Genomic DNA, 40,760 nt, shown 5'->3' with positions numbered 1-40,760 from the left:
CATTGATTTGGTCTTCGAATGTCATCTTTAAAGGTCGATCTCCTCGAGATTGTAGTTCAGGTGCTTGTGAAAGCGACCTTACCAGAGGGCGCTGGAACTTGTCAAAATTCAGGGACTGTATTCGCTTTTTGAGGACTGAAATGTGCGTCATTTTGGCTCCTTGAGTAAAATTTTTCAAGGCGCGCAAAAATTTTTACGCACATTTGTCAACAAAAAAATGACTGTTTTTTCAATAAATTTAGCTGTTTTTTACATGCAAAAAACTAACCGGACACTACTGGAAAAAGATATATGATGAATTAGAAAAAAAAATGGCGTCTCTTCACAGGTCAAAAAAAATGCTGGATTTTATGAACAACCCGGAATACGAAAAAGCAAGGCCCCTGTATGATGCCTGTATGAATTATAAAACCAACCGTGATGATGACAGGGATTATTTGAAATCATCATATTGCCAGTGCATTACAGAAAAGTTTGCTTTCGGGGGGGAAACTGCCTGATGAAGAACTGGCAGTTTATATAAATGATTTCGGGGAACTCCTTAAAACAAGAGAAAGCAAGCCGGATGTCTTTTATCCCTCTACTGTTAATACATGTATAGGCTGCGGGAATACCTCGGATAACCGTGATTTGGAAAAATATTGTGTAGGCCCCGGACCTGAACTGAATACTGCTGTTTCATACTATCACCGCCAGAAGATGAAGGAAAAAAATCCCCCTGTTTTTACAATGCCTTCTGCCGAGGATTACAAGCGGATTGTAGATGCTCTTCTTAACGGGAAGTATAATTCAATCAAAAAAGACCTGATATACAAGCGATTTTATGTGGACTTTATTGCTGCGTACTCTAACTGGTGTGAAAAATGTATAGGGGACGGTGAAGCCCGCACAACATACGAGTGGAAAGAAGACGAGGCCGGGTTTAAGGTAGGCAATGAGTCGGAGTCCAGGATTGTGATTGGGAGACCCTACATTGAGGCATATGACCGTTATGTGAGTGATGTAAAAAGGGATATACTGAATATAATCCTGACAGAAAAAGGATTGAAAGTTTTAACAAATATGAAGGAATTAAATAAATTCGGAAAAATGCTCACTAAAAGTTATGTTGAATGCAGACTGTATTTAAATGATTTTTTAAACAGCGATAAAGGCTGTATGTCCGATTCTGTTCAAACCGTATATAAAGGATTATTGATTCTCGAAAAAAGGCATGGTGAGTAGTATTTAATTTTTATGGCTATATTAAATGAATAGGGGCTGCCCTTGACTTTTGGTGATTCGTCCAGCTAAAAAAATTAAATAAGAACCAATGTGTTTTCTCATATAATGAAGGTATTTTCATTCTCTTTTGATTATAACGCATCGCTCAGTAGCGCGACGTTAGGGGCGTCCACTGGAGCGTTTTGTTAGGCTTTTGTGTATAAAATTCCCTGCTATAGCACCGATTATAATCGACATGAATAATACGCCCAAAAAAATAAGATAGATATTGCTAATATCCTCATCACTTTGAATGTGCTTTTGCCCATACCAATCAGCCACAAAACCGAGGAGAAAATAGGTAATCAACCCAAGAAGGAATGAGCCCGCAAGTACCAATAGCAGTCGTCTCATAGGACCTCCCAGAACCAGACTGCGTCCGAATTTCTATAGTCAGACCATATTCCTTCCCATGAAATATATAGATGGATTCTTGCCCATGATTTCCAATCTGTTAACCGACTACCATTCCAAAGATCAATATGATCGCCCTGATGTCCCGGTCCCCAGTAATTTTGGAAGAAGATAATCCCTTTTTTGTTATTAATTTTTTCAAATACTTCTTTCCCTCCAAACTTGTTGACTCGTATGCCAGGAAGTATTCCTGGTCTGGCTAACCAATTTGCAAGTTCTTGAGCGCGGATAGCATACCTTGGTTTTTCTTTTTGCCATGAACGAACACCACGAAATGATTTTAAACTAATGCCTGATCGTTCGAGACATGCATGCATTTTAACCGCACATTGATTTGGGTATGCTGAATGATCGAGAAGATCGTCTTCACCACTAATAGTGGGATGATTTTTCCATAGTTTTTGGAAAAGTATCATTGAAATAAAGCCTAACAAGTAATCATTTGATTTTATTCCGTTAAAGCCCGAGTTTGCAATGTTATCCTACTATAAAAAATGAAACCAGGACACTTAATAGCAGCCAAGCAACCGGATGTAAATAAAAAGCTTGAATGAACCTATTGAGGAAAACAAGACCGAGGGATGATGGCATGATCAATCGTTCCTATTGATTTCAGAAAGGTAATAAATAGCAAAAGAAAGGCTCAGTGCTTTTTTAAAACAATATGACACACCTCTTTATTGAGTCTTAGACGATAGTTTGATGAAAGCGATTTCGACATTGTTATCCTGAACGGTATATCAATACTATCCGTATGTTCTCAATACAATGGTCTTTTTGGCTGAAGCGATCAATCTTTGGTAATTTTTGTAATGATCGGAGAGATCAGGCGGATCAGATCGGTGATGTCCATTTCAATGGTTACCGTGTTATTTCCGGAACCGCAAAAAATAGAGCCAACACCTGACAGGGATTCATCCACGACGATCTTGACGGTGTCCATAATGGGGAAAGGGCCGGTTCCGCCGATTTCAAACCCCAGTTGCTCTTCCACAGTGTCCGGGGATACGGCCCGGATCAATTTGCGGTTGACACCGAAGGCCCGGGCTAAAAGTTTGTAATTGATCCGTGCATGGCCGTTGACAGCGGCGAGAATCCAATGGGAATCTTTGATTCGAAAGACCACGGTTTTAATCAAGTTATGGGTGAGATGAGGGACCAGCCGCTCTGCATCGTCAATGGTGCAGACCTTGGGATGAGTATGGACGGTATACGGAATTTCATTACTGCCGGCGAACAAATCGTTGCTCTGGCAGGGTTTGGAGCAGGGGCATGGCAAACCGCACCAAGAGATCAGTTTATTGGATGGACTCATGATCAAAGAAAGGCAAATTTGCATCTAATTGTGAATAACGCCAGGTTCCTTATTTTGCCGTGGATTCAATCAAAAAATTTTATAACTTTACTCAAATCAACCTAAAAATGACCAACCCTAATATTTACGATAATTTGTTTTGCTTGCCTAAATAAAGGGTCGGCAAGCAGAAAAAAGGCCGGAATTGCACACCGGCAAGTGCATAAAAAAATAGGCGGTGGATTTGGGTGGTTGTGCGCTTATTGACTTTTATAAATGATTTATTTTATAAGTACTGACTTTGCGCATAAGCTCAGGATAAGGAATGACACCACAGGATAATCATAAGGTTTACACCGTAGGCACGTTAACAAGGCAGATAAAAAATCTGCTTGAAGACCAGTATCCTTTTTTGTGGATCATAGGTGAGATCTCAAATTTTTCAACGCCTGCGTCAGGTCATTCATATTTTTCATTAAAAGATGAAGCTGCCGTAATTTCCTGTGTTATTTTTAAAGGGCAGAAACGCCATTTAAAATTCACCCCTGAAAACGGTTTGAAAGTCAAAGGGATGGCCCGTCTGTCCCTTTACGAGCCCCGGGGATCTTACCAACTCATTTTTGAACATATGGAACCCGAAGGCACAGGCGCGCTTCAACAGGCCTTTGAACAGCTTAAAGCCAAACTGGCCGGCATGGGCTGGTTTGATACGGCCCACAAAAAAGAGATCCCTTTTTTGCCGTCAGGCATCCATGTGATCACCTCGGGCACAGGCGCTGCGGTTCGAGACATTATTCAGGTGGCCAAACAACGCTGTCCAAGCGTTCCCCTTGAAATCATTCCTGTCAAGGTACAAGGAGACACCGCAGAATTTGAGATCGCCCAAGCCATTGAACTGGCCAACACGGTTAAAACCTGTGATCTCATTATTATTGCCAGGGGCGGCGGGGCCCTCGAAGATTTATGGGCATTTAACACCCAAACCGTGGCCACGGCGGTTTTTGAATCTGAGATCCCCGTTATTTCAGGCGTTGGCCATGAAATCGATTTCACCATTGCCGACTTTGTCGCCGATCTTCGGGCCCCGACCCCATCGGCTGCAGCCCAGATGGCCTTGCCTGACCAGGCTGCCATTGTTCATCAAATCCTTGGATTGCAAAATGAATTAAACAATAAAATTAAGCGTCGTATCCTTCAACTGCGGGAATATACAAGCAATTTACGCAGCCGGCTTAAAAGCCCGGCCAGGGTTGTAGATGATTTCAGGTTCCGCATCGAGGATCTGCAATCCAGAATTTTTTCTTTGGTTGCAAATCGTATTAACTACCAGCGTGAGAGAATCCAATGGCTTAACAGAACGCTTTCAGGCACCCTGCCCTGCATTCAGACTTTTAGTAAGGAAGTTATGGATCTTCAGGCAAATCTGGATTACCTTTTTTATGCTTACCTGAAACAATGCAAAGACCAGGTAAATAAACAACATGGCCAACTTGAGACATTAAATCCATCCGGGGTATTAAGGCGCGGTTACAGCATCACCCGTAGCCGAGTAAGCGGTCATGTTGTGATGGATGCTGATACGCTTAATACAAACGATGACATTGAAATAATTTTATCTAAAGGACGCCTGGATGCCCGGGTGGTAAAAACATATGGCAAAGAAAACATTTGAATCAGCGCTAAAACAGCTTGAAACCATTGTCAAAGAGATGGAATCCGGTGATTTGACATTGGAAAAAGCAGTCAAAAAATATGAAGATGGGATTGCCAATACCCGTTTCTGCCTTGATATTTTAGATAAAACCGAGCAGAAAATTACCCAATTGACATTAAATGCCGATGGCAAACCCGATGTATCAGATTTTAAGGAAGAGCAATGAGCACTTTTGACCTTTCCGGATATTTGTCCCGGAACCGAAAACTGGTTGATGAGGCCTTAATAAATGTTTTTCATGAACTGGATTCACAGCGCGAGCTTGTCCAGGCCATGACCCACTCTTTGATGGCCGGGGGCAAACGGGTACGCCCAGCCCTGGCCCTGGCAACAGCTCAAGCTTTGGGCGCAGATCCCCTTATCGCCCTGCCCGCTTCCTGTGCCATTGAAATGATTCATACCTATTCCCTGATTCATGATGATCTGCCGGGAATGGATGATGATGATCTGCGCAGAGGCGTTCCCACCTGCCACAAACAATTTTCCGAAGCCACTGCCATTCTGGCCGGAGACGGGCTTTTAACCCATGCCTTTCATATCCTTGCCGCGCCCGGGTCCTGTTTTAAGGTTTTCCCCGGTGCCGAATCCCGATTGATTCTGATTGAAAAAATATCTGCGGCAGCCGGTATTAACGGCATGGTGGAAGGCCAGATGCTTGATATGCAGGCAGAAAAGAACCCCGAGGATTTACCGTCAGACAAATCTGAAGCGCTGGCCCATCTAAAAAAGATCCACCGGCATAAAACCGGGGCCATGATAGAGGTCAGTGTTGCGGCCGGGGCCATCAGTGCCGGTGCCGATCCAGAAGCTTTAAACGCGTTAGGCACATACGCCCAAAATATAGGGCTGGCCTTCCAGGTCATGGATGACATCCTGAATGTGGAAGGCGACCCCAAAGTCATGGGCAAGGCTGTGGGTACCGATGCCCTGCACGACAAAATGACCTTTCCTGCCATTTTGGGCCTGGAAGGATCAAAGGATTTTTCAAAACAGCTTGTGGCCCATGCCCTGGAGGCTTTAGACGGTTACAAGGAAAAGGAATTTAAGGAAAAAAGCGAGCCGTTGCGCGCCATTGCCGGTTACATTATCAATAGGAACCGATGAATTGAAATATCTTGACCAAATAAACGGCCCTGATGATCTAAAACGGATTCCAAGGGACGAACTCAGTGCTGTTGCCCGGGAGATCCGGGGCAGAATTATTGATGTGGTATCAAAAAACGGTGGACACCTGGCATCCAGTTTAGGTGTCGTAGAACTGACCATTGCCCTGCACTACGTATTTGATCTACCCAAGGATACCTTGATCTGGGATGTGGGCCATCAATCCTACGCACACAAACTTTTAACCGGACGCCACCGAAATTTTGACACCCTTCGAAAATATAAGGGCCTTTCAGGGTTCGTTAAAATCAAGGAAAGTCCCTATGACGCGTTGACCGTGGGGCACGCCTCCACGTCAATTTCTGCAGGGCTTGGCATGTGCTATGCCAAGGCGCTCAAGAAGGACAAGTCCAATGTGGTCTCAATCATCGGTGACGGTTCCATGACCGCAGGCCTTGCCTATGAAGGGTTGAACCATTCAGGTGATCTTCAGCAGAAATACATCGTTATATTAAATGACAACGATATGTCCATCTCCGCCAATGTGGGCGCTTTGTCTTCCTACCTGTCCCGGACCTTTTCACACAAGGCCCTGCAGAACATGCGTAATCAGTTTGGCCAGTTTTTAAAGTCCGTTCCCAAGATTGGTGATGACATGTACGGATGGGCCAAAAGGTGGGAAGAGTCGTTTAAGACCTTTGTGACCCCGGGCATGCTGTTTGAAGCATTTAATTTTGATTATTTCGGCCCCATTGACGGCCATAATCTGGATCATCTCATTGATATTCTGTCTAATATTAAAGATCCTGATTCTCCGGTGCTCTTGCATGTGACCACGAAAAAGGGCAAAGGGTATAAACCGGCTGAAAAGAATCCGGTCTATTTTCACGGCGTGGGTAAATTTTCCGTGGATACCGGAAAATGCCCGGCGTCGTCTAAAAGTGCCCCTCCCTCATATACGTCGGTGTTCGGCAATTGTATGATTGAGCTTGCAAAACAAAACAAGTGTATTGTGGCGGTAACGGCAGCCATGCCCGAAGGTACGGGATTAGGTCCTTTTGCCGAACAGTTTCCCGACAGGTTTATTGACGCAGGCATTGCCGAACAGCATGCCGTGACCTTTGCCGCGGGTCTTGCCGCCAAAGGGGCAAAACCCGTGGTGGCCATCTATTCTTCCTTTTTGCAACGCGGCTATGACCAGATCCTTCATGATGTCTGCATTGACAGCCATCCCGTAATTTTTGCCCTGGACCGTGGCGGCATTGTGGGTGAAGACGGACCCACCCACCACGGGCTGTTTGATTTTTCCTATCTTCGGTCCATACCCAATATGACCGTTATGGCCCCTATGAATGAAAATGAACTGGTGCGGATGATGCAAACCGCTGTGGCCCACCAGGGCCCCATAGCCCTGCGTTATCCCAGGGGTGCGGGCCAGGGCGTCAAGATTGATTACAATGCCGGGGCCATTGAGATTGGAAAAGCAAAGGTGCTTCGCACAGGTGACGACCTTTTGATTATCGGTATCGGCCGTTGCGTAAATGATGCCATGGATGCCGCAGAGCAATTATCCGCCCAGGGCATTGAAAGTACCGTGGTCAATGCCCGGTTTGTAAAGCCATTGGATGCCAACCTGATTCTTGATCTTGCCGAAAAGATCAAGAATGTGGTGACCATTGAAGAACATGTGCTGGCAGGCGGTTTTGGATCAGCCGTCCTTGAATTGATCTGTGACAACGGGCTTTCAGGGTGTCGCGTGAGCCGAGTGGGGATTAAAGATCAATTTGTTGAACACGGCAGTCAGAAGGAGCTTCGAAAGGATTACGGCATTGATGCCCAGGCAGTTGTGGCAGCAGGATTGAAGTTGTGCAGTGAAAAATAAAAACGCCAGAAAACGCCTGGACCAGACCCTGGTCGACCGGGGGTTGATACGCTCAAGGGAACGGGCCAAGGCCATGATCATGGCCGGGAAGGTTTTGGTAAACGGTATAAAGGTAGATAAGCCCGGCACCCAGGTAAATCTGGGTGCGCAGCTTGAGGTCAAAGCCCCGGATCACCCATATGTCAGCCGGGGCGGTCTTAAACTTGAAAAAGCACTTCAAAGTTTCCCCGTATCTGTTCAGAATGCGGTGTGTCTGGATATTGGCGCATCCACAGGCGGATTTACCGACTGCCTGCTCAAATTCGGAGCCAAAAAAGTGTATGCCGTGGATGTGGGCTATGGGCAGATAGACTGGTCCCTTCGACAGGATGACCGGGTGGTGGTCATAGAGCGAACCAATATCCGCCACCTCCCCTATGAGGCCATTGGTCAACCCGTGGATGCGGTGGTGGCGGACACCTCGTTTATCTCCTTGAAAACCGTTATCCCGTCAGCGGAAAAGTTCATGCGATCCGGCACGAATATTCTGGCCCTTATTAAACCGCAGTTTGAGGCCGGAAAGGAAAATGTAGGCAAAGGCGGCATCGTAAAAGACCCTCAAATCAGAAACCAGGTCAAGCAGGACATCATTCTTTTCTTCCGGGACCGAGGCTATCAGGTGAACGGAACCGTCACTTCGCCGGTTTTAGGTGCCAAGGGCAATGAGGAATACGTAATTTCGTTAGTTTATCAAAAAAAATAAAATAAGTCTGTCATTTTTATTTCATTTTGATTATTAGAGTATTGTTATTTTATATGAAAGTCCCAATAAATTGTTTGGTTACTTTCATGTTTTGTTGTGGGATGAGTCCGGGTGTTGATATACCAGTTCAGCCCATGGCTGTTATTAATATTCTAAAGGAGCCGTAATGAGCGAAGAAATCAAATCCATGAGGAATGTGGCTTTTGCGGGCCATGGAGGTGCGGGCAAGACAACTCTTGCTGAGGCTATGCTTTTCAAAGCCGGGGTAACAAATCGCCTTGGCAGGGTTGAAGAAGGAAATACCGTAATGGATTTCCAGCCCGAAGAAACCAAGAAGCAGCAAAGTATTAACACGTCATTTATTAAATATACGCATGACAAACATGTCGTTACGTTAATGGATACCCCCGGGGACCAAAATTTCTTTTCTGCTGCCAAAACATGTTTTCCTGTAGCCGACAGTATGGCTTTTGTCATTGACGGTGTTGGCGGCCCTTCTGCCATGACCGAGGAAGCAGCAGCTTCTGCCCTGGAATATAACCTGCCCGGTTTTGTTATTATCAACAAACTTGACCGTGAACGGTCTGATTTTAACACTGCGGTTGCCGCGTGTGATACGTCCTTGAAAAAGAAAATTATTCCCGTATGCTATCCCATTGGCGCTGAGGACGGGTTTAAAGGTCTTGTAAATATTGTTTCCGGCGAAGCCTTTGAGTATGACGCCGACGGCAAGGCCACAAGAATTGACATCCCGGCGGATATGGCAGATGAAATTGCCACTGACAAGGAAGAATTCGTTGAAAATATTGCAGAGCTTGACGATGATCTGCTTGAAAAATATCTGGAAGGCGAAGAACTGACCGAAGAAGAGATTAAGGGTGCTTTCAGAAAGGGCGTTCTTGATGCCCAGTTTTATCCGGCCATCTGCACATCCGCCACAAAGATGATCGGCGTTGATGTGGTATTTGATTTTATCAATGACTATATGCCCTCCCCCCTTGACCGCGGCGCATGGATTGCCAAGGATGCTGATGGAAACGATGTGGAAGTGGCACCTGATCCCGATGCTGAATTCACAGGCTTTGTATTTGCCACCATTGTTGACCCCTATGCGGGAAGACTTTCCCTTTTCCGGGTGATTTCCGGAACACTTGGCAAGGAAGGCAATGTCCTTAATGTGACCAAGGACACCAAGGAGCGGTTTTCACAGCTTCTTGAAATTGCCGGCAAAGAACAAAAACAGATTACCGGCGCACTGCCCGGTGCCATTGTGGCTGTGGCAAAACTGAAAAGCACCCTGACAGGGGATACCCTGACCGGCGGCAAAAACATTCAGATACCGGCACCGGCACCCTTACCCCCTTGTATCTCCTTTGCCATTTCACCCAAGTCCAAAAGCGACGAAGATAAAATCCATGAAGCCGTGCGTAAGATCCTTGAAGAAGATACCGGCCTGACCCTGCGTCGTGAGGAAGAAACCCGCCAGACCATTCTTTCCGGCCGCGGCCTTGTTCATATCGAAGTTACGGCAGATAAAATCCAACGCAAATTCAATGTGGGCATGGACATTGCCACCCCCAAGGTCGCTTATCGCGAAACCTTCAAGAAAAAAGTCCGGGTTCAGGGCAAGCATAAAAAACAGTCCGGTGGCCATGGTCAGTATGGTGACTGCTGGATCGAGCTTGAACCTCTTCCCAAAAATTCCGGCTATGAGTTCGTGGACAAAATCGTGGGCGGCGTGATTCCCAAAAACTATATTCCTGCCGTTGAGGCAGGTATCCGGGAAGCCATGCAGAAAGGTATTCTGGCTGGATTCCCTTGTGTGGATTTCCGTACCACCCTGGATTTCGGTTCCTACCATGCTGTTGATTCTTCGGAAATGGCATTTAAAACAGCCGGATCCCTGGCGTTTAAAAATGCTGCAGCCCAGGCCAATGCCGTTTTACTTGAACCCATTATGAAGGTATCGGTCAAGGCACCTGATGACGCCACAGGTGATATCATGGGTGATATGAACTCCAGACGCGGCCGGGTACTTGGCATGGATTCCGAAGGAGACAAACAGATTATCAACGCACTTGTTCCCATGTCTGAAATGCTTCGGTATGCACCGGATCTAGGCTCCATGACCGGTGGCCGCGGAACCTTTACCATGGAGTTTGAGCTGTATGATGAAGTACCGCCGGATCTGGCCAAAAAAATTATTGACCAGGTCAATGCTGAAAAAGAAGGTTAACACGTATAGTTAGAGCCTGCTAACTGTCTGCCTATTAAGCCGTTCGGATATATGATCCGAACGGCTTCTTTTTGTTTACGAATTCAAATGACCCATACGCAACCTAATAACGTTACGAATGTTTTTGTAACGTTACATATTCTTGTATTATTGAATTCTTTTCCCAATTTAAGAATTTTTTTTATCCCATAAATTCCAATAGATGCCCCAGTTTTTTTGTTTCAACTAAAAATTTATCATGTACAGGCACAGACTATGAAAAGCCTATTGCCTTAATGGTTTGAGCGCTGCTTTGCGTACCTAAACTTATATATGACAATTAAGGGAGTATTAAATAGTGAAAAAAAAAGTATTAGTCATCGGTGGCGTTGCATGTGGTCCTAAAGCCGCGTCCCGGATCAAACGGCTCGACCCTGATACCGAAGTAACCATTCTTGAAAAAGGCGAACTGCTTTCCTATGCAGGATGCGGTCTGCCCTATTATGTTTCCGGGCAGGTGAAAAATGATGATGACTTGATGAGCACCCCCACAGGCGTAGTCAGAGATCCTGATTTTTTTAAGATGGTTAAAGATATTCATGTAAACAACCATACCCAGGCAGAATCCATTGACCGTGAAAACAAAGTTGTTAAAGCCGTTGATCTTTCAACCGGCAAGGCTGTTGAATATGAATACGATACCCTTGTCCTTTCAGTGGGTAGTCAGTTCAAAAAACCGCCGTTTCCCGGCATTGATCTGACCGGTGTTCATTTTCTTCAAACTGTCGAAGATGCAAAGGGCATCAGAGATGAAAGCGGCCCCCTGGAAGGAAAAAATGCCGTGGTCATTGGTGCCGGACTCATTGGTCTTGAGGCCACGGAAGCTTTGAAGGCCCAAGGGATGAACATTACCATGATTGAGATGGCAGATCAGGCCATGGGAAATCTTTTTGACCATGAAATGGTGTTTCATCTGCACAATGAACTTAAAAGAAACGGCGTTGTGCTGAAAACTTTGGAAACGGTCCGGGAAATCAAAGGGAATGACCTTTCCAACGTCACATCCGTTGTCACAGACAAAGGGGAATACCCCGCAGATCTGGTGTTGGTCGCTGTGGGCGTAACCCCCAATACCCAGCTTGCAAAACAGGCCGGCCTTGAAATTGGTGAAACCGGAGCCATCCGGGTGGATAGTTCCATGCGGACCTCAGACCCCAATATATATGCCGGTGGAGACTGTGTTGAAAATGTTTCCGTTGTTACAGGAAAACCCATTTTTGCACCCATGGGGTCCACAGCCAATAAACACGGCAGAATCATCGGTGATAATGTCTGCGGCATACCTTCTGAATTCAAGGGGGTGTGCGGTACAGCCATCTGTCGGGTTTTTGGTATCAATGTTTCCAGAACAGGCCTAACCGAAAAACAGGCCAAAGAGATGGGGTACGACTGCATCACCGTTTTGAACCCCTTCCCTGACAAGCCCCACTTCCTTAACGAGGCCAAGCTTATTATCATTAAACTGGTGGTGGATAAGGCCACCCATAGGCTTTTAGGCGCCCAGATCGTGGGACCCGGCGATGTAGCAAAACGCATGGAAGTCGCTGTGGCCAATATTTCGTCCGGCTCCAAAGTAACCGACATTGCCCAATATGATCTGGCCTACGCCCCACCCTTTTCGCCGGCCATGGATAATATCATTACGGCTGCAAATATTGCTGAAAACAAACTTTATGATCGCGGCAGCTCATTATCGCCTGTGGAGGTCCAGGCCAAAATAGAGAACGGTGATGATTTTATATTCCTTGATGTGCGTTCTCCTAAGGAGTACGAGCAGATGCGCATTGAAGATCCCAGGATTAAGCTGATCCCCCTGGGTAAGTTGAGAAACTGCCTGTTGGAACTGCCAATGGACAAGGAGATTATCGCGTTTTGTAAAATCTCTTTGCGCGGCTACGAAGCCGAACGTATTCTGACCGGCGCAGGATTCAAAAACGTAAAGTATATGGACGGCGGTGTGGTGTGCTGGCCCTATAAAAAGTTTGTTCTTTCCTAAAACGATTAATATTGAGCACTGCCGGACCCGAACGTGTTTACGGTGACTTTATAATAAACCAATCAGTTGATATCAGGGCGTTCGAGTCGTAAAATGATTTTACCATGAAGCATATGAATGAATATTTTCTTCATGTGCTTCATGATCTTTATGGTTTTTTATTTCAAAAAAAGCCTAAAGCAGGCAGGAGTTAAGCCCGCAACGGTCTACCGCAGCCCGGTCCAGCATATGGGCAAGCGCTTTGGGCTTTCCTGGGAAAAACCCAAAGGTTTTCATCCACACCTCTTCATCTTCCATACAAAAATAGACGGCAACGCCGGGGGCAATCTGCCGGAACACGGCGGCAAGACGCTGGTACATGGCGATGCGTAACGGCTTGAAATAACGCATTTTATTGTCAAGACCGGTGATGAATTCACCATAAGGAATGGTTGAATCGGGAAACCGTGTTTCAATAATGGATTTTAAATGGGGCATGAACCTGAAAGTGCCAATGGAGATCCATACGACATCTTTGGGTCTGACATGGTCAAATATTGCTTCAATCACCTTTTCATAAGCATTTTCGCATCCAGGATACAAAAAAATGGGATCAAAATGAAATGCAACCCGAAACCCCTTTGACACTGCTTTGGCTGCGGCTTTAAGCCGGGCGGCAAGCGTAGTTGTGCCCCGCTCTTGGGAGGCAATCATCTCAGGAGTATTTACGGACCAGGACAGAATGGTCTTTCGGTTGTGCTCCAAATCCAGAAGCGTGTCGATGTTTACGGTTTTTGTTTTCAGCTCAAGAACGGCCCGGTCCTGGGCTGCAAATTTTTCAACCAGAAATCTGGGCATCAGGCTGACAGGTTCCCAGATCAACGAATCAGTGTACTCGCCGGTGCCGATGCGCAAAATAGTGTCCCCTTGAAAAATCGGGTCCAGTGCGGTCGTGTACTGGTCAAAGCCTGCAAAATACTGGAGTACAGGTGGATGAAAATAGGCCTGCAGGATGCAGTAAGCGCACTCCATGGTACAAAAGGTGCCGCAGTGCAAAATAGTGTAATCACAGCAGGTGTAGTAACTGGTACCCGGGCACTGACGAATCAGGGCTCCCTTATTGGTTGTGATGTAAAGCACTTTTTTGGCAAATCCCACAGGATCTTCTGCCTGGTTGATCAGGTCATATACGGGCCTGGAGTCTGCAACCTTCTCTGGTGTTGGTTTGACTTTTGAAATCAGGTACTCAATTTCCGGTGTCAGATCCAAATCCTTGTCTATGAATACCCGGGTTGGACGAATCATATTTTGTTGTCCACAAGCTTTTTAAAGTCGTGATGCTCTGCAAGTTCCTTCAGGCGGTAGAGGCGTGCTTTAAACTCAGCCACATTTTTAAATTCCATTTGCATGGCATAAACCATCCCCTCAAAATTCTCTGGCACGGAAAGTTGAAGCCCGGAATCCAGTCCAAGCCTATTGATGCGTTCCCGGGCCTTGTCTTTAGCTGCTGTCAGCACAGGAAAACGTCTTTGGGCAAGAAACGCCTTGAACTGCTTTCCAAGGGCATTCATATCCCGGTGGCAATCCTGTTCCGGGCCATCGCCCCCCAAGGGGCTTTCCTGGATGAGCTTTGCCAGGCTTATTTTTTCAAGGGCGCATATCTCCTTTGCCCATGAAATGATTTCCATCTGAATGCCTGAGGAGACTTTGATCAGGGAAAAAAGATGCAAAAATTCAGTTTGTGTATCTGCATCCACGGCCACAAGATTTTTACACGCCTTAATGGATATTTTGTTCTGATCCAAAAGATCGAGCGCAGAATCAGACATGTCATGGATTCGCGCCAACGTATCAATATATCCGGTATTCATGGGCCGATTGAAGATAGATGTGGCGTTTTTTGAAATATCTTCGGCATCCATAAAACGCAATAGAAGCGCTGTGGCCCGAATAAGCTCCGCAGGTGTCAGTTCCCTTGAAAATGCATTTTCGGTGACAGCGGCGACAGCCGCATCTAAGTTTTTTCCTGCAGGCATGACACGGCAGGTTATCCGGGACACTCCGGCATGCCGGGCGGCTTCAACCCGCCGGAATCCGGACACCACACTGTATTTATTTTCGCCATACAATACCAGAGGCGCTACCATGATGCCATACTGGGAGATGGATGCCCTTAGAGGTTCAATATCATAGTTGGGCCCTGTAACGCGAAACCCGGTGTCTGAAAGATCTATCTCAGACACCGGGATATCAGTAAATGTCGTAGCTGTCATTGATCAGATGGTTTTTCCGGTCAGCCGGGTAAAAATTTCCTTGTAGGTTTTACTGGTATTGTCAATGACCTCCTGGGGCAGTTTGGGACCCGGTGGGGTTTTCCCCCAGCCTGAATTGGTCAACCAGTCCCTGACAGTCTGTTTGTCAAAACTTTTCTGCCCTCTGCCGGGTGTGTAATCGTCCAAGGGCCAGAACCTGGATGAATCCGGGGTCAGAATTTCATCAATAAGGATAATCTCACCATCAAGCAGACCAAACTCAAATTTTGTATCCGCTATAATAATGCCTTTTTCCAGGGCAAAGGCAGCGCCGCGGTTATAAATTTCAAGGCTTAGGTCACGCAATTTTTCTGCGGTCTCTTTGCCAAGAATGTTTGCGGCCTCATCAAAGCCGATATTGATGTCATGATCACCGATTTCAGCTTTGGTGGACGGGGTAAATAAAGGCGTTTCAAGTTTATCGGACTCCTTAAGCCCCTGGGGCAACTTGATATTGCACACATGGCCTTCGGATTGATAGGATTTCCAGCCCGACCCCGAAATATAGCCCCTGACAATACACTCCACCGCCATGGGTTCGGCCTTTTTTACCAGCATGCTGCGGCCTTCAAGTTTATATTTATATTTATGAAATTGCGCCGGATAATCATTTACATCCGTACTGATAATATGATTTTTAACGATGCTTTCCATCTGTTTGAACCAGAACACTGAAATCTGGTTCAATACCTTGCCCTTGTCCGGAATGGCGTCAGGCAGCACCACGTCAAACGCGGAAAGCCGGTCGGTTGTTACCATGAGCAGGGCATCGCCCGTATCAAAAATGTCCCTGACCTTTCCTTGTCTGATCAGCGGCAGGCCTTCATATTCTGTTCCGGGTATAATGCTCAAGCGTTCCTCCTGTCCTTACAATTTGGTTTAAGAATTTTGTTGATAAATCTATCACACAATGGTTAATTTTACTATCAGGCCGATAAAATAACGTTGAAAACTTTTTTTTCAAGAACTGTCAAGCCAGGGCAATCTCATTTTAATATAACCAAGTGGTAATCTACAACTATATCGTTTTCAGGTGAAGTGTGATAATAGTAAGGTTTAATTTAATTCAATTTAAAGGTTCCTAAATGGAAAAAAAAGTTGACCAAAAAAATCCCGCAGCTACCAAAAAGCTGACCAAGAAGGACTTTTTGGTACCCGCAGGAAAAACCAAGGTCAGTTCCTCTAAAGCCCTTGTCAAATCAGATCCCATTCAAAGTTACCTTAATGAAATCAATCGATATAAACTGTTAACCCGGGAACAGGAAATAGAACTGGGCCGGCGGATCCAGGAGGATAACGACCAGGAAGCCGCTTATATCATGACCACGTCCAACCTGCGTCTGGTGGTGAAAATTGCGTTGGAATTCCAACGCATCTGGATGCAGAACCTTCTTGATCTTATCCAGGAGGGCAATATCGGTCTTGTCCGGGCCGTAAAGAAATTTGATCCCTATAAAAATGTCAAATTTTCATATTATGCATCGTTTTGGATCAAGGCATATATCCTCAAATTCATAATGGACAACTGGCGCATGGTTAAAATTGGGACCACTCAGGGGCAACGCAAGCTCTTTTTCAGATTAAAAAAAGAAAAACAGCTGCTCATTGAGCAGGGCTTTGATCCCAAACCCAAATTGTTATCCGAACGTCTGGGCGTATCTGAAAAAGAGGTGGTGGATATGGATCAGCGGTTGGCCAACTGGGATCTTTCCCTGGATGAACCGTTAAAAGATGATTCCAATACCGAGCGTATTGAATTTATTAATGTCGATTCGGATTCCTCCGAAGACCGTCTGGCAAAAAAAGAGATTGAAGATATCCTGTACACCAAGGTAGATAAATTTAAAAAGACCCTAAACGAACGTGAACTGGATATTTTTGACCGCAGAATTTTTTCCGATTCCCCCCAAACCCTGCAGGAAATAGGTGAAGTCTACAACATCTCAAGGGAACGGGTACGGCAAATTGAAAACAACATCATAAAAAAAATGAAAGCATATTTTAAAAAGGATATGCCGGATTTTGACATGTATGACCATGACCAGTAATGGTCGTATTCCTATTGTTTAAAAAGGCATTCCGTTCATGAAGCACCTTACAGTGTGTACCCTGGCCCTGGTTTCAATTTTAAGCTTTTTTTCCGTTTCCGGATGTATCAGGGGACCGCAGTCTCCCGGCCTGGAACAATCCGGCGGCAAAAAGACGACCGTCCAAGACCTTACTTTAAGCAAAGACACTGATCTTCAGGCGTCCTACTACTATCTTGCGGCCCGGCGCCACGAGAGTAAAAATGAAGCCGATCAGGCGCAAGAAGCGTTGGAAAAAGCCATTATAAAGGACCCGGACTCCAGTTTTCTGCAGCGCGAATACATCATCTCTTTGCAGAACCAAAAAAAATCAGCCCGGGCCTTGGAACTTGCCCAAAATCTGGCAAAAAAATATCCGGATGATGTGGAAAATCTGATCCTGCTTGCCCGGTTGAAAAAAGGTGATGAAAAGGACATGGCCAATCTGCTGGAACGGATACTGCAGTTGGCCCCCGAAGATAAAGAGACTTTTTTACGGCTGGGCAAAATATATATGGATGAGGGTATGACCCTTAAAGCCATGAATCTGTTTTCCCGTATGGCAAGCATATTTCCCGACTATTATGTTGCCTATTTCTACCTGGGAGAGACCCAAAGGATTAATAACCAGCCTGCAGCGGCCAGGGATTCATACCTTAAAACCCTTGAACTGGAACCCGATCTTTTAGAACCCCGGTTCCGGCTGGTAGACGTGTATAAAGCCCTGGGTGAAAAGGAAAACAAGGCAGAAATTATAACGGTTCTCAAAGATATTCTTGATTTTGACTCCGGAGATGAAAGGGCCCTGATAGAACTTGGCCTGTTCTATTATGACACCAAGGATTATGAAAACGCTGATGAGATGTTTGCTGCACTTGGCCGGGAAATTCAAAAGAACCCAGATCTGGTGGTAAATATTGCCCAGAACCTGATACCCGAGCATCGATACCAGGACGCGGCAACAGTATTGTCCCAAGTCAGAAAAGCACTTCCCGGAAATGCCAATATCAATTTTTTTCTGGGAATGACGTATGAAGGACTAAAAAGACCGGACAAGGCCATAGAGTATTATCTTAAAGTCACGCCCGATCACCCACAGTATAAAAAAACAATTCTAAGTATTGCGTTTCTATATAAAGACATGAACCGTATGGAAGAGGCCGTTCGATTTCTGGAACAACACCACAGGCAAAGCCCGGCAGACATTGACATCACCTCTTACCTGGCTTCATTTTACCAGGAGAACAACCGTCACGACATTGCCGTTACCATGTTGCAGCGGGCATTAAAAGAGGCCCCCAAAAATACGGCGTTGCTGTTCAAACTTGGTGCGGTCCTGGATACGGCAGGAGAACGTCAGAAAAGCATTGAAACCATGAAAACCATTATCAGACTGGATCCCAAACATGCATCAGCCCTTAATTACCTGGGATATACCTATGCGGAAATGGGCATTCATCTTGACCAAGCCCTGGAACTGCTACAGCGGGCCCTGAAGATCCGGCCTGAAGACGGTTATATCACAGACAGCCTGGGATGGGTTTATTTTAAAAAACAAGCCTATGACAAGGCTGTTTTCTACCTTGAAAAAGCCGTTGAGCTATCTGATTATGAAACCGTTATCGCCGCCCATCTGGCAGAGGCCTACCTTAAAACCGGACAGCAGAAAAAAGCAGTTGCCATGTATAAAAAAGCCCTTGATAATGCCAGGCCGGATCAGGAAAAAGAAATCCGGGACATCAAGGAAAAACTTGAAAGTTTAAAAAATCCCGTGCAATGACAAGAGTTGATATATACTCCCGGCATAGGAAACACCGCTGTCTTTGGGGTTCAAGCTTTGTTACAATGGCCGTATTCCTTTTCACTGTCATGCTGACAGGACCGGGCTGTGCCCTGCTTGAACATCAATTCGGGAAGCAGACAGACCCCCATGCCGAAGATATCATAAACCGCGTACAGGCGTTCAATGCACAGATTATCACATCCAAAGGCACAGGCGAACTGACCCTGAGCCGGGGCTTTCACAAGGAAACGTATAAAATCGCATGGGTTGCCCAATCACCCAATCGCCTGCGCATGACCCTGCTCATGTTAGGTCATCCTGTTGAAACCATTGCCTCCACCGGCCAATGGGTTACATTTGTTTCCCATACCGGCGCTCACGATCCCCACTCAGCCGTATCTACAGATCCGGATCTAAACCCTTATATCAAAATCCCGCTGCGGTTATCTGAACTGGTCAGCCTTCTTCTTGGCAAGGTGCCGGAACGTCCCTTTGACAGAGCCTGGATTCTTCCTGAAAAGCCGGATACTGTCTTTGCCACACAATCATTTTCTTCAGAAATTCAGGAATGGTTAACCAACGAAGATAAAATTACCACCAGGTATCGGGTGCTGGACAAAAAAATGAATGTCATTTTTGGAATATGGTATTCCCAATTTTTCAAACACGATAATTTCATTCTTCCCGGGCGTATTATCATAAAAGACGGGGAGCAAAGGGTCATGGCGATCTCCTTGAAAAATCTTTTGCCCAATATTCCTGTAAAAGAATCCGTATTCAGGTTGACAGGATCATGAAAATGAACATAATTTAGTCGGTGTTATTATTACCAAACCTCATAAGGAGATAAATATAAATCATGATTCACAAAAATGTTGATGAGGCTAAAAAAGCAAGCAGTTGTTCCCATAATCCCCAGAATGACGCTGCAAAACAGCAGATGGAAATGGAAGCAATGATCAAGGATAATTTGGCCAGAATTAAAAACAAAATATTTGTTCTGTCCGGCAAAGGCGGTGTGGGCAAAAGCTCCGTATCTGCAAACCTTGCAATCACCCTTTCCAAAAAAGGATATAAAACCGGGTTGATGGATGTGGATGTCCATGGACCTTCCATTGCCCAGATGTTCAATATGACGGAGCTTTTGGATATTTCACCCGACACCAAGCAGCTGTTGCCCAAACAGATCAACAAAAATCTCTCGGTGGTCAGTGTCCAGGCGTTAATGCAGGACAAGGACCAGGCCGTTATATGGAGAGGCCCTGCCAAAACCGGCATTATCAAGCAGTTTGTGGGTTCCGTTGCCTGGGGAGATCTGGATTACCTGGTCATCGACGCGCCTCCGGGTACCGGCGATGAACCCCTCACTGTTGTACAGACCATTCCGGATGCCAGGGGCATCATCGTGACCACGCCCCAGGAAGTTGCCCTTGCGGACATCCGCAAATCCATTTCATTTTGTAAAACTGTAAAAATGGAAACGCTTGGCATCCTTGAAAACATGGCCGGATTTACCTGTCCCCACTGCAACAAGCATATTGATCTTTTTAAAAGCGGCGGCGGAGAAAAAACCGCCAAGGCACAAGGCTTAAATTTCCTGGGTTCCATCCCCTTTGACACCCGCGTCGTAGAATCCGGCGATGAAGGTGTGCCTGTAATGACGTATGAGGCAGACGGTCCTTTTAAAAACGCATTTGAAAAGGTAGTGGAAAATATCCTCAAACAATTTGAAGGCTGATTAATTGAATCCGGCAAAAACACCCCGGGCATTGAAAGCCCGCCTTGAACAAAGGGAAACCAAAATCCTTGGCGCCCGGGCCTGTTTTTCCAAAAATGCTGTCCGGCGGTATTTGGAAAGCAAATCCGACACCGAATACCGCCTTGCTTTTTCTGCGGATGCAGACCGCATTCTCAACTCTCTGGCCTACACCCGTTACAGTGATAAAACCCAAGTTTTTTCTCTGATCAACAATGATCATCTCACCCACCGGGTACTGCATGTACAGATGGTTTCCCGGGTAGCAAGAACCATTGGCCGGTATCTTGGACTGAACACCGATCTTATTGAAGCGGCAGCCATGGGCCACGATATCGGGCATACCCCCTTTGGCCATGACGGCGAACAGTTTTTATCCCGCCTTACCGAATCCGCAGGGGCCGGACGCTTCCTTCACAACCTTCAAAGTATGCAGTTTTTAGATGTCATTGAAAGGAACGGCAAAGGCTGGAACCTGACCCTTCAAACCCTGGACGCTATTGTCTGCCACAACGGAGAAGCCCATGCCCGGGCACTTACTCCGGCACCGCCAAGAAAATTTGCAGACCTGGATACAATTGTCAGTCAGATCCGGGCCGGTACCATGGAAGATGTGCTGCCCATGACCATGGAAGGGTGCGTGGTCCGCATCGCAGACACCGTATCCTATATCGGAAGGGATTTTGAGGACGCTGTCCGCCTGGGGATTGTGACCCGGGACCAGCTCCCCGACAGATGCAGTGAATGTTTAGGGGCCACCCAGGGCACCATTGTCTTTAACCTGGTTACGGATCTGATCAACACAAGCTTAGACCGGGATTTCATCGGATTCTCCCCTGGGGTGGCTGATGCCATGAAAGAATTAAAGCAGTTCAATTACCAATTTATTTACAAAAACCCTTTAATAAAAAAACATCTGACAAGCGTTGAAGATATTTTTAAATGTCTGTTCGACAGATACATGAACGACCTGGCCAAAGAAAACAGGGCTTCCGTTATTTATTTTCAGTTTCTCAACGGCATGGATGACACCTATCATGAAAAACAAAGCCATGCCGAAATTACCCGGGATTTCATTGCCGGAATGACCGACTCCTATTTTATCCGCCAGGCACCGGAACATTTGCGCCCTGCCCCCATTGACTGGATATAAAGCCGAAATACATGTAATGCCAATGTTTGATAACCGCAAAATATATCGTGTTTGCCACCAAAAACAGGGATTGGTCGCCTTTAATGTGACCGTAAAGGAGACCAATCTTAATATCCAGGCCGATTCGGATCTCAGTGAACAAGCTGTGCGGTCCATTCTGACCCACCGCCAGTACATTGAAAATCATATCGCCCGCTTTCCAGGATTTGCCGACAGTCTCACGCCGTTGCCTGATCCGGGGATCGCGCCTAAAATCATTTCCGAAATGTCCCTGGCGGCAAAAACAGCCGGTGTCGGACCCATGGCAGCCGTAGCAGGCGCAGTGGCCCAGAGTGTGGGAAGGGATCTGCTTCAATGGTCTTCAAATGTCCTGGTGGAAAATGGCGGCGATATTTTTATAAAATCAAATACCCAGACCATATTCACCATTTATGCCGGATCATCACCCTTGAGCATGAAAACCGGTATTAAAGTAGCCCGGCGCCCTGCTTCTTTTGCCATGTGCACCTCCTCGGGCACCGTGGGGCATTCCAAAAGTTTCGGCAAGGCGGATGCCGTATCCGTGCTGGCCGATTGCTGTGCCCTGGCCGATGCTGCGGCCACAGCCCTTGGCAATCAGATCCAAAAGCCCAAAGACATTGAAAAGGCCATTGCCGCCGGACGACGCATGGCCGGGGTCCAGGGCATTGTCATTATTTCAGGTAAACAGATCGGCTTGTGGGGCGCTCTGGAACTGGTCAAACTATGAAAAGGAACAAATCATGAAAAGACGATTCAATATCACGCTTACACTGTTCATATTTGCATTCGTAATTGTTTCCATAAGTTCAGGATGCGTGGATGCGGCCCAGAAGAAACAGTCAGGGCCAAATGAAAACATGGTTGTTTGCAAAGAGCCCCGGCACGACATATGCACCAAGGAGTACCGGCCTGTGTGCGGCCATTTTTCCGACGGCACCGTCAAAACATTCAGCAATCCCTGTACGGCCTGCAGTAATAAAAACGTAGTTGGTTTCACCCATGGGCCCTGCAGTAAGTAACCTTATTTTGATACGTCTCTACGGTCCGGCAAATCCATCAGGCTCAAGGTCTCTTGGATCTTCGGTCCTCCGGCAGCACCTGCAGCGACGCCATCTTGGTAACTCTTGCGGCCATACCGCGCCACCTGCCGGCACAGCCCCCGGATGATACTGACCTCCCGGGATCTGAGCCGGTAGCGGCTTAAAAAACTGCGGGCCTTGTCCAGCCGGTGTTCCGGGTTTTCATGATTGACGTAATGGATACGGGCAAAGGTATCTTTGAGTTCTTCATACATGTTCTCCAGCTCATACCGGCAGGCAAGCTTTGGGACATGAAATTCAGGCGCCCGGGTGCGCGCCTTGAACAGTTCATAGCACATGACCATGACTGCCTGGGCCAGATTCAGGGAAGAAAAGCCGGCTGTGGGGATATTCACAAGGTCATGGCATAGCTGCAAATCTTCATTGGTCAGCCCCCGGTCCTCGGGTCCAAAAAGAACGGCCACCCGGTTCTCTAATGAAATGGGAATCAGCTCTAAGGCAAGATCAGCCGGTGAAGAATTCACCCGGCGTGTACCGCCAAGCCGTGCAGTGGTTCCGACAATCCAGTTGAAGGCCCCGAGGGCCTCGGAAAGCGTGTTGCAGACCGTCATGTTCTCCACCAGTCCGGCAGCTGAATGGGTCGCCACTTTCAGCACACGTTCCATGTCTAAAGTCCTGGGGGCAGACAAAATTAGCTGCCTTACCCCCATGTTTGCCGCAGCCCTTGCAGCAGCGCCAATATTTTCCGGAATCCGGGTATCATGAAGCACAACGGCGACGTTTTCCATACACACCTTCTGGGACACACTTTTCTCCTTTTTTCCCTTTACATCCAAAACCGTTCCGGGCACTGCGCAATATTACCACGATCGGGTTGCCGCAAGCGTTACAGCACAATATGCGTGGTGAAACATAATCACGCTTCATGATTTATTGTCAACATATAATGCCGGTTAGCCCTCAGTCAAAGCCAGGAGTATGAATAATTGTCCGTGTTCAAATATCATATGTTTATATTTGCATCTGAAATTGAGCCCGGCAGCCATGTTGGCTGCCGGGCTTTGTAATGTCTTAGAATAGCAAGACTTTCTAATGATCCAGGTTAGAAGAGTTTTGTGTACTTTCCATATCCCTCCTGGGCCAGTTTGTCTTTGGGGATGAATTTCAAGGCCCCGGAATTGATGCAGTACCGAAGGCCCGTGGGCGCCGGACCATCGTCAAACACATGGCCCAGATGGGAATCGGCAATCTTGCTTCTAACCTCGGTGCGGGTCATGAACAAGCTTCTGTCTGTCTTTTCAACGATATGCGCAGATTCCAGGGGCCTGGTGAAACTGGGCCAACCTGTTCCTGACTTGAACTTGTCCGTTGAGGAGAACAGGGGTTCGCCGGATACGATATCCACGTAAATCCCCTCTTTTTTATTGTCCCAGAATTCGTTCCGGAAGGGGGGCTCTGTGCCTTCATGCTGGGTAATTTTATACTGCATGGGGGTCAGCATTTTTTTGATGTCGGCATCTGCGGGCCGAGTCCACACGGAAATTTTGTCCTCTTTCATGCTTTCTATGGTGTCCATCTTCTTATCCATTTTTTTATCCGTCTCCTTATCCATGGGGACCGGTTTCATCCCATCTTTTTTCATGTGTTTGTTTTTCCAAGTCTCTTCGAGGAACTGGTCCCGACCGGAATTCCACCGGTAGTACTTGTAGCGAAGAGGGCTTTTTTTATAGTAGTCCTGATGGTACGCCTCGGCAGGATAGAAAATTTCAAACTTCGAAATTCGGGTAACAACAGGGTGGTTAAAAACCTTGGCGGCTTCCAGGGCTTTTTTGGAAGCTGTGGCCTCCATTTTTTGCCTGTCGGTGTGATAAAAAATTTCAGATCGGTACTGGTTTCCCCGGTCCACAAACTGACCGCCGGCATCCGTGGGATCGATATGGCGCCAGAAATAATCCAGAAGCGCTTTATAGGTCACAACCTCCGGGTCGAAATAGACCTGAATGGCCTCGGTATGGCCTGTGCCGCCCATGGAAACCTCTTTATATGATGGAGAGGCTTTATGACCGCCGGTGTATCCTGAAATCACCTTTTGGACGCCCTTGACCTTTTCAAAGTCCGCCTCCGTGCACCAGAAACAGCCTCCGGCAAAGGTGGCAATTTCGGTTTTTATATCGTCCATCCTGTCTTTTGACTTCTCTTGTTCAATGGAATCGTCTTTCATCTGCCCCTCCATGCCGGCAAAAGCATAGAATCCAAGGGCGATGATCAAGGTGGTAAGGGTTAGAATAACCAGTTTGGGTTTCATGGCAGATCTCCTTTCTAAGGGTTTTGGTTTTCCTTACCCTTAATGTTAGAAAGATAAGATCACAAATAGATCGGTCAAATATCACAAGTTTATCACAAAACTGAACCATGGCGCTTTTACCCCTTGGCGACAGGATTACTATCGCAGTAAATAGAGAAGAAACCACACTACATATCAAAAAGAAAATTGCATCTGAGCAGGAAGATGTATTATGTTGGGGAAACGAAGTTAATTTCAGGACATTTTTTTCAACTGCTCAAAAAGGATCAAAAAATGCGTAAAATTATTGTGTTATTATCTTTTGTATGCCTGCTCTTTGTTTCTTCATGTGGGTATGATTCCGACAACTCTAAAAATCTTCTAATTATCGTAACAACGGATGATCCGGTTACACAGTTAATGTCAATGGTACTGGCTGACCAGTCCATGAAAAAAGGGGCAACTGTGGATATTCTTTTGTGTGGGAGCGCCGGCTCATTGGTTATCAAAGATTCTGCGGAGGTGTTTTTAAAACCCCAGAATAAGTCTCCTCAGATGATGCTGAAAAATCTGATCCGAAACCATGTCAATGTAAAACTGTGCCCAATATATTTGGCGAACTCAGAAAAAAGTGTTCCGGATTTGATAGATGGGGTATCGATTGCCAAGCCTGCCCAGGTAGCGGATAAACTTCTTCGGGATGATACTAAGATATTAAGTTATTAAGGATGGGCATTGCCACGGTTTAAGTAATCTATGTTCTGATTCTGCCTTTTGCAGAAAAAATCATGGAAAAGTACACAGTTTCTCCATTGAATAGGGGTACCCATGGGATAGGAGCCCGGTATTAATCTTTATCGGGGCGGCTCCCACGGGGGCAGAGAAAAGGAGAAACAGCTGCCTTTGCCCGGTTGGCTTTCAACCTGAATCTTACGGCCGTGGAGCTTTAGAATCCTTGCGGTAATGGCGAGGCCCAGGCCGGTATGTCCCTCTTTTTTCCTGCTGAACGGATCGGACTGGTAGAAGCGGTTGAAAATATGGGGCAGCTCTCGTTCAGGGATGCCGGTGCCTGTGTCACTGACTCGGATCGCTACCTCGGTCTCCAGGGACACCGACACTAAGACCCTGCCATTTACCGGGGTATAGTTCAGGGCGTTCTCAATGAGGTTTTCCAGGGCTCTTTCGATCAGGGCGATGTCCGCCTCAACAAAGGGAACAGCCGTTTCGAACCGTTGGCTCAGTTCAATCTCTTTTTGTTCAGCGGCAAGGGTAAATTTCTGACAGATATCCTGAATCAGCTCTCTGGGATCGAAGGGTTCCGGAGAAATCTCCATGCGGACAGATTCCAGGCGGGCCAGTTCAAGCAGTTCCGAGACCAGGGTGTTGAGACGGCGGCAGTGACGGATGGCGATATCAAGATAGTGACGCCGTTCTTCCCCGGAGTATTGGTTATCCTTGATGAGCAGGGTTTCTATATACCCCTGCAGGGTGGCCAGGGGGGTGCGCAGGTCATGGGAAACATTGGCCACCAATTCCCGCCGCATCTGGTCAGAAGCTTTCAGCTCCCCCATCTGGGTCTCGATCCGGGCGGCCATCTCCCTGAAGGTGGTGCCCAGCCGGTCAATTTCATCGGGCGGGCCCTGGCGCACAGGCAGGTCAACTTCAGTCCCTGCCGTTCCGCCTTCAAACGCCTCCATGACCAGGGCAAGTTTTTTCAGCCGCCCGGTGAGAAGGCCGAAGAGGACCAGTCCCGCTGCCAGGGCAAAGAGCAGGCCGGCCGCGATCATCCAGGCCGAAAGCCTGAGGATATAGCTGCTTTTGAGTTTCTGGGCGACAGAATCGTATTCCGCTCCTCCCAAAATGACATAGAGGTAGCCTTCAAGGGTGCCGTTTTGCTCAATGGGCGCAGCTGAAAAAACTTTTTTCCCGGTGGGATTTTTGGGGTCATCCCCCTGAACCGGCGGCGTCAACGTGCCGTCCAACCATTGCTTTACAGTGGAGATATTCACTTTGCTGCGCTTGACGCTGTCCTCGGGAGCGGAAAAGGTCAGGATATTCCCATCAACGTCAAGCAGGTAGATCTCAATACCGGGGTTGATGACCATGAGCATATGGAAAATATCCCTGAGCGCTTCCTGGTTCACCCGGCCCGCTTCCATAAGAATCCGATCTTTGACGATCTGCCGGGCAAGGCCCGCGTTCAGCTTCTGGTTCACCTCCTGCTGGTACATGTCCGTGGCAAAGCCGGCTACACCGATAAAGATCAGGCCCACCAAGAGAAAAAGCGCGGCCAAACCAGCGGCAATTTTGGAATACAGAGAGTTAAACATCGGCCTCGTCCGTCTCCATGAATTTATACCCGACCCCCCAGACGGTCAAGATATACTGGGGATTGGCCGGATCTGCTTCGACTTTGGCCCGCAGGCGGTTGATATTGGAGTTGACGGTATGGTCGTAGCCGTCGTGTCCGTATCCCCAGACATTTTCCAGAAGCTGGGACCGGTTAAACACCCGGCCCGGATGGCGGGCAAAAAAGGAGAGAAGATCGTACTCCTTTGCAGTAAGGTCCACAAGCCTCCCTGCGACGGTGACCTTGCGCTTTTCGGGATCAATAACCAGCCCTCCTGCCCGGATGACAGGTTCCAAGTCAGTCTCTTTCATGGCGGAGAGGTTTTCCATGCGCCGGAATACGGCTTTGATCCGGGCAACCAGTTCCCGGATGGAAAAGGGCTTGGTAATATAATCATCCGCCCCGAGTTCAAGGCCAAGGATTCTATCGATCTCGGAAGACTTGGAGGTCAGCATGAGCACCGGAATGACCAGGCCCCTGCCCCGGATACTTTTTAGAATCTCGATGCCGTCCATGCCCGGCAGCATAATGTCCAGCACGATGAGGTCGTACCCGCCGCCTGCCGCTTTCTTATATCCGGTCAAGCCGTCACGGGCCAGATCCACCTGCCAGGACTGGTCACCGAGATGAAGGAGAAGAAGGTCGGAAAGCTCTGCATTGTCCTCAACCACAAGAATTTTTTTCTGCATGGGAACTCCTTTCGGTTCAGGTGCTACGCGATAAAAACCTTGTTGTATAGTCCGGACCTTTAATGATCTGTCTCAATCATAGCGGCCCTTGCAGGAGCCAGTCAAATGAAAACAATCTTGTGACGGTTTTGTGATACTTTTATGAGGTTTGGGGCCTAAAGTTGGGATAAGCAAACCCCAAAAGAGGAGGTTCCATGATTCCTAATCTTAAAACAGCATTTACGGCATCGCGGCTACATGCTATTTTTTTTAAATGAATAAAAGCATCTTTAAAATCCTCATTCTTGGAATATTTATCCTGGGCGTTATTCTTTTTTTCTCATTGGACCTTCACCGGCAGTTGACCTTTGAGACCCTTAAATCCCAACAGGCTGCTATGGAAAATGTGTATGCCGAAAACACAACTTTGACCATCGTCGTCTATGCAGCGCTCTATATCGTTATCACCGCCCTGTCTCTTCCGGGGGCAGCAGTGATGACCCTGGCAGGCGGTGCCGTGTTCGGGTTTTGGACAGGCACAATCATTGTCTCCTTTGCCAGCACCATCGGTGCAACCCTGGCCTTTCTTGCATCACGATTCTTGTTAAGGGACTATATCCAGGATCGATTTTTTGACCGGCTAAAAAAGATAAATGAGGGTGTTGAAACCGACGGGCCCTTTTATCTTTTCACCCTTCGCCTGGTACCGGTGTTTCCTTTTTTTATCATCAACCTTTTAATGGGTCTGACCCCAATTAAAACGGGCACATTCTACATCGTAAGCCAGGTGGGCATGTTCCCCGGGACCCTTGCTTACATCAATGCCGGCACCCAGCTATCCCAGGTGGATACCCCATCCGGGATTCTTTCCTTCCCGTTGCTTGCCTCCTTTGCCCTTTTGGGCGTTTTTCCCTGGATCGCAAAGGCGTTCACCGGCTTTTTGAAAAACCGGCGGGCTATGGCAAAATTTTCCAAACCTTTAAAATTTGACTACAATCTGGTGGTTATCGGTGCCGGTTCCGCAGGCCTTGTCACCTCCTACATAGCAGCGGCGGTTAAGGCGGGTGTGGCATTGGTGGAAAAGGACAAAATGGGGGGAGATTGCCTGAATACCGGATGTGTACCCAGCAAGGCCTTGCTGCGTTCGGCCAAAATGCTCTCCTATGCCAAAAGGGCCAAGGAATTTGGTTTTGAACGTACCCATGTTGACTTCCATTTTAAAACAGTCATGGAGCGGGTAGAAAAGGTCATCAAAAAAATAGAACCCCATGATTCTGTGGCGCGGTATACCCAACTCGGAGTTGACTGCATCCAGGGCGAGGCCCATATTATCTCCCCCTACGAAATTCAGGTAAACGGTAAACTCATCACCACCCGCAGCATTGTCGTGGCAACGGGTGCCCGTCCCAGGGTCCCGGCCATCCCCGGCCTCGACCAGGTGCCGTACGTCACCTCTGATACGGTCTGGTCTTTAAGGGATTTGCCCCAAAGGCTGGTGGTGCTGGGGGGCGGTCCCATCGGGTGCGAACTGAGTCAGGCCTTTGCCCGTTTGGGTGCTAAAGTTACTCTGGTGGGCCGGGCGCCCAGGATCATGGGCCGGGAGGATGAGGATGTGTCCGATTTTATCACAGAGACCTTTATTCAAGAAGGCATTGGGGTCCTCACCGGGCACACGACCAAAAAAATACGGGTGGACAATAACAACAACACCTTGATCTGCACCCGGAATTCCGATGGACAAGAGGTGACGGTTCAGTTTGACCTCCTTTTGGTTGCCGTGGGCCGTGTGGCCAACACCCAGGGGTTTGGACTGGAAAAACTGGGGGTGGCACTGAATTCTAATGGTACCATTAAAACCAATAAATGGCTGCAGACCACCATTCCCAATATTTATGCGGCCGGCGATGTTGCAGGCCCCTATCAATTCACCCATGTGGCTTCCCACCAGGCCTGGTATGCATCGGTAAACGCATTATTCGGTTCTTTTAAAAAGTTCACGGCAGACTACAGAGTGATCCCCTGGTGTACCTTTACCGATCCCGAAGTGGCCCGGGTGGGAATGAACGAAGCAGATTGTCTTGCCGCCGGCATTCCCTACGAGGTGACCCGCTACGGGATTGACGATCTGGACCGGGCCATTGCCGACTCCGAAGCCCGGGGATTTGCCAAGGTGCTGACCGTTCCCCAAAAGGACAAAATCCTGGGAGCAACTATTGTAGGGGCCCATGCCGGTGACTTAATCCATGAATTTATTTTGGCCATGAAATACAATATCGGACTCAATAAAATCCTGGGCACCATTCATATTTACCCGACCCTGGCCGAGTCCGGCCGATATACTGCAGGCGCCTGGAAAAGAGCCAGGGTGCCGAAAACCGCTCTGGGGATCGTTGAACGATTTCTAACCTGGCAGCGCAAATAGATTATTTTTACACCTTGATATTTGTACAATCACAATGGGGGTACACTTGAACACCGATCAGTATCATAGCTGGATCAGACTTGAACATGACAACACAGCGGTATATATCAACCCCGAATCTGTGGACTGGGTCGTCCCCAGTGCCGCAGGAGACCGGCTGTTTCAAAAGCTTATGTCTTCCAAAAATCAGAACGGGGAGGCTGCGTTTGCACCCGGTTATACGGATTTTAGCGCCATCATCCGTGAATCCCAGTTTCTATCCTTATTGAAGTCACCGGATACTGCAGATTACACAGGCCGTGCCCATGCATTAACCCTTAAATCGTTAAAAGAATTCTGGCTGCATATCACTGATCAGTGCAATCTTGCCTGCCGCCACTGTCTTTTTTCCTGTTCAGCCAAAACAAGCCGGACCATGGATTTTGACATGATCGCCTCCACGGTCTTCCAGGCTTACGGCCTGGGCACCCGAATTTTTTATTTAACCGGTGGAGAACCACTGGTTCACCCCGATTTCCAGAAAGTTTGCCGCCTAATTCTAAATGACTACCCCGACACCATGCTCGTGATTTTAACCAACGGAATACGGATACCGGACTACCTGGATTTTTTCAACACCTTGCCGTGTGAGCGCCTGTTTCTCCAGGTCAGCCTGGATGGTCTTGAGGAGGCCAACGACCGATTAAGGGGTACCGGGGCCTTTGCCCGAACAGCCGCCGCCCTTGGTGCGCTGAAAGGATCGAATATTATCACCACCCTGTCCATGGTGGTGCACCCGGATAATTTTCATCAGATGACCAAGATGGTCGAACTTGCGGTAGAGTTTTCGGTTAACGCCATCCATTACATGTGGCTTTTAACCACGGGCCGGGCCTCGACCCAGCCGGCGGTCCCCATGGATGAGCTGTTCAACTATTTGATTGAGGCCCATGATCTGACTAAAGCCCACGACCTGTCCATTGATAATATCACCAACCTGGCTGCCAGGGTCTTTTCCACCCCCGGCACCAAATACGACCTGGGCAATGCCGGATGGGAGTCGCTGGCATTGGACCCCGACGGCATGATCTATCCCACTCCGGCCCTGATCGGACGTAAAGAGACGGCGTGCGGCCATATTTCCCAGGGTCTGGAGACGATCTGGCGCAACAGTGACGTTCTTGGGACCCTGCGAAGTTTATCGGTGAAAGATGATCCCGCCTATGGGGACAATCCTTTAAAATACATTGTGGGCGGCCCGGACATCGATCACAGTTTCCATACAGGCGGATCTTACCTGGGCCATGACCCCTATCTGCCCTTGTATAGCCGCTTGGCATTGTGGTTAATGGTTCAATCGGCCCAGATTACCCGAGAAGCACCCTGGCCCCAAATCCGGCGTAAAATGGGAGAGAAGTTGCTGCACTGTGAAAAGGAGGGGGAATGCGTGGCCCTGACCCATTCCAATTGCGTACTCACCCTGGCCGATACCCATGGCGTCGTGGGACAGTTTTATTCGGCTGCCGCACAACAGGAAAATACGGACATCACCAATCCGGTCTGCTATCCCGATGCGGAAATGTCCCATATTCCCAAATTCGCCAGGATTCGCTCTTATGGATGCGGAAGCCCGGTCCTGGACGCAGGCATATCCATGGGTGACACCGTGGTTGACCTTGGATGCGGCGCAGGCGTAGAGTGTTACATTGCCGCCCGGAAAACAGGTCCTTCGGGACAGGTCATCGGAATTGACATGCTGGATCACATGCTGGATCTGGCCCGAAAACCCCTTGGAGATGTGGCCCAAAACCTGGGCTACCGCAATGTCTCCTTTAGAAAAGGGTTTCTTGAGCAACTGCCCCTGGCGGATAAAACCGTGGACCTGGTCATCTCCAACTGCGTTATCAACCTCTCCCAGGACAAACGGCAGACCTTTTCTGAGATTTTTCGGATACTTGCCCCTGGCGGGCGGATTTTTATTTCTGATGTGGTCACTGATGATCCCTGCCCTCCTGAAATCCAGAATGATGCCGTGCTTCGTGGGGCGTGTCTGTCAGGGGCCCTTGTTCAGCCCCAGCTTATGAGCATCCTGGAATCGGCCGGATTCAGCCGAATCAGGGTGGTGAAACGTTTCTTTTACAAAGAAGTGTTGAAGCACAGATTTTATGCCGTCACCTATACGGCCTTTCGGCCCAAGCCTGCGGAAAAATCCATGGTTTTTTACCCGGGTCCCCATGCCGCGGTGGTGACTGACGACGGACAGCTGCTTTTACGCGGGCAATCGTCGGAATCCAGCCGCCCCGGTGACGCCCGGGAAGATACGACGATTTTCGAGCTGGATCACATGGGCAATGTATCCAACATCGAAGCCGTTAACACCTGCAGCTGCGAGCTGCCTCCCACTCCTGTGGACGAGAATGCCGCCACTTCAAGCCAAGAGGCTTCTTTGAAAACAGATACAAAATTTCAGCAGGACTGCATGCTGTGCGGCCAACCACTTGTCTATCTGGAAGAACAAAGGCAGGAAAGCTGTGTCTTCTGCGGCAATATATACCCTGCCAACGCCGTATGCGAACAAGGACATTTTGTTTGCGACCTCTGCCATGGAAAAGATATCTTGGATGTGGTCAAACATATCTGCACCCATACCGATGCAACAGATATGATTGATCTGATCAATCAGCTTCGCAGCCATCCGTCATTTCCCCTCCATGGCCCCGAGCATCATTTTGCAGTGCCCGGCGTCATCACCGCCGTGTTCAAAAATCTGGGCGGGGACATCTCAAACAGCGACATTATCACGGCCATTGATCGGGGAAGAGCCGTTCCAGGCGGTGTCTGCGCCTTCTGGGGGACCTGTGGCGCTGCTGTGGGTGCAGGGATTGCCTTTGGGGTTATTTTGAAAAGCACCCCGTTAAAACCCAAGGCCAGGCAGATCGTCCAGCAGGTGTCCGAAACCGTTATACACGACCTGAACGGGATTGAAGCGGCCCGCTGCTGCCAGCGGGAGGTCTGGACAACATTTAAAACCGTGGCTCGGCTGTCCGAAGTTTATCTGCCCCTGGTCCTCAGGGCCTATGGAGAGGTACAATGCCGGCAACAGGGTAAAAACAGGGAATGCATCCGGGAAGCATGCCCCTATTTTAAGGTGTAAAAATGACAAAAAACAACGCTGTCATCATTTTCATCAAATCCCCTGAAAAAGGCCGTGTCAAGACGCGGCTGGCAAAGGGTGTGGGAGACACAGCCGCCCTGGCGTTATACCGTTGCTTTGTGATGGACGTTCTGGATATGGTTCGATCAACCCCCTGGGCCTTACGGGTGTACTACCATCCGGAAAACGCCTTTGGCCGTATCAGGTCTTGGCTGGGAGACGATTTGGATTTTTTCCCCCAAAAGGGCGCCACCCTGGGAGACAAAATGGAAAATGCCCTTGCCGACACCTTTACCGCCGGGTATGAAAGCGCTGTTCTCATCGGGTCTGATTTACCGGATCTGCCGTCTCATATAATTGACACGGCCTTTAAGAGCCTGGGCCAGTGCAGTGCGGCCATCGGCCCAAGCCAAGATGGCGGATATTATCTGATCGGGTTCTCTGCCAAAAGATTTATCCCCCAAATATTCCATGGTATCCCCTGGGGAACTAGTCAGGTATTTGATCTGACACTGAACAAATTTATGGACTATCAAGTTTCACACTATACTTTGCCCGTGTGGCAGGACATTGATACCCAAAAAGATTTGAGCTTTCTCAACCTTGATCCGGCCGGCAAAACGGCCGTACACACAACCGGGTACCTCTTAAAACAGGGACTGAAGCTTTGAGTCGGCGAAAACAGATCAACGTCAGGTGCCTCAATCCATTGAGACCCGTGATCTCCATTATTATACCGGTATACGGCGAAGCGGATCGCATTAACCGGACCATTGCCGACCTTAAATCATCGGCATCGCAACTGTTGTGGGCCACAGAAATTATTGTGGTGGATGGGGACCCGGGAAAACGCACCCTTAAAGCGATCAAAGACCCGGATGTTATCAAAACAGCATCGCCAGCGGGCCGGGGCGCGCAGATGAACCATGGGGCCAGAACCGCAACCGCAGATCTGCTGCTGTTTCTCCATGCAGATACCGTTCTGCCTGCAAATGCGGTTGAAACAATTCTCCACGTCTGCCGGGGCAAGGGTGTCGCCGCCGGCGCATTTGATCTGGCCATTGGTGCGTCCCATCCAGGTTTTCGCATCATCGAAAAAGGAGCGACTCTGCGTTCCCGGATCACCCGCATCCCTTTTGGAGATCAGGCCATATTCGTTAAAGCGAAATGCTTTTGGGCACTGGGCGGGTATAAATCGATTGCACTGATGGAAGATGTGGACATCATGCTCAGACTCAGAAAAAAGGGGTATAAAATTCACTTCATTTCAGATCCGGTGGTTACCTCGGCCCGGCGCTGGAAAAAGGAAGGCATGATATATACGACCCTCCGCAACTGGATGCTTCAACTGCTCTTTTATATCGGGGTCAGCCCTGAAAAATTAAAAGCGTACTATCACTAAAAAAAATACCAGAAAACATGAGGATGCTTATGCCCAAAAAAGAAAATCTGTCTGTCTGGATCACCGGTTTAGTGGAACGTTTCCTATCCGAATCCCCTCTTAACAATTTGCAAAACAAAGACAATTCCCCTGCCTGGGATGAGGCGTTGGTCGGATTCGCCTCAGGGGCAGATCCCATCTTTCAGGAATACAAGGAGTATGTTGGCCCTTTTCACTGGACTCCATTGGAGATTTATAATCAATATCACCCCAAAAGCTTAGCCACACCGGAGGAACTTACGGTTATATCCTGGGTTTTACCCCAACGCAAAGCTGTCCGGGATATGAATCGAAAAGCAAAAAAATTCCCCGCCGAGAGCTGGGCAAGGGTTCGCATTGAAGGCGAAAATTTCAATGCCGCTCTTAGAACGCATGTTGCCAAGACGCTGACCGATGAGGGCTATCCTGCAGTCGCGCCAATGCTGACGCCTAATTGGGCTTGGGTGAATTCTAAGAATTACGGATATGCTTCATCATGGTCGGAACGTCATGCAGCCTATGCTGCGGGCCTTGGTACGTTTGGACTTTGCGATGGCCTGATTACTCCCAAAGGTAAAGCGATGAGAGTCGGGTCTGTGGTGGCAAAAATAAAAATTGAGCCTTCGGTCAGATACTATAACCATCACCGCGCCTGGTGTCTTTTCTTTGTTGATGGTTCCTGCGGAAAATGTATTGACCGCTGCCCGGTTCGAGCGCTTACAACTTCCGGGCACGACAAGGAAACCTGCCGTCAACACCTAATAGCTTCCAGTGAGTATGTCAAAAAAACATATAACTATGAAGGTTACGGCTGCGGTCTCTGCCAAGTTGGCGTACCTTGTGAGACCCGCATACCAGTAAGAAAGGCTCGGGAAGCCTATGAGAAGGGGGAACTTCCGCCACCTCCCCCTCCCCTCGCCTGAGTATGCAAAGGATGTTGTGACTATAATTAAAGATCCTCACATAGCAGTGATGATTTCTCCATAAAGGAGAGTATAAATCTGCTGTGAAAATCAAGAAAGGAAATGTGGAAAATGGTGATAGATACTGGAAAAAAAAAATACACTTATTGGCATAAAATTCTGGAAAGTACCTATCCTGAATGGTCAATCGGAAATATTATCGGTCTGAATAAAAAAGAAAGCAGACTAAATCTTTTTGATGATAAAAATCAAGATAATATTAAAAAATTTCCTGTGAAGCTGGAGTACTTCGGTAGGACCGAGGCTGAATCAGATATCAAAAAACAACAAAGACAACTGTTTGAACTATGCAAAGAAAAAGACATAGAGCCTACAGAAGAGCTGAAAAGAGCAGCAAAAGAAAAAGGATGGCTGTGAACAATTCTGAGAAAAAATATGATAGCTGTTTTTCTTCCGAACCAGTATCGACCCTGACAGCATATGATAGTGGCAAGGGATTCCAAACATGCCCCCGATGCCCATGAATTCTGCAGTAAGGAAACCGGTAGCTGGCCCCATTCGGCGCTGCTGTACAATATTGAAAAGGAGAATTAAACAGAAGCTGTTTGGCGTAAGCGATTGATATCCCGTAAGGGAGGAGCGCCGAACAGACGGCTGTATTCCCGGCTGAACTGGGAGGCACTTTCATAACCGACCTCAAATGTTGCTGTCATGGCATCCATATTTTCCGTTAACATCAACCGCCGGGCCTCATTCAATCGTAACCGTTTTTGAAATTGCAGCGGAGTCATTGAGGTCATTACCTTAAAGTGGTTGTGAAATGCTGATTTGCTCATACCGGCGCTGGCTGCCAGTTCGTTTACACGAAGGGGGCGGGTATAATTATTTTTCAGCCAGGATATGGCCCGTGAAATTTGATGGCTGTGGCTTCCTGAAGCCGCTATTTGCTGAAGACGGGGCCCTTGATCCGATGTGAGCAGGCGAAAAAAAATTTCCCGCTTGATCAGCGGTGCAAGGACTTTTATATTTTCTTCTTCCGCCAGAAGATCAATCAGGCGTTGAAACGTCTCAAGCAGGGGCAGTGAAAGCCGGCCCACAGCCATACCTTTTTGCGCCTGTCCGGAGCGGCTCACCGGAAGGCCGCTGTCTACGGTAAGTTGGGAGACTTCTTTTAAATCAATTTCCAATATCACCCCCAGATAGGGTTTTTCACTGCTCGCCTCAATGATGTTGGCCACAACCGGCAAATCTACGGATGTTATGAGAAAATGGGTTGCGTCATACACGTAGGCATCTTCTCCCAGCAGGACCCGTTTGCTCCCTTGGGCGATCAGGCAGATGCTTGATTCAAGTGTATAGCTTGTCGGTTCTGTCGGAGTCGTCCACCGACTTAGCCGGAGGCCTGGAATTTTTGTATCCACCTGGTTTTCATCCCCTGTCCACCGGGCAAGACTTTTTGCCAGTGCCAGGGATGCATCCGATATTTTTTCCTGCATCTCCACCGAATTTACATTATTTTCATCCATTGCCACCTTCCTTGTTCTTGATTCTTTAAATCCTAACACAGCCGTATTTTGCCCACAAATACTTTGTTGGAACGTATATATTATTGGGCAATGTGTGCCACATCAACCTTCCGGACTTCTGGTATCAACCGCACGGCATACCTTATGAATTCTTTTGACCAACCGGATGGTTACCAAGAATATATATTAAAATGCAATGATGCGTTTTTACAATTTTTCCCTCTTGGACTCAACAATGAATTCAAGGTTTTGGACAAACAGGCAATTATTAGAAACGATCAGGCTATTCACTCTTCTTTAGGGTGGTGTATCCTTAACCATAAATTCAAAACAGGTATGGATCGAATCATTCCCTTTAGAACTGGTATGCGGCCCTGAGGTAGCGACAAATGCCAAAGGTGTCCTTGAACAGGTTTTGAATACCGACGCAAAGTAAAACACAAAAAACATTTTTTCGAAACAAGACTATATTTTTATTAGGAGGCAATATGAACGCATCAAACGAAAACAGCAAAACTTCAATCCCGTCACAGACAGACATCCCTTTTACCGGGGAAGGTATTTTTCCAAAAGGCGGCAAAAACGAGGCTTATGCCCGCTATTTCACAGGGACCAGTTATCTTAACATGCTCTCCCTGGAACGGGTTGTCATCGGCAACGTTACCTTTGAGCCGGGCTGCCGAAACTTCTGGCATATTCACCACAAAGGGGGACAGGTCCTTCTGGTAACCGGCGGACGCGGCTGGTACCAGGAAGAGGGAAAACCGGCCAGAGAACTACGCGCCGGAGATGTGGTCAATATTCCGCCTGAAACCAAGCACTGGCACGGTGCGGCAAAGGACAGTTGGTTCGCCCATGTAGCGGTGGAAGTCCCGGCCGAAGGCGCCTCCAACGAATGGCTGGAGCCGGTTTCAGACGAAGAATACGATAAATTAGGAGATTGCTATGTGGGATAAAATTTTTCCAAAAAGCGACAAGGTTATTGTAGAAAAAGTTTCTTACCGTAACAGGTTCGGCATCAGCGTGTCTGCGGACCTATATCTGCCCGGCAATATTGATCTTTCACAAAAAATACCCGGCACTGGTTGTGGGAACCCCCTACGGCGGAGTCAAGGAGCAGGGTGCAGGTCTCTATGCCCAGACCATGGCCGAAAGGGGCTTTGTAGCCATTGCATTTGACGAATCCTATAACGGCACCAGCGGCGGTGAACCCCGGCGCACATCATCCCCTGAAATTTTCACTGAAGATTTCAGTGCAGGCGTAGACTTTCTGGGCACCCGGCCCTATGTGGACAGAAACAGAATCGGGGCCATCGGCATCTGCGGCAGCGGCGGTTTTTCACTTAAGGCTGCCCAGGTGGATCAACGCATTAAAGCCGTTGCAACGGCAAGCATGTATGACATGAGCCGGGTCACCCGCAACGGCTGGATGGACGGTATGGCCGATGAAGAGCGCCGCCAGGCGCTGGTTACACTTGGTGAACAGCGGTGGAAAGATTTTGAAAACGGCCTGCCTGAAATTCCGGCAGGATTCCCCAGCACACCCCAGGAGACAATTCCCGAAGACCTGGACCCCATTACGAGTGAATTTTTTGAATTCTATGCCATGAAACGGGGGCATCACCCCAATGCACCGGCCGCCTTTACCGTCACCAGCGGCATGGCCTTTATGAACTTCCCCCTCCTGAACTACATTGAGACAATTTCTCCCAGGCCAGTTCTGTTCATTATCGGAGAAAATGCCCACTCCCGGTATTTTTCCGAAGATGCCTACGAGCATGCCGCAGAACCCAAGGAGCTTTATGTCGTTCCCGGTGCAAGACACATTGATCTGTATGACCGCACCGATATGATCCCCTTTGATAAACTGACAGACTTTTTTACCAAAGCACTGGGTTAAAGTGAATACTATGAGCAAAAAAATACTTTTAATTTCGGCAAGCCCGAGAAAGGGCGGGAACTCGGATCTTCTTTGTGATGAATTCATGCGGGGGGCCGCAGAAGCGGGCCACCAGGCAGAAAAGATCCGGTTGTCAGAACAGCAGATTAACTACTGTACGGGTTGCTGCGCCTGTATCAGCAACCAGGGAAGCTGCGTTCAGCAGGATGACATGAACGACATTTTCAAAAAAATCCTGGCCGCAGATGTTTTGGTTTTGGCCACCCCGGTCTATTTTCACGCGATGAATGCCCAGATGAAGACCTTTATCGACAGGACCTGTCCAATATATTCCATGATCAGGGACAAGGAAGTCTATTACATTGTTGCTGCTGCAGGCGGGCAGATGCCCGTGGACAGAGCGGTCAAGAGCCTGCAGGTTTATACCAACTGCCTGGCCGGCACCCAAGAGAAAGGCGTCATCTCTGTCACCGGGATCTGGGACCCCGGTCTTGTCAAAGGCACCCCGGCCATTGATCAGGCGTATACCATGGGGAAAAATGCATAACCTGACAAAATGTTTTTTGTGTTCCGATTTCGGAAAGACAACGAAAAACAGTGTGGAGAAACAGACGGTCTTTGGGGCCGACACCCGGAAAATCTTTAAAGGGCCCCAGGAATTATTTACCGGAGAAGTTCAGTTATCCTTACTGTTTCCACCCAATGAAACGGCCCAATATTCAGGTGCACACTGCACCTTCCAGCCCAGAGCAAGAACAGCGTGGCACATTCACCCTGCAGGACAGTACATGATTGTGACCTCAGGTGTCGGCCGCACCGGAACGCGGTATGGTAAAATTTTAGAAATCAAGGCGGGCGATGTAATCTGGTGTCCGCCCGACACCGAACACTGGCACGGTGCCTCTCCGGATGCGCCCATGGCACTCCTGCTCATTACCGGTGTATTTGAGTGCAAAAATGTCATCTATAAAGAAAAAGTGACCAACGAACAATATCTTGGAAGATCAGGAACTGCCTCAGTCGGACAACTACCGTCTGAGTAACAATGAAAACGGAATTCAGGAGATTAAAAAAATGTCAGGAAAGGGAACCATGAGAGTGAATGTTATAGCAAACGGCAAAATAACCGTGTTTGAACTGAACGGCAGTGCTGCGGCCAAAGATCTATATGCCCAGCTGCCTTTAACACGACAGCGACATATAAAATTATAGACGGAGTCTTTTTTATCTGATACACTTCCGGCCTACATGAAGAACTGTGGAGGAAGCTGTGAAGATCAATTTTGATATCTTGGAGAATAAAAATCTATTCATTGGGTCATTGAAAGAATTGCCATCGG

At 47.9% G+C, this 40,760-nt stretch carries 40 protein-coding genes; 29 read left to right on the top strand and 11 right to left on the bottom strand.

The features are described 5' to 3' along the window. Positions 1-474 precede the first annotated feature (474 nt). On the top strand, positions 475-1,224 hold the full coding sequence (locus tag B147_RS0118855) for a hypothetical protein (RefSeq protein WP_020588766.1): 750 nt from the start codon (positions 475-477) through the stop codon (positions 1,222-1,224). 159 nt (positions 1,225-1,383) lie between these two features. Here the strand turns inward: B147_RS0118855 and B147_RS0118850 are convergent, their stop codons facing one another. The 3 genes from B147_RS0118850 to B147_RS0118840 all read right to left on the bottom strand — a co-directional run bounded on the left by B147_RS0118850 (position 1,384) and on the right by B147_RS0118840 (position 2,917). Then, on the bottom strand, positions 1,384-1,617 hold the full coding sequence (locus B147_RS0118850) for a hypothetical protein (protein ID WP_020588765.1): 234 nt from the start codon (positions 1,615-1,617) through the stop codon (positions 1,384-1,386). Then, positions 1,614-2,093 (bottom strand): type VI secretion system amidase effector protein Tae4, encoded by a 480-nt coding sequence (locus B147_RS0118845; RefSeq protein ID WP_020588764.1) that lies wholly within the window; start codon positions 2,091-2,093, stop codon positions 1,614-1,616. Before B147_RS0118845 ends, B147_RS0118850 begins: the two co-directional genes overlap by 4 nt. A gap of 374 nt (positions 2,094-2,467) precedes the next feature. Continuing rightward, a complete protein-coding gene (locus B147_RS0118840; RefSeq protein WP_083927937.1) occupies positions 2,468-2,917 on the bottom strand; it encodes a YbaK/EbsC family protein in 450 nt (149 codons plus the stop codon). On the opposite strand from B147_RS0118840, the gene B147_RS31315 reads away from it, so the two are divergent. The 8 genes from B147_RS31315 (at position 2,819) to B147_RS0118805 (ending at position 12,684) form a co-directional block, all read left to right on the top strand. Continuing rightward, a complete protein-coding gene (locus tag B147_RS31315; RefSeq protein ID WP_342662127.1) occupies positions 2,819-3,097 on the top strand; it encodes a Druantia anti-phage system protein DruA in 279 nt (92 codons plus the stop codon). The two genes, B147_RS0118840 and B147_RS31315, sit on opposite strands and share 99 nt — an antisense overlap. A gap of 199 nt (positions 3,098-3,296) precedes the next feature. Continuing rightward, on the top strand, positions 3,297-4,643 hold the full coding sequence (gene xseA / locus B147_RS0118835) for an exodeoxyribonuclease VII large subunit (protein ID WP_020588762.1): 1,347 nt from the start codon (positions 3,297-3,299) through the stop codon (positions 4,641-4,643). Next, positions 4,624-4,851: an exodeoxyribonuclease VII small subunit gene (gene xseB, locus B147_RS0118830; protein WP_020588761.1), complete on the top strand. Its 228-nt coding sequence runs from the start codon at positions 4,624-4,626 to the stop codon at positions 4,849-4,851. The genes xseA and xseB overlap by 20 nt, the downstream gene beginning before the upstream one ends. Further along, complete coding sequence (locus B147_RS0118825) at positions 4,848-5,789, top strand: polyprenyl synthetase family protein (protein WP_020588760.1); 942 nt, start codon at positions 4,848-4,850, stop codon at positions 5,787-5,789. The genes xseB and B147_RS0118825 overlap by 4 nt, the downstream gene beginning before the upstream one ends. Position 5,790: 1 nt before the next feature. Next, complete coding sequence (gene dxs, locus B147_RS0118820) at positions 5,791-7,671, top strand: 1-deoxy-D-xylulose-5-phosphate synthase (RefSeq protein ID WP_020588759.1); 1,881 nt, start codon at positions 5,791-5,793, stop codon at positions 7,669-7,671. Continuing rightward, entirely contained in the window at positions 7,661-8,413 is a 753-nt protein-coding gene (locus B147_RS0118815) for a TlyA family RNA methyltransferase (RefSeq protein ID WP_020588758.1), read from the top strand. Before dxs ends, B147_RS0118815 begins: the two co-directional genes overlap by 11 nt. A 166-nt stretch (positions 8,414-8,579) precedes the next feature. Beyond that, positions 8,580-10,649, top strand: a complete 2,070-nt coding sequence (gene fusA / locus B147_RS0118810; protein ID WP_020588757.1) for an elongation factor G — start codon at positions 8,580-8,582, stop codon at positions 10,647-10,649. A 337-nt stretch (positions 10,650-10,986) separates the two neighbouring features. Further along, positions 10,987-12,684, top strand: coding sequence for an FAD-dependent oxidoreductase (locus B147_RS0118805; protein WP_020588756.1), 1,698 nt, complete (start codon positions 10,987-10,989; stop codon positions 12,682-12,684). Positions 12,685-12,858: 174 nt separating this feature from the next. Here B147_RS0118805 and B147_RS0118800 read toward each other — a convergent pair whose 3' ends face one another. Genes B147_RS0118800 through B147_RS0118790 form a run of 3 tightly spaced genes read right to left on the bottom strand, consistent with a single transcriptional unit; the run spans position 12,859 to position 15,827 of the window. Next, on the bottom strand, positions 12,859-13,968 hold the full coding sequence (locus B147_RS0118800) for an SPL family radical SAM protein (RefSeq protein ID WP_020588755.1): 1,110 nt from the start codon (positions 13,966-13,968) through the stop codon (positions 12,859-12,861). Further along, a complete protein-coding gene (locus B147_RS0118795) occupies positions 13,965-14,936 on the bottom strand; it encodes a ParB/RepB/Spo0J family partition protein (RefSeq protein WP_020588754.1) in 972 nt (323 codons plus the stop codon). Before B147_RS0118795 ends, B147_RS0118800 begins: the two co-directional genes overlap by 4 nt. A 3-nt stretch (positions 14,937-14,939) precedes the next feature. Continuing rightward, complete coding sequence (locus B147_RS0118790) at positions 14,940-15,827, bottom strand: phosphoribosylaminoimidazolesuccinocarboxamide synthase (RefSeq protein ID WP_020588753.1); 888 nt, start codon at positions 15,825-15,827, stop codon at positions 14,940-14,942. A gap of 233 nt (positions 15,828-16,060) precedes the next feature. Here B147_RS0118790 and B147_RS0118785 point away from each other — a divergent pair, with 233 nt between their 5' ends. From B147_RS0118785 to B147_RS28930, 7 genes are all read left to right on the top strand, one after another. Continuing rightward, the gene (locus B147_RS0118785) at positions 16,061-17,023 is read left to right on the top strand and encodes a sigma-70 family RNA polymerase sigma factor (protein ID WP_020588752.1); all 963 of its coding nucleotides are present in this window, start codon (positions 16,061-16,063) and stop codon (positions 17,021-17,023) included. Positions 17,024-17,060: 37 nt separating this feature from the next. Then, a complete protein-coding gene (locus B147_RS0118780) occupies positions 17,061-18,821 on the top strand; it encodes a tetratricopeptide repeat protein (protein WP_020588751.1) in 1,761 nt (586 codons plus the stop codon). Between the two features lie 65 nt (positions 18,822-18,886). Next, positions 18,887-19,621, top strand: a complete 735-nt coding sequence (locus B147_RS0118775; protein ID WP_020588750.1) for a LolA family protein — start codon at positions 18,887-18,889, stop codon at positions 19,619-19,621. A gap of 62 nt (positions 19,622-19,683) precedes the next feature. Continuing rightward, complete coding sequence (locus B147_RS0118770) at positions 19,684-20,562, top strand: P-loop NTPase (protein WP_020588749.1); 879 nt, start codon at positions 19,684-19,686, stop codon at positions 20,560-20,562. 4 nt (positions 20,563-20,566) lie between these two features. Further along, the gene (locus B147_RS0118765) at positions 20,567-21,733 is read left to right on the top strand and encodes a deoxyguanosinetriphosphate triphosphohydrolase family protein (RefSeq protein WP_020588748.1); all 1,167 of its coding nucleotides are present in this window, start codon (positions 20,567-20,569) and stop codon (positions 21,731-21,733) included. A 22-nt stretch (positions 21,734-21,755) separates the two neighbouring features. After that, positions 21,756-22,481, top strand: a complete 726-nt coding sequence (locus B147_RS0118760; protein WP_020588747.1) for a UPF0280 family protein — start codon at positions 21,756-21,758, stop codon at positions 22,479-22,481. Positions 22,482-22,494: 13 nt separating this feature from the next. Next, positions 22,495-22,773: a Kazal-type serine protease inhibitor family protein gene (locus B147_RS28930; RefSeq protein WP_020588746.1), complete on the top strand. Its 279-nt coding sequence runs from the start codon at positions 22,495-22,497 to the stop codon at positions 22,771-22,773. Positions 22,774-22,775: 2 nt separating this feature from the next. Here the strand turns inward: B147_RS28930 and B147_RS0118750 are convergent, their stop codons facing one another. Then, complete coding sequence (locus B147_RS0118750; RefSeq protein ID WP_051085689.1) at positions 22,776-23,600, bottom strand: RNA methyltransferase; 825 nt, start codon at positions 23,598-23,600, stop codon at positions 22,776-22,778. Between the two features lie 296 nt (positions 23,601-23,896). Further along, a complete protein-coding gene (gene msrB, locus B147_RS33575; RefSeq protein ID WP_020588744.1) occupies positions 23,897-25,099 on the bottom strand; it encodes a peptide-methionine (R)-S-oxide reductase MsrB in 1,203 nt (400 codons plus the stop codon). 273 nt (positions 25,100-25,372) lie between these two features. Between msrB and B147_RS0118735 the strand changes: the two genes are divergently transcribed. Next, complete coding sequence (locus tag B147_RS0118735) at positions 25,373-25,804, top strand: DsrE family protein (RefSeq protein ID WP_026259731.1); 432 nt, start codon at positions 25,373-25,375, stop codon at positions 25,802-25,804. Positions 25,805-25,932: 128 nt separating this feature from the next. On the opposite strand, the gene B147_RS0118730 is transcribed toward B147_RS0118735, so the two are convergent. Together B147_RS0118730 and B147_RS0118725 are read right to left on the bottom strand one after the other, a co-directional pair. Next, positions 25,933-27,408: a sensor histidine kinase gene (locus tag B147_RS0118730; RefSeq protein ID WP_020588742.1), complete on the bottom strand. Its 1,476-nt coding sequence runs from the start codon at positions 27,406-27,408 to the stop codon at positions 25,933-25,935. After that, the gene (locus B147_RS0118725; protein WP_020588741.1) at positions 27,401-28,117 is read right to left on the bottom strand and encodes a response regulator transcription factor; all 717 of its coding nucleotides are present in this window, start codon (positions 28,115-28,117) and stop codon (positions 27,401-27,403) included. Before B147_RS0118725 ends, B147_RS0118730 begins: the two co-directional genes overlap by 8 nt. Before the next feature lie 253 nt (positions 28,118-28,370). Here B147_RS0118725 and B147_RS0118720 point away from each other — a divergent pair, with 253 nt between their 5' ends. From B147_RS0118720 to B147_RS0118695, 6 genes are all read left to right on the top strand, one after another. Beyond that, positions 28,371-30,518, top strand: coding sequence for an FAD-dependent oxidoreductase (locus B147_RS0118720; RefSeq protein ID WP_020588740.1), 2,148 nt, complete (start codon positions 28,371-28,373; stop codon positions 30,516-30,518). Between the two features lie 46 nt (positions 30,519-30,564). Next, positions 30,565-33,651, top strand: a complete 3,087-nt coding sequence (locus tag B147_RS0118715) for a radical SAM protein (RefSeq protein WP_020588739.1) — start codon at positions 30,565-30,567, stop codon at positions 33,649-33,651. Between the two features lie 2 nt (positions 33,652-33,653). After that, the gene (locus tag B147_RS0118710) at positions 33,654-34,322 is read left to right on the top strand and encodes a TIGR04282 family arsenosugar biosynthesis glycosyltransferase (RefSeq protein WP_020588738.1); all 669 of its coding nucleotides are present in this window, start codon (positions 33,654-33,656) and stop codon (positions 34,320-34,322) included. Then, positions 34,319-35,053: a TIGR04283 family arsenosugar biosynthesis glycosyltransferase gene (locus tag B147_RS0118705; RefSeq protein ID WP_245569056.1), complete on the top strand. Its 735-nt coding sequence runs from the start codon at positions 34,319-34,321 to the stop codon at positions 35,051-35,053. The genes B147_RS0118710 and B147_RS0118705 overlap by 4 nt, the downstream gene beginning before the upstream one ends. A gap of 29 nt (positions 35,054-35,082) precedes the next feature. After that, positions 35,083-35,994 carry a hypothetical protein gene (locus B147_RS0118700; protein ID WP_020588736.1) on the top strand — a complete coding sequence of 304 codons (912 nt, stop codon included), beginning with the start codon at positions 35,083-35,085 and terminating at the stop codon, positions 35,992-35,994. A gap of 111 nt (positions 35,995-36,105) precedes the next feature. Beyond that, positions 36,106-36,411 carry a hypothetical protein gene (locus B147_RS0118695; protein ID WP_157237957.1) on the top strand — a complete coding sequence of 102 codons (306 nt, stop codon included), beginning with the start codon at positions 36,106-36,108 and terminating at the stop codon, positions 36,409-36,411. Between the two features lie 173 nt (positions 36,412-36,584). Here the strand turns inward: B147_RS0118695 and B147_RS0118685 are convergent, their stop codons facing one another. Beyond that, on the bottom strand, positions 36,585-37,520 hold the full coding sequence (locus tag B147_RS0118685; RefSeq protein ID WP_020588733.1) for an AraC family transcriptional regulator: 936 nt from the start codon (positions 37,518-37,520) through the stop codon (positions 36,585-36,587). A gap of 144 nt (positions 37,521-37,664) precedes the next feature. Here B147_RS0118685 and B147_RS0118680 point away from each other — a divergent pair, with 144 nt between their 5' ends. The 6 genes from B147_RS0118680 (at position 37,665) to B147_RS31860 (ending at position 40,632) form a co-directional block, all read left to right on the top strand. Next, positions 37,665-37,898, top strand: coding sequence for a hypothetical protein (locus B147_RS0118680; RefSeq protein WP_020588732.1), 234 nt, complete (start codon positions 37,665-37,667; stop codon positions 37,896-37,898). 110 nt (positions 37,899-38,008) lie between these two features. Continuing rightward, complete coding sequence (locus tag B147_RS0118675) at positions 38,009-38,476, top strand: cupin domain-containing protein (protein ID WP_020588731.1); 468 nt, start codon at positions 38,009-38,011, stop codon at positions 38,474-38,476. Positions 38,477-38,574: 98 nt separating this feature from the next. Next, positions 38,575-39,420, top strand: coding sequence for an alpha/beta hydrolase (locus B147_RS29780; RefSeq protein WP_020588730.1), 846 nt, complete (start codon positions 38,575-38,577; stop codon positions 39,418-39,420). Positions 39,421-39,430: 10 nt separating this feature from the next. Continuing rightward, a complete protein-coding gene (locus tag B147_RS0118665) occupies positions 39,431-39,967 on the top strand; it encodes a flavodoxin family protein (RefSeq protein WP_020588729.1) in 537 nt (178 codons plus the stop codon). Continuing rightward, positions 39,960-40,463 carry a cupin domain-containing protein gene (locus B147_RS0118660; RefSeq protein WP_020588728.1) on the top strand — a complete coding sequence of 168 codons (504 nt, stop codon included), beginning with the start codon at positions 39,960-39,962 and terminating at the stop codon, positions 40,461-40,463. The genes B147_RS0118665 and B147_RS0118660 overlap by 8 nt, the downstream gene beginning before the upstream one ends. 31 nt (positions 40,464-40,494) lie before the next feature. Next, positions 40,495-40,632, top strand: coding sequence for a hypothetical protein (locus B147_RS31860; protein WP_020588727.1), 138 nt, complete (start codon positions 40,495-40,497; stop codon positions 40,630-40,632). Positions 40,633-40,760 lie beyond the last annotated feature (128 nt).

Origin of the sequence: Desulfobacter curvatus DSM 3379 (assembly GCF_000373985.1) — a bacterium.
GTDB lineage: Bacteria > Desulfobacterota > Desulfobacteria > Desulfobacterales > Desulfobacteraceae > Desulfobacter > Desulfobacter curvatus.
This window is presented reverse-complemented; position numbering and strand designations above follow the sequence as displayed.

Coding starts and splice junctions, on each gene's coding strand:
- B147_RS0118850 (WP_020588765.1), bottom strand. CDS start 1,617: ATGAGACGACTGCTATTGGTACTTGCGGGCTCATTCCTTCTTGGGTTG.
- B147_RS0118845 (WP_020588764.1), bottom strand. CDS start 2,093: ATGATACTTTTCCAAAAACTATGGAAAAATCATCCCACTATTAGTGGT.
- B147_RS31315 (WP_342662127.1), top strand. CDS start 2,819: ATGGGTGAGATGAGGGACCAGCCGCTCTGCATCGTCAATGGTGCAGAC.
- xseA (WP_020588762.1), top strand. CDS start 3,297: ATGACACCACAGGATAATCATAAGGTTTACACCGTAGGCACGTTAACA.
- xseB (WP_020588761.1), top strand. CDS start 4,624: ATGGCAAAGAAAACATTTGAATCAGCGCTAAAACAGCTTGAAACCATT.
- B147_RS0118825 (WP_020588760.1), top strand. CDS start 4,848: ATGAGCACTTTTGACCTTTCCGGATATTTGTCCCGGAACCGAAAACTG.
- fusA (WP_020588757.1), top strand. CDS start 8,580: ATGAGCGAAGAAATCAAATCCATGAGGAATGTGGCTTTTGCGGGCCAT.
- B147_RS0118800 (WP_020588755.1), bottom strand. CDS start 13,968: ATGATTCGTCCAACCCGGGTATTCATAGACAAGGATTTGGATCTGACA.
- B147_RS0118795 (WP_020588754.1), bottom strand. CDS start 14,936: ATGACAGCTACGACATTTACTGATATCCCGGTGTCTGAGATAGATCTT.
- B147_RS0118785 (WP_020588752.1), top strand. CDS start 16,061: ATGGAAAAAAAAGTTGACCAAAAAAATCCCGCAGCTACCAAAAAGCTG.
- B147_RS0118780 (WP_020588751.1), top strand. CDS start 17,061: ATGAAGCACCTTACAGTGTGTACCCTGGCCCTGGTTTCAATTTTAAGC.
- B147_RS0118775 (WP_020588750.1), top strand. CDS start 18,887: ATGGCCGTATTCCTTTTCACTGTCATGCTGACAGGACCGGGCTGTGCC.
- B147_RS0118770 (WP_020588749.1), top strand. CDS start 19,684: ATGATTCACAAAAATGTTGATGAGGCTAAAAAAGCAAGCAGTTGTTCC.
- B147_RS0118760 (WP_020588747.1), top strand. CDS start 21,756: ATGTTTGATAACCGCAAAATATATCGTGTTTGCCACCAAAAACAGGGA.
- B147_RS28930 (WP_020588746.1), top strand. CDS start 22,495: ATGAAAAGACGATTCAATATCACGCTTACACTGTTCATATTTGCATTC.
- msrB (WP_020588744.1), bottom strand. CDS start 25,099: ATGAAACCCAAACTGGTTATTCTAACCCTTACCACCTTGATCATCGCC.
- B147_RS0118735 (WP_026259731.1), top strand. CDS start 25,373: ATGCGTAAAATTATTGTGTTATTATCTTTTGTATGCCTGCTCTTTGTT.
- B147_RS0118730 (WP_020588742.1), bottom strand. CDS start 27,408: ATGTTTAACTCTCTGTATTCCAAAATTGCCGCTGGTTTGGCCGCGCTT.
- B147_RS0118725 (WP_020588741.1), bottom strand. CDS start 28,117: ATGCAGAAAAAAATTCTTGTGGTTGAGGACAATGCAGAGCTTTCCGAC.
- B147_RS0118720 (WP_020588740.1), top strand. CDS start 28,371: ATGAATAAAAGCATCTTTAAAATCCTCATTCTTGGAATATTTATCCTG.
- B147_RS0118710 (WP_020588738.1), top strand. CDS start 33,654: ATGACAAAAAACAACGCTGTCATCATTTTCATCAAATCCCCTGAAAAA.
- B147_RS0118700 (WP_020588736.1), top strand. CDS start 35,083: ATGCCCAAAAAAGAAAATCTGTCTGTCTGGATCACCGGTTTAGTGGAA.
- B147_RS0118695 (WP_157237957.1), top strand. CDS start 36,106: ATGGTGATAGATACTGGAAAAAAAAAATACACTTATTGGCATAAAATT.
- B147_RS0118685 (WP_020588733.1), bottom strand. CDS start 37,520: ATGGATGAAAATAATGTAAATTCGGTGGAGATGCAGGAAAAAATATCG.
- B147_RS0118680 (WP_020588732.1), top strand. CDS start 37,665: ATGAATTCTTTTGACCAACCGGATGGTTACCAAGAATATATATTAAAA.
- B147_RS0118675 (WP_020588731.1), top strand. CDS start 38,009: ATGAACGCATCAAACGAAAACAGCAAAACTTCAATCCCGTCACAGACA.
- B147_RS0118665 (WP_020588729.1), top strand. CDS start 39,431: ATGAGCAAAAAAATACTTTTAATTTCGGCAAGCCCGAGAAAGGGCGGG.
- B147_RS0118660 (WP_020588728.1), top strand. CDS start 39,960: ATGCATAACCTGACAAAATGTTTTTTGTGTTCCGATTTCGGAAAGACA.
- B147_RS31860 (WP_020588727.1), top strand. CDS start 40,495: ATGTCAGGAAAGGGAACCATGAGAGTGAATGTTATAGCAAACGGCAAA.